The sequence below is a fragment of the Mycobacterium sp. pW045 genome (genome assembly GCF_041287085.1).
Lineage (GTDB): Bacteria > Actinomycetota > Actinomycetes > Mycobacteriales > Mycobacteriaceae > Mycobacterium > Mycobacterium algericum_A.
Map to the genome: position 1 here is coordinate 1 of NZ_JBGGKU010000011.1, position 56,324 is coordinate 56,324.

Genomic DNA, 56,324 nt, shown 5'->3' on the forward strand with positions numbered 1-56,324 from the left:
CAACACCACCGCGTATCCCCCCAGCGGCCGCGGGTCGTCGCCGCGGTAGGCGTCGGCTTCCCGTTTAGCCGCGTCGGCGGCGTGCGGTTGCCGCACGGCAACGGCGAGACCATCCGGCTGGCCCGCGGTGCGTCGCTGAGCGATTTCGCCGAGAAGATCGACGCCAACCCGGCCGCGCTGGTGCAGGCGCTGTTCAACCTCGGTGAGATGGTCACCGCCACCCAGTCGGTCGGCGACGAGACCCTCGAGCTGCTCGGCAGCGAGATGAACTTCGTGGTGCAGGTCGTCTCGCCCGAGGACGAGGACCGCGAACTGCTGGAGTCCTTCGACCTCTCCTACGGCGAAGACTCAGGCGACGAGGAGGACCTGCAGAGCCGCCCGCCGGTGGTGACGGTGATGGGTCACGTCGACCACGGCAAGACCCGGCTGCTGGACACCATCCGCAAGGCCAATGTGCGCGAAGCCGAGGCCGGCGGCATCACCCAGCACATCGGTGCCTACCAGGTGGCCGTCGACTTCGACGGCTCCGAGCGGTTGATCACCTTCATCGACACCCCGGGCCACGAAGCGTTCACCGCTATGCGCGCCCGCGGTGCCAAGGCCACCGACATCGCCATCCTGGTGGTGGCCGCCGACGACGGTGTGATGCCGCAGACGGTGGAGGCGATCAACCACGCCCAGGCCGCCGATGTGCCGATCGTGGTGGCGGTCAACAAGATCGACAAGGAGGGCGCCGACCCGGCCAAGATCCGCGGGCAGCTCACCGAATACGGTTTGGTGCCAGAGGAGTTCGGCGGCGAGACGCTGTTCGTCGATATCTCCGCCAAGCAGGGCACCAACATCGAGGCCCTGGAGGAGGCGGTGCTGCTGACCGCCGACGCCGCCCTGGACCTGCGGGCCAACCCCGACATGGAGGCCCAGGGTGTGGCGATCGAGGCGCATCTGGACCGCGGTCGCGGCCCGGTCGCCACCGTGCTGATCCAGCGCGGCACGCTGCGGGTCGGCGACTCGATCGTCGCCGGCGACGCCTACGGCCGAGTCCGTCGGATGGTCGACGAGCACGGCGACGACGTCGAGGAGGCGCTGCCCTCGCGGCCCGTCCAGGTCATCGGGTTCACCTCGGTGCCCGGCGCCGGTGACAACCTGCTGGTCGTCGACGAGGACCGGATCGCCCGCCAGATCGCCGACAAGCGCAACGCCCGCAAGCGCAATGCGCTGGCCGCACGGTCGCGCAAGCGCATCTCGCTGGAGGACCTGGACTCGGCGCTGAAGGAAACCAGTCAGCTGAACCTGATCCTCAAGGGCGACAACGCCGGTACCGTCGAGGCGCTGGAAGAGGCCCTGATGGGTATCCAGATCGACGACGAGGTGCAGTTGCGGGTCATCGACCGCGGTGTCGGTGGCATCACCGAGACCAACGTCAACCTGGCATCGGCGTCGGACGCGATCATCATCGGGTTCAACGTGCGCGCCGAGGGCAAGGCCACCGAGCTGGCCAACCGCGAGGGTGTGGAGATCCGGTACTACTCGATCATCTACCAGGCGATCGAGGAGATCGAGAGCGCGCTCAAGGGCATGCTCAAGCCTGTCTTCGAGGAGAAGGAGCTGGGGCGCGCCGAGATCCGCGCGATCTTCCGATCCTCGAAGGTCGGCAACATCGCCGGTTGCCTGGTCACCTCCGGCATCATGCGCCGCAACGCCAAGGCCCGGCTGCTGCGCGACTCGGTCGTGGTCGCCGAGAATCTCACGGTCTCGTCGCTGCGCCGGGAGAAGGACGATGTCACCGAGGTCCGCGACGGCTACGAATGTGGTCTGACGCTGACCTACAGCGACATCAAGGAAGGCGACGTCATCGAGACCTACGAGCTCGTAGAGAAGGCACGGACCTAGCCATGGCTGACCCGGCACGCGCGCGCCGGCTGGCCAAGCGGATCTCCGCGATCGTCGCCTCGGCGATCGAGTACGAGATCAAGGATCCGCGGCTGGCCGGGGTCACGATCACCGACGCCAAGGTGACCGCCGACCTGCACGACGCCACGCTGTACTACACGGTGATGGGCCGGTCCCTGGACGAGGACCCCGACTACGGTGGCGCGGCCGCCGCACTGGACGGGGCCAAGGGCGTGTTGCGCTCCAAGGTCGGCGCCGGGACCGGAGTGCGCTTCACCCCGACCCTGACCTTCGTTCGCGACACCGTGCCCGACGCCGCACACCGGATGTCGGAGTTGCTGGCTGCAGCCCAGGCAGCCGACGCGGACCTGGCCCGGATACGGGAAGGCAAGCAGCCGGTCGGGGACCCCAACCCCTACCGGGAGGCGCCCGGCCGATCGGGCGCCGAAGACAGCGGTCACGGTGAGCGATCCGGCGACTGAGCCGCCGGTGAGGGGTCGGCGTGTCGACGCCGCCGGGGCCGTGGCGCTGCTGGCGGGCGCGAACACGCTGGCGGTGATCTGCCATGTGCATCCCGATGCCGACACGATCGGTGCCGCGCTGGCGCTCGCGATGGTCCTCCGACGGCGCGGCAAGCAGGTCCAGGTCTGTTTCGCCCGTCCTGCTTGTCCGTCGGAGCTGCCGCAGTCACTGCAATCGCTGCCGGGCGGCGAGCTGCTGGTCAGTCCGGAGGCGCTACGCGCCGACGCCGACCTGGTGGTGACGGTGGACGTCTCGAGCGCCGATCGGCTCGGTGCCCTGCAGCAGCTGGCAGCCGCTTGCCCCGAGCTGCTGGTGGTCGACCATCATGTCTCCAATCAGCTGTTCGGGACGGCGAATTTCGTTGATCCGTCAGCGGATTCGACGACGATGCTGGTGGCCGAGCTGATCGACGCCTGGGGTGAGCCGATCGACACGGACGTGGCGCATTGCCTCTATGCCGGGCTGGCCACCGACACCGGCTCGTTTCGGTGGGCCACTGCCCGCGCCTACCGGCTGGCGGCCCGGCTGGTGGGCGCCGGGGTGGACAACGCGGCGATCACCCGCACCGTGATGGACACCCACCCGTTCGACTGGTTGAGGTTGCTGTCGCGGGTGTTGGCCGACGCCCGGCTGCTGCCCGACGCGGTGCGTGGGCGCGGGCTGGTCTATGCCGTGGTCGACAACGCCGAGTGGACCGCCGCGCGGCCCGAAGAGGTGGAGAGCATCGTCGACATCGTGCGGACCACCCAGCAGGCCGAGGTGGCCGCGGTGTTCAAGGAGGTCGAGCCGGGCTGCTGGGCGGTGTCGATGCGCGCCAAGTCGGCGGTCGACCTCAGCGCCGTCGCCGTTTCGTTCGGCGGTGGCGGGCATCGGCTGGCCGCCGGGTACACGGCCACCGGCGGAGCGCAGGACGTGGTCGCCGCCCTGGTCGCCGCGCTGGACTGATGATCGAGGGCACGCCGGCGGGCGCCCGCCAGATCACGGCGCTGGCACTGCCGGCGCTGGTGGTGCTGGCCGCCGAGCCGCTGTATCTACTGTTCGACACCGCGGTGGTGGGCCGGCTGGGCGCGCTGGGCCTGGCCGGGCTGGCCATCGGCGGGCTGATCCTGGGGCTGCTGGCCTCGCAGGCCACCTTCTTGTCCTACGGAACCACCGCGCGCTCGGCACGTCACTACGGTGCCGGCGACCGCGCCGCAGCGGTCGCCGAGGGGGTCCAGGCGACCTGGCTGGCACTGGGTCTGGGAGCAGTGATCGTGGTCGTGGTGCAGGCCGCGGCGGTACCGCTGGTATCGGCCATTGCCGGCCGCGACGACATCGCCGCGGCCGCTTGCGGGTGGCTGCGGATCGCGATCCTGGGCGCCCCGGCGATCCTGGTGTCGCTGGCCGGCAACGGTTGGCTGCGCGGCGTGCAGGACACCGTGCGACCGCCCCGCTATGTGGTTGCCGGTTTTGCGCTTTCGGCGTTGCTGTGCCCGCTGCTGGTCTACGGCGGCCTCGGTATGCCGCGCTGGGGACTGCCCGGGTCGGCGGTGGCCAACTGTGCCGGCCAGTGGCTCGCCGCGCTGCTGTTCCTGCGTGCTCTGCGCTCCGAGCGGATCCCACTGCGGATCGACGGCGCGGTGCTGCGGGCGCAGGTGTTGATGGGTCGCGACCTGATCGTGCGCTCGCTGGCCTTCCAGGCCTGTTTCGTATCGGCTGCCGCGGTCGCGGCGCGATTCGGGGCCGCAGCGCTGGCCGCCCATCAGATCGTGCTGCAGCTGTGGACGTTTCTGGCGTTGGTGCTCGATTCACTGGCCATCGCCGCGCAGGCGCTGGTGGGCGCGGCCCTGGGCGCCGGCGCGGCCGGGCACGCCAGATCGGTGGCCGCCCGGGTGACGGTGTTCTCGGCGGTCGCCGCCGCGGTGCTGGCAGCGTTGCTGGCCGCCGGGTCCACGGTGCTGCCGGGAGTGTTCACCGATGATGCCGCGGTGCTGGCGTCGGTCGCGGTGCCGTGGTGGTTCCTGGTAGCCCAATTGCCCATCGCCGGAGTGGTTTTCGCCCTAGACGGGGTGTTGCTGGGGGCCGGTGACGCCGCGTTCATGCGCACGGCCACCGTGATCAGCGCGCTGGCCGGCTTCCTGCCGCTGACCTGGCTGTCACTGATGCTGGACTGGGGACTGGCCGGGATCTGGTCGGGGCTGACCACATTCATCGTGCTGCGCCTGGTGTTCGTCGGGTGGCGGGCGCTTTCGGGACGATGGACGCGGGCCGGCCGGCCGTAGGATCGGCGGGCATGAGCGGTGAACGGGATCGGATGCTCAGCGGGGCGCTGTACCGCCCGGACGACCCCGGGCTGGTCGCCGACCGGCAGGCATGTCAGCGCTTGGTGACCGCTTTCAACGACACCTGCGCGGGCGAGGAAGACCGCCGCCGGGAGCTGTTGGGCGAACTGCTCGGAGCTTTCGGGGAAGCGTCGGTCATCATGCCGCGATTCTGTTGCGACTACGGCAGCCACATCAACATCGGGGCCAACTGCTTCATCAACTACGACGCGATCCTGCTCGACTGCGCGCCCATCACCATCGGTGACCACGTGTCCATCGGCCCGCGCGCCCAACTGGTCACGGCGCTGCACCCGATCGACGACATCGCCGCCCGGCGGGCCGGCTGGGAGTCGGCGGCGCCGATCACCATCGGCGACAACGTCTGGTTGGCGGCCGGCGTCATCGTCTGTCCGGGGGTGACGATCGGGGCCGATACCGTCATCGGCACCGGCAGCGTGGTGACCCGCGACATCCCGGCGGGTGCGTTCGCTGCCGGGAATCCCTGCCGGGTCATCCGCGCGATCAGGTAGGCCGTCACGGGCCGGCCGCGGACCTCGTTCCGGCACGGCAGGCAGTCGTCCACCACGGCATTACAAATAAGCCTATGACTGTCCAAACTATGTAAAAAATTTGCGTTGGCTATCTATACATCTAGGTTACTGGCGAGTAGCGTTTCGCCCGTTGTTAACGGTGACACACGCCGTGTCCAGCACGACGTGGGTCACCGACCCCCCGAAACGCAGCAGAAAAGGACACACACGCAGATGATGCATTATCGGTTGATTGCCGCCGGTCTAGCGGCCGGCGGCGGGCTGGTGACCGCGGCGTTCCTGCAGGCGGCGGTCGCGATGGCCGGCCCCGACGCGGACGGTGTGGCACCCAGCGCCACCGGCGCCGACGCCTTCACCATCGGCGACTTCACGTTCGACCCGTTCACCGGAAGCGGCTCCTCGGCGGCTGAGGGCTTCTCCCTAGTTCACCCGCTCACCGGGTCGGCGCCGCTGCTGACGCTCGGTGGTGGCAGCCCGGGGGGACAGCTGCCCACCGCGCCGCAGAGTTTCGACGTCTTCGGGACAGACGGCACCAATCTGGGGAGCATCGACTCCAGCGTGGTCGTGACGAACCTGGCCGGCTTCACCAACACCGAGTTCACCGTCACCGACGTCACGGCGGCAGACGGATCGACGGCGGATCTGCCCGTCGAGGGCTCGGTCTACGACGTCTTCAACTTCGGTGGCGGCTTCGCGAACGTCTACGTCGCCACCCCGGGCGAGGACGGAACCGTCACCGATACCTTCGTGACGCCGTTTGGCAGCATGGACCTGAGTTCGGTGTTCGCCGGTATCAACGCGGCTGACCCGCTGCAGCCCGGTGACGCGTTCGCCGCGCTGCAGGCCGGGGCATCCGGCGGTGGCGAGGATGCCTTCGCCATCGGCGGTCTGACCCTGGACCCCTTCACCGGAACCGGTGACTCGGCACAGGAGGGTTTCGCCGCGATCAACGCGCTCGGCGGCGCGGGGCCCTTCCTGGCCATCGGCGGCGCCTCGCTGGGTGACCCCAGCCAACATGGCAGCGGTCTCGCCTCGCAGGACTTCAACGTCTACAGCGGTACCGGCGACGACGCCACCCAGATCGGCACCATCAACACCGCGGTGGATGTCACCAACCTGTTGGGCATGACCAACACCCAGTTGGTCGTCACCGACGGCTCGGAGACCGGTGACGGACTGCCGGCAGCGGGAACGATCTACGACGCGTTCAACTTCGGCGGCGGTTTCGCCAACGTCTACGTCGCCACCCCGGGTGAGAACGGGACCGTCACCGACACCTTCGTGACGCCGTTCGGAAGCATGGACCTGAGCTCGCTGTTCGCCGGCATGGGCGACGGGATCAGCCTGGACCCGGGCGCGGCGTTCGGCGCGCTGAGTGACAGCACCGTGGGCGAGGACGCCTTCACCATCGGCGGTACCACCTTCGACCCGTTCACCGGATCCGGAGCCGACACCACCCCGGGATTCGCGCCGGTCTTCCAGACCGTCGGTGCGCTGCCGCTGCTCAACATCGGCGGCGGTACGCCGGGCGTCGACCTGGGCGGCACGTACTTCCCGCTGCCGATCACGTCGCAGGACTTCAACATCTACGACGGGACCGAGCTGCTCGGCACCGCGCACGCCCAGGAGACCGTCACGCAGCTACTGGGATTGACCACCACCGAGTTCGTCATCGACGGGGTGACGCCCGGTGACGGTGACGCCGCGGACCTGCCGGAGCTGGGTTCGGTGTACAGCGTGCTGAACCTGGGCGGCGGATTCGCCAATGTCTACTCGGCGATCCCGGGTCTGGACGGTGCCGACAGCACCGTCTCGGACGTCTTCGTGACCCCGTTCGGCGACTTCGACCTGAGCTCGTTGTTCGGCGGTTTCGACGCCTCGGCGCTGCTGGATCCGGGCGACGCGTTCCTGGGGCTCGACTTCTAGCAGTTCGCCTCGACTGACACGTCCCGGGCGGTATGGCGACACCGCCCGGGACGTGTCTTGTCAATGCAGTTGCGCCCGCCCGCGTTTCAGCACCGCGGCCCGGTTGGCGGAGACGTCCGCGGAGCTCACCGTTTGCAGCCACTGCTTGGCGGCCATCGCCTCGATCCACAGCCCGGTGGCGGTCTGCGACTCGTCGATGCGGTGGTAGGCGGCCAGCAAGGCGCGCACCGCGGCCTGGTTGTTGCCGACGATCGAGGCCGCCACCCCACGCGCCGTGTCCAGCAGCTCGGCGTGCGGCACCACCTGCGTGACCAAGCCGGCCCGTAGTGCATCGGCGGCGCTCAGGTAATCGCCGGTCAGGCTCATCCGGCGGGCCAAGCCCACCCCGACGCGTTGCGGCAGCCGTACGCTCAGCCCCCAGCTGGGCATCAGCCCGACCCGGGCGTGGGTATCGGCGAAGCGAGCCTGCTCCGAGGCGATAAGAAGGTCGCAGTACAGCGCCAACTCCAGCCCGCCCGTCACCGCGGCCCCGTTGATCGCCCCGATCACCGGTTTGGTCAGCGGTGGCCACTGCGGTGAGATATCCGGCAGCGCAGTCGAATCGGAATCGCCGAACTCCTTGAGATCCAGGCCGGCGCAGAACACCGGATCGGCGCCGGTCAGGATCATCACGTCGACGCCGTCGTCGGCGTCGGCCTCGGCCAGGGCGCTGAAGACCGCGTCACGCAACGCGCGGGAGAGCGCATTGCGGGCCTGCGGACGGTTGAGTGTCAGGGTACGGATGCGGTCTTGTGTCTGGACCAGCAGCATGTCGTCGCTCACCGGTTCACCGTAGCCCCGACTACGCTGGGCGGAATGCAGGCCCTGAAGGAGTGGAGTGCCGTCGTCGCGGCGCTGCTGGGCGGCCGGCAACGAATCCTGCTGCGCAAGGGCGGCATCCACGAAAAGCGGTTCGAGGTCGCCGCTGACGAATTCCTGTTGTTCCCGACGGCGGTGCACAGTCACGCCGAGCGGGTCCGCCCCGAACACCGTGACCTGTTGACCGCGGCGGTCGGCGACTCCACCGGCGACCAGGTGCTGGTGCGGGCCGCGGCGAAAGTGGTCGCAAGGTTGCCCGTTGAGCGCCCAGAAGCCCTCGAGGACATCTCCGACCTGCATATCTGGACCGCCGAGTCGGTGCGCGCCGATCGGCTGGATTTCCGGCCCAGACACCGGCTGACGGCGCTGGTGGTCCAGGTGTTTCCGCTGACCGCACCGGTGCGGTTGGCGCGCAGCCCCGACTATGCCGGCTGCAACAGTTGGGTGCGGCTACCGATCGCCGACCCTGAGCTGGGCGACCCGGTGCTCACCACCGAACAGCTCGAGGCGGTGACCGCCCGGGTCCGCGACACCGTGGGCTGACAAGTCCACCGGATCGTGCGCGCTGTGTGTGCGGGCGTTCGCCGACCAGTCCTCGCCGATGCTCACCCCTGCCCGGTCGCGCTCGACCAGTGCCAGCACCAACCGGCCGTCGGGGTCCAGCCCGCTGGCGGCCAGCCGCCCGGCGCGCAGGTGCCTAGCGCCGGGACCGCAGGGTGCGGATGATCTGAGCCGACAGGTCGGGGTCGGCCAGCAGTTGGTCGATGAGAGCGGTCATGACCTCCTGCCCGGTGATGCGGGCGCAGCCCACCCGGTCGGCGGCGTCCCGCTGCCAGAGATCGAGCCCGCGGTGCTGGGCCGGCGACAGGTCGACGGTGCGACGGGTGCGGGTCTGACGCAGCGGGATCGGCTCGGTCGGCTTCATGCCGGTTTCGCGTGCCGGCGACCAGTCGGGTGCCTGGACGCCGAGACCGCGATTGTCGAGGGGGTCGCTGGCAGCGCTCATCATGTGGACCTTTGTCTCTGGTAGGGCCTCACTCTGATACTGACGCCAGACTAGCCCGCCTGCCGCGCAAGCGTCGGGGAGCGGTCGGATCGGTGGTTGCACTGGTTTATCACCGCGCGAATTCGGTCGCCATCGATCGCGGTCAGGAAGCAATTAGTAGAGGTCATTACAAAGCGTGATCAGAAACCTGTAGCCGGGGGTGAAATCATTAAATACGGGCATGCGTGAATCAGTGGCTCAGTAGATCAGTAGATCAGGTACTACCTGCATATAAGCTGTTTCACCTCCTTCGGCAGCGCCAACGAAACGGTTATCTGCCGCGGCGTAGAAAATGTCTTCTTGCCATTGTTTCGAGGCTTGATGCGGTGCTAGCGTCGCAATATAAGGAAAAGTAATCCGGAGAGGCCTCGAATGAGGAGGGTGAAATGTCGATATCCACGAATTCATGCCGCCGCCTGGCGGCCGGTGCGATCGGTGCCGCCACGGTCGCCGGCGCACTGCTCGTCGGCGGTGCAGCGTCGGCGCAGGCCGCCCCGGGTATGGTCGGCGACCCGCCCGCCACGGTCCAGGTCGAGCGCGCGAATCCGATCACGGCCGTAAGCGGGTTGGCCACCGATCGTGTGCCGACGAACTTCGCCGCCGGCCGGCAATCCGGGCCGATGCCGCAGTGGTGGGGCCACCACTGGTGGCATCACCATCACCACTGGTGGCATCGCTGGTGGTGGTGGTGGTGACCGCGATGCGGGCCTCGCGCAATGCTGACGGCGGGCGGCGCGGCGCCGCCCGCCACGGCGTGGCGCTGATGACGGTGCTCGGCGTGGCGGCGATTTTTGCCGGGTGCGACCGCAGCGTGGAGTCCGCCCCGGCGGGTTCGGCTGCGCCGCGGCCTGCCGCCGCGCCGGCAGCGCAGGACGCTGCAGCGTATGACATCTCGCGGGTCGACGCCGTCAAGGACGACTTCCCGGCGGGCTTCGCCGTGCAGGCGCACCCGGCCAAGACGCTGGGGGAGCAGGACATCGCCGGGTCGGCGGTCGCCGCGTTCACCGACGCCACGGTCGAGCCGCCGCAGTGCCGGTCGGTGGTCATCCCGCCCTACGTCGATCCGAAGGCCGGGACCGAAGCCGCCGGTGTGATCGGGCAGGGCGACCAGGGCAACATGTATGTCGTCGCCCTGCGGTCACCGAATCCGATTGCAGCCGGCGATGATCCGGCAGGTTGCGACCGGATCTCGCTGTCCGGTTCGCCGGAGGCGACCGGGACCGTGGACCGTATACCGGCACCCGCCATCGCCGGCGTCACCACAACCGGAGTCAAGCTCTCCGTCGCCGATCCCGAGGAGGATCCCGACTACCTCTACACAGCGGCACTCAACGATCGAACGTCGATCGTCGTCATGGGCAGCGCGGATCGGCAGCTGGATCCGCAGCGGCTGATGTCGGATCTGTTGGTCAAAGCCGCCGCTGCGGTCCGCGGCCAGCGATAACGGTCGGCCGGCCGTCTCAGGGGTCGCGGGGCAGCAGCAACCGTGAGTCGCCGAACCGCACCGTGTGCGTCGCCGGCTGCACCCGTGTGCCGCTGATCGGCGCTTCTCCGGTACCGAGGTTCGCCGCGTACCGCGGGTGGTTGCCGCCGGCGATCAGCACCCGGATCCGGGAGCCGGCGGCGAAACGGTGCGCGATGGCGTCCAACTCGATACGCACTCGGCCGGTGTGGTGCTGCAACCGGCGGTAGCCGTCGGTGACGTTGACCGAGCGGCCTTTCCGATTGACTTCACTGACCCGCACGAACAGGTCGACGTCCGGTACGTCGGAGCTGTGGTCCAACTCCAGCACCGGGACCCCGCACACGTCCAGGTCCTCGGTCAATGCCTCGCCGGTGAAGCCGAGCACGTCGTCGCGACGGTACAGCCGGTTGTCGTTGCGGTAGCCGCCGGCCGGGGACAGCAGCCGACCCCCGATCGTGGGCGGCGGGTCGGTCGGGTCGAACCGGAACGACGCCGCCGGAGCAGCCGGGTCGGGTGCGCCCGGGGCGAGCCGGCCGCCGGGCTGCAGGTACCAGGCGTCGGTGGCAGCGGCCGGCGCCCAATCCGGTCGGTCCTCCCAGCCCTTGCCGGTACGGAAGATCCGTACCCGGCTCGGCCGCGCCGATGTGGTCGAGCCCCGCAGCTGGGTCTCCAGCCACTGCAACGACTCGGCGGTGACCCGGCTCAGACCGGAGGTCAGCATCTGGGTGTGCGTCCACGGGCCGATCGTCATCGCCACTTCGACGTTCCGGTCGCGCAACGCCCGGTACTGGGCCAGGGTCTGATCCAGGAACAGATCCTGCCAGCCGCCCAGCAGCAGGATCGGGACCCGCGAGTGCTCCAGTGCCGCCGGGTGGCGCAACCGATCCCAGAACGGGTCGTCGCGCTCGGGGTGCTCGACCCAGGATTCGTACCAGGGTGACCCGTCGCCCAGCAGTGCCCGCCCCGCGGCCCCCAACGGCAGTCTGGCCGCGGCGCGCCGGACCTTTCGCTGGGCGGTGAGCTGGTTGATTCCGGCCCGGATTCGCGGCCGGTCCTCCTGATGGGCCATCATGTGGCTCCAGCCCAGGAAGTCGTTGAGTGCGAATGACCCTGCGCCCCAGGTTGACTGGTACAGATCGTGTGGCCCGACGGTGATGACGGACGCCGCCAACTCCGGCGGCGGATCGGCCAGCAGCGCCCACTGGGTGAATCCCAGATACGACAGCCCGATGGTGCCGAACCTACCGGTGAACCACGCCCTCGTGCGCAGCCAGGCCACGGTGTCGGCGCCGTCGGCGGCCTCGTGGACCATCGGCTCGAAGCTGCCGCCCGAGCCGAACGTGCCGCGCACACTCTGCAGGATCACCCGATAGCCGCGGGCGGCATATATTCGGGCGAACACCAGCGAGAACGGAAAACCGCGGCCGTAGGGGCAGCGCACCAGCAGGGTGCCGACCGCGTCGCCGGTCGGCTGATAGCGCTCGGCTCGCAGCACCACGCCGTCGCGCATCGGGACTGCCTCCCGGTGCACGGTGTAGCCGGTGGTGGGCGCGGGCAGCCGCCGCAGCGCCGCCCGGTTCAGGACGACGTCGGTGAGGCGGGGACCGGTGAGGAGGGGACCGGTGAGGCGGCGGGCCGTGGTCACCCGGATCAGTATTTGTAGTGCGGCGCCAGCTGGTGGGCGCGCATCAGGTTCTCGGTCTGGCAGTCGGTGTCGGGGTTGGAGTACACCGGCGAGTAATACAGCGACTGCTGGATCAATCCGTAGCTGGTCTTGAACGCCACCATGCAGGAGAACCACCAGCGGTTGTTCCACTCGGTGGGCTTCATCACCCAGTACTGCGCCGCGCGGTGGCCGTTGATGTCCATCTCGATCGCGTCGGCCGGTATCGACTCGTCGTAGCTGCGCCACACGAACGTCTCGACGGCCATCTGGTAGTTGCCGGCGTCGAATTCGCAGCGCACGCCCTCCACCGGCTTGGGCGGGGTGAAGGCCAGACCCAGCTGGGCGATCACGTCGAGCGGGATGTCCTCGCAGGCGTCGAACGGGCGGGGATTGGTGAGGTTGACCGGCTTGCTGGAGGTGGGCGGCGGGGCCAGCGGTGCTGCCGTGGAGCGCAACTGCACCCCGTGCGCCCCCGCTGCGGCTGCGCCGTCGCCGGTCGGCGGCTGCTGCCAGACCATCACGATGGCCATCGCCAGCGCGCCGAACGCCGTGGCAAGGCGCAGTTTGGTGAGCATGCCACTCCTCGCTTCCGCCGGACTTTCCCCGGGAGTGTACAAGTTGTGGCTCCAGCTACTGCAGCAAAAGCGAGAACACGTTCCAATTTGCCCCCGGCGGCCTGGACGGAGGGGATCGCTAGGCTGGACGATCGTGACCATCCCCGAGCCGCGGGCCTCGCACGGGCCGACCCTGTGGGCGATCTCCGACCTGCACACCGGCCATCTGGGAAACAAGCCGGTCACCGAGTCGCTGCACCCGGTGACGCCCGACGACTGGCTGATCGTGGCCGGTGACGTCGCAGAACGCACCGATGAGATCCGTTGGTCCCTGGACCTGCTGCGGAAACGGTTCGCCAAGGTGATCTGGGTGCCCGGCAACCACGAGCTGTGGACCACCACCAAGGATCCGATGCAGGTGTTCGGCCGGTCGCGCTATGACTACCTGGTCGACATGTGCGACCAGATGGGGGTCATCACCCCCGAGCACCCGTTCCCGCTCTGGACCGAGGAGGGCGGCCCGGCCACCATCGTCCCGATGTTCTTGCTGTACGACTACACGTTCCTGCCGGCGGGCGCGACCACCAAGGCCGAAGGTCTGGCCGTTGCCCGCGAGAACAACGTGGTGGCCACCGACGAGTTCCTGTTGTCTCCGGAGCCGTACGGCACCCGGGACGCCTGGTGCCGGGATCGGGTCGCGGTGACCCGCAAGCGGCTCGAGGACCTGGACTGGATGACACCGACCGTCCTGGTCAACCATTTCCCGATGGTGCGCCAGCCCTGCGATGCGCTGTTCTATCCGGAGTTCTCGTTGTGGTGCGGCACCGTCGAGACCGCCGACTGGCACACCCGCTACAACGCGACCTGTTCGGTCTACGGCCACCTACACATCCCGCGCACCACCTTCTACGACGGGGTGCGCTTCGAGGAGGTCTCGGTGGGCTACCCGCGGGAGTGGCGGGTCCGCAAGCCACACCGGTGGCTGCGGCAGATCTTGCCCGACCCGCAGTATCCGCCGGGATACCTCAACGAGTTCGGTGGCCACTTCATCATCACCGACGAGATGCGGGCGGCCAGGGCGAAGTTCGCCGAACGGCTACGGCAGCGGCAGTCCCGATGAGCAGACTGCTGAACACGGTGCTCGATCCCACGCCGTCGCTGGCCTGGGCCGAACGTTACGACGACCCGCCCGGGCTGGCTCCGCTGCCCGAGGAGGAGCCGCTGGTAGCGCGTTCGGTTGCCAAGCGCCGCAATGAATTCGTCACGGTGCGCTACTGCGCCCGGCTCGCATTGGAAGAGCTCGGTGAGCCGCCGGTGCCGATTCTCAAGGGGGAGAAGGGCGAGCCGTGCTGGCCCGACGGTGTGGTCGGCAGCCTGACGCACTGCGCGGGCTTCCGCGGTGCGGTGGTGGGCCGCGACCCCGAGGTGCGGTCGGTGGGTATCGACGCCGAACCGCACGATGTGCTCCCCGACGGTGTGCTCGAGGCCGTCAGTCTGCCCGCCGAGCGTGCCGAACTGGCCGGCTTGCCGACCGGTCACCATTGGGACCGGATCCTGTTCTGCGCCAAGGAAGCCACCTACAAGGTGTGGTTTCCGCTGACCAGACGGTGGTTGGGCTTCGAGGACGCCCACATCACGTTCACGCTGACCGGCCAGATGTCCGGCGCGTTTGTCTCCCGCATCCTCATCGACCCCGCGGCGCTGTCCGGTCCGCCGCTGACCGAGCTGCGCGGGCGGTGGTCGGTCACCGGCGGGCTGGTGCTGACCGCGATCGTGCTGTGAGCGTGCAACCCGGCCTGGTGGTCGTCGACAAACCCGCCGGCATCACCAGCCACGACGTCGTTTCCCGGTGCCGCAGGTTCTTCGGGACCCGTAAAGTCGGCCACGCCGGCACGTTGGACCCGATGGCCACCGGGGTGCTGGTGATCGGCATCGAACGGGCCACCAAGATCCTGGGGCTGCTCACCACGTCGGCGAAGTCCTATGCCGCCACCATTCGGCTGGGTCAGACCACATCCACCGAGGACGCTGAAGGCGATGTGCTGCAGACGGTTTCAGCCGCCCACGTCACCGATTCGCAGATCGCCGAGGCGATCTCGGGGCTGCGTGGCGATATCCTGCAGGTGCCCTCGACGGTCAGCGCGATCAAAGTCGCCGGCAAACGGTCTTACCAGCTGGCCCGGGAGGGGCGTGCGGTCGACCTGCCCGCCCGGCCGGTGCGCGTCGATCGCTTCGAGGTGACCGGCATCAGGCGAGCCGGTGACCTCATCGACCTGGACGTCGAGGTGGACTGTTCGGCGGGCACCTACATCCGCGCGCTGGCCCGCGACCTCGGCGACGAACTGGGGGTGGGTGGGCACCTGACGGCGCTGCGCCGCATCCGCGCGGGCAGCTTCGGTCTCGATCAGGCCCGCACCCTCGAGGAGCTGGGGGACAACCCGCGGCTGAGCTACAGCCTGGATGAGGCCTGCCTGCAGACCTTTCCGCGCCGGGACCTGGGCGTCGAGGAGGCGATCGATGTCAGCCACGGCCGGCCGTTGGCCCCGGCGGGCATCGACGGGATCTACGCCGCGGCCGCTCCCGACGGCCGGGTGATCGCGCTGCTCGAAGACTCCGGCAAGCGGACCAAGTCGGTGGTGGTCATCCGGCCGGCCACGCTTTAGACCGCCGATGGCCACCGCGGAACGCGAGATTATCAAGCCGGTCGATCTGTGCGATGCGTCCGGATCGCTGAACCCGGCCGCCGTCGGTTGGACCCGAACACCGCTGCACCGCTGCAATCTGCGTGGCTGGGGCCGCACCAAGCGGTGGGAGTACTGGTGTGTGACAACGCCCACCCACCTGGTTGCGATCACCCTCGCCGACCTCGATTACCTCGGGGTGAGCAACGTCTTCCTCCTGGACTATTCCGGGCGCGAGGTGAGCCGGAGTTGTCTGCACCCGGGCGGGTGGGGGATCACGTTGCCCACCAGCCTCGGCGATGGACCGGCCGCCGCCCGTGGCCTGGTCGCGATCGACCTCGCCACCGAGCTCGATGGCACGCGGATCCGCTTCTCCTGCAAGACCTCTGCCGGTCCGATGACCGGCGACCTGTTTGTGGCCCTGCCTCCCGGGCACGAGACGCTGGCGGTGGTGGTGCCGTGGAGCGAGAAGAGATTCCAGTACACCGCCAAGCACACCGCGCGACCGGCGTCGGGTGTCGTGCGGATCGGTGACGACACCTACGACTTCGCCGGCGGGTGGGGTGTACTCGACCACGGGCGCGGACGCTGGCCGGCCAACATCGTGTGGAACTGGGGTGCGGCCTCCGGGCACACCGACGGCCACACGGTCGGCCTGCAGCTGGGCGGCAAGTGGACAGTCGGCACCGCAAGCACCGAAAATGCGCTCTGCGTCGATGGCCGACTGTCCAAGATCGGCGCCGAACTGGACTGGCACTACCGGCGAATACCCGGGCCGTGGGCGATCCGCACTCCCGACTCCGATCAGGTGGAGCTGACGTTCACTCCGTTCCATCACCGGTCACCGTTGCCGGGGACCCATCAGTGTTTCGGGCATTACGACGGCCGGATTCGCACCGACGACGGCGCGAGTGTGGCCGTCGACGGTCTACTTGGCTGGGCCGAACAGGTGCACATGCTCTGGTGAGTGCCGCGCCGGGATAGTTACATGCCAGCGAGAACGGTATGTAAACGTGTCGCCGCCAGTTATGCTGACGCGCGAGTTGCGGTTGGAAACTGGTGGAGGTGGCGGGATGACTGCGAGCAGTAGTGCACCTGCGGCGCGGCGTACCCAGGCCGAGCGCAGTGCCGCGATGCGGACCCGCCTGCTCGACGCCACCATCGACTGCTTGGTGAGCTACGGCTATTCCGGCACCACGACACCGCGTATCGCCGAATTGGCCGGCGTTACCCGGGGCGCTCAGATCCATCATTTCCGGTCTAAAGAAGACCTCGTCGTCGCCGCCGTCGAGCATCTCGCCCAGCAGCGCACCCAGGCCGCCATTCGTGAACTCGGCCAAGTTCGGTCGATTCCGGACCCGGTGGCAACAGCCCTGGACTTTCTGTGGGAGGCCCACCAGGGGCCGATGTTCATTGCCACCATGGAACTTTGGGTTGCCGCACGCACGGACCGGGTGCTGGCGCAACACATCGAGCGGGTCGAAGGCGTCGTCAACGGGACTCTGGTCGCCGCGATCGCCCAGCTGATGCCGGGGCACCCGGCGCAGAAGGAGATTCGCAACGTCGTCTTCACCGCGATGGACGTGCTGCGCGGCATCCTGGTGTCGAATTTTGTCGACGACGATCCGCAGCGCGCTCGGCGGCGCTGGGATCGCGCGTGCGTGCACCTGCGTCAGGTGGCGGCCGGCGTTTTGCCGCAAGCCGACTGACTTCCCGGGCCAAGAACTCACCGCAGCTTCGCTCTTACGGCGTCCCTCTGCGCACCCTTGTAAAGATGCAATCAGGTCTGTATGTTTCTAGCCACTGGTCGGAGGCGAAAGGCAACCATGGCGAACAAGGTGTATGTGATCGGCGTCGGGATGACGAAGTTCGAGAAGCCGGGCCGGCGACAAAACGACGACGGATCGGCCTGGGACTACCCCGACATGGCCCGGGAATCCGGCACCAAGGCGCTGGCTGATGCCGGGATCGACTACCGCGAGGTGGAACAGGGCTACGTCGGCTATGTCTACGGCGAGTCCACTTCGGGGCAGCGAGCGCTGTACGAGTTGGGCTTGACCGGGATCCCGGTCGTCAACGTCAACAACAACTGTTCCACCGGCTCGACCGCGCTCTACCTCGCTGCCCAGGCGATCCGGGGCGGGCTGGCCGACTGCACCATCGCGCTGGGCTTCGAGAAGATGAAGCCCGGCTCGCTGGGGTCCACCTACGACGACCGCGCCCAGCCGATGGAAAAGCATGTGCTCGCGCTGGCCGAGATCTCTGAGGTGCTGTTCCCGGTGGCGCCGTGGATGTTCGGCGCCGCGGGCCGCGAGCACATCAAGCAACACGGCTCCACCGCCGAGCATTTCGCCAAGATCGGCTACAAGAACCACAAGCATTCGGTCAACAATCCCTACGCCCAGTTCCAGGACGAGTACAGCCTCGACGACATCCTGGGCTCGCGGATGATCTACGACCCGCTGACCAAGCTCCAGTGCTCGCCGACCTCGGACGGCTCTGGGGCGGCGATTCTGGCCAGCGAGGCGTTCGTCGACAAGCACGGCCTGGCCGGGCGTGCCGTCGAAATCGTCGGGCAGGCGATGACCACCGACTTCGGCTCCACCTTCGACGGCAGCGCCAAGAACCTCATTGGCTACGACATGAATGTGCAAGCCGCGCAACGTGTCTACCAGCAGTCCGGCCTGGGGCCGGAAGACTTCCAAGTGATCGAGCTGCACGACTGTTTCTCGGCCAACGAGCTGCTGCTCTACGAAGCTCTGGGACTCTGCTCCGAGGGCGATGCGCCCAGGCTGATCGACGACGGCGACACCACCTACGGCGGCCGCTGGGTGGTCAACCCGTCCGGCGGCCTGATCTCCAAGGGACACCCGCTGGGGGCCACCGGCCTGGCTCAGTGCTCCGAACTGACCTGGCAGCTCCGCGGTGACGCCGACAAGCGCCAGGTGCCGGGCGTCACCGCCGCGCTGCAACACAACATCGGCCTCGGCGGCGCCGCCGTGGTCACCGCCTACCAGCGCGCCGAACGCTAAACCATCGACAACCGAGGAGAACACATCATGGGACACATCGAAGCCACGAAAAGCCTCGCCGTCAGCCCGAACGCGCTGTGGGACACCATCAGCGACCTGTCCAGCTGGGACAAGTGGTTCACCATCCACGAGAAGTGGCTCACCGAGCCACCGGCCGCACTGGTACCGGGCTCGACGTTGACGGCCAAGATCGTCATGCTCGGGATGGCGAACAAGATCGAATGGACCGTCGAGAAGGTGGACGCCCCGACCAGTCTGACGCTGTCGGGCACCGGTATGGCGGGCGTGAAGTGCCGCTTCGACTTCACCGTCACACCCGATGGTGACGGCTCCCAGTTCAGTGTGGCCGGCGACTTCGAGGGCGCGCTGATCAAGGGTGCGCTGGGCAAGGCGGTCGAGAAGGACGGCGCCAAGCAACTCGACAAGACCCTCGCGCAGCTTGAGGCACTGGCGTCGGCGGCGGCCTGACGTGGCCGATGATCTGCAGTTCGACGATGCCGGGCTGGACAAGTGGTCCGATGAGGACCGCTTCGAGGTCACCCGGGAGCGGATCGTCGAGTACGCGGCGGCGACCAACGATCCGATCGCCGCGCACCGCAGCGGCGATCTCGCCCCGCCGGTGTTTGGGATTGTGCCGGTATTCGAGTCACTGCTGGTTCCAGCCGTCGAGGTGGCACCGGTCGAGCTGATCCCGCGGGTGGTGCACGGCGAGCAGGACTTTCATTTCCACCGGCCCATCCGACCGGGAGACAAGCTGGTCTCCCGCGGCAAGATGATCGGCTACGAAGGGCTGGAGAAGGGCACTCGCGCGGCGATTCTGCTCGAATGTCGCACCGAGGAAGGCGAACTGGTCAACGAGCAATACGTGACCTGTTTCTTCCGCGGACACAATGCCGGCAAGCGGATCGGCGAACTCAGCCCCGGACACAAGTTCGACGACGCACTGCGAGAGCAGGCGCCGGTGGCCAAGGTCGTCCAGCACGTCGATGCCGATCAGACGTTCCGCTACGGGCCGGCCGCCGGTGACCCGATGCCGATCCACCTGGACGAGGAAGTCGCCCGCGACGCCGGACTGCCGGGGATCATCGCGCACGGCCTGTGCACCATGGCGTTCACGTCCTGGGCGGTGCTCACCGAAGTGGCCGGCTCGGATGTCAGCCGGCTACGGCGGTTAGCGGTGCGGTTCTCCAAGATGGTGCTGCCCGGCGACGACCTGGAAACCCGGATCTGGACCAGCGATCGCGGCGACGACGCCACGACGTACGCATTCGAGACCGCGCGCGTAGGCGCCGGCGAAATGGCGATCACTGACGGCTTGGCTGTCATCGCCGACTGAGACAACAAGGAGTCAGATATGGGTGTATTGGAAGGCCGGGTCGCCGTCATCACCGGCGCCGGACGCGGCATCGGGCGAGAACACGCCCTGCTCTTCGCAGCCGAAGGCGCCGCCGTGGTGGTCAACGACCTGGGCGGAACCAATGCCGGCGAGGGCTCCGACAGCACCACCGCTCAGCAGGTCGTCGACGAGATCGTGGCAGCCGGCGGGCGGGCGGTGGCCAACACCGACAGCGTCAGCGATTGGAACGCCGCCGAAGGGCTTGTGCAGCAGGCCATCGACGAATTCGGCCGGTTGGACGTGCTGGTCAACAACGCCGGCATCCTGCGGGATGCGTTTATCCCCGGCATGGCGGAGTCGCAGTGGGACGCGGTGATCAACGTGCACCTCAAGGGGCACTTCGCGATGCTGCACCATGCCGCGGCGTACTGGAAGGCGCAGTCCAAAGCCGGGGATCAGCCCAACGCGGCGGTGATCAACACCGCCTCGGGGTCCGGAGTCACGCTGCCCAACGCGGGCCAGGCCAACTACGGTGCGGCCAAGGCCGGGATCGCCGCGCTGACCCTGATCGCCGCCGAAGAGCTGGACCGTTACGGGGTGCGGGTCAACGCCATCGCGCCGATCGCCCGCACCCGGCTCACCCTGGCCACACCCGGCATGGGTGCGCTGATGGCCGAGCCGGAGGAGGGCGAGGTCGACCTGTTCAGTCCCGCCAACATCTCGCCGCTGGTGGCCTACCTGGCCACCGAGAAGTGCCCGGTCACCGGGCGGGTCTTCGCGGTGCAGGGCGGTGCCATCTCGGCCTTGCAGGGCTGGCATGACACCGAGACCATCGAGACCGACGGCCTTTGGCAGATCGACGACATCGCAGCGAGGTTGCCATGATCGAGTGGTCCGGCACCGACGAACTGATCCGGGACAGCGTTAGGGAATTCATCGACCGGGAGGTTCGGCCGAACCTCGACGCGCTGGAGAGCGGCGAACTTCCGCCTTATCCGATCCTGCGGAAGCTGTTCGCCGACTTCGGGATTGACGTGCTCGCGGCGGAAGCCATCAAAAGCCGACTGGAGAAGGCGCACGCGAGGCAGGCAGGCCAAGCCGGGAGTGAGCCGGCCGCGTCGTCCGACGGCGGCTTCGGCGATCTGGGTGCGCAGGCCTCGATGGGGTTGATCCTGGTCAGCGAACTCGCCGGTGTCAGCTTGGGATTGGTCGCCGCGGTCGGTGTCAGTCTCGGCCTGGGGGCCGCCACGATCCTGTCGCGCGGCACCCTGGCGCAGCAGGAGCGCTGGTTGCCGGAGCTGCTCACCCTGGAAAAGATTGCCGCCTGGGCGATCACCGAGCCGGATGCGGGCTCCGACGCGTTCGGCGGGATGAAGACCTACGTCCGACGTGACGGTGACGATTACATCCTCAATGGCCAGAAGACGTTCATCACCAACGGCCCCTACGCCGACACTCTCATCGTCTACGCCAAGCTGGATGAACAGGACGGCGCTGATCCGCGCAACCGCAAGGTGCTCACCTTCGTCCTCGACGCCGGCATGCCCGGCCTGACCCAGGGCAAGCCGTTCAAGAAGATGGGCATGCACTCCTCGCCGACCGGCGAGTTGTTCTTCGACGACGTGCGGTTGGGGCGTGACCGGCTGCTGGGCGAGACCGAGGAGCACACCGGCGGCGACGGGCGTGACAGTGCCCGGGCCAACTTCGTCGCCGAACGGGTCGGGGTTGCCGCACTGGCGTTGGGGATCATCAACGAGTGCCATCGGCTCTGCGTCGACTACGCCAAGAGCCGCACCCTGTGGGGCCAGAACATCGGCGGATTCCAGCTGATCCAACTCAAGCTGGCCAAGATGGAGGTGGCCCGGATCAACGTGCAGAACATGGTGTTCCAGACGCTGGAGAAGGCCAAGCACGGCAAGATCCCGACGCTGGCCGAGGCATCGGCGATAAAGCTGTACTCCTCGGAGGCGGCTACCGAGGTCGCGATGGAGGCGGTGCAACTGTTCGGCGGCAACGGCTACATGACCGAGTACCGGGTGGAACAGCTGGCCCGGGATGCCAAGTCGCTGATGATCTACGCCGGCAGTAACGAGGTTCAGGTCACCCACATCGCCAAGGGGCTGCTGAGCCAGTGAGACTGCGTCGCTGGTCGATCACTCTTGCTGATCGGCTCACGTATAGCCGCGTGTCGCGCGTGGTCTTCACCGCGACATTGAACGTAGTGCTGTCGAACCGCTGGCTGTTGGCCCGACTGCGGCCGGTGGCCGACCGAGCGATCATCGCCGCCAGCCCGGTGCTTCCCGGTGTTGAGGTCGGCGCGGCATCCGCGCCGGTGAAAGGTGAGTGGGTGCGTGCACCGGCGGCCATCGACAACGATCGCGTGCTGTTGGTTCTGCACGGTAGTGGCTACCTGATCTGCTCGGCGCGGACCCATCGTGGTTTCGCGGCGCAGCTGTCACAGCATTCGGGCATGCCCGCCTTGGTCATCGACTATCGGTTGGCGCCTGAACACCGGTTTCCAGCGGCCGAGGATGACGCGATGGCGGCATACCGGTGGTTGCTCAGCCGCGGCTACGACTCGAGCAAGGTTGTGGTAGCCGGAGACTCGGCGGGAGGCCACCTTGCCGTGGCGTTGGCGTTGCGAGCCCGGCGAGAAGGGTTGCCGGTTCCGGCGGCGCCCGCCCTGTTCGGTCCGCTGGTCGATCCTGCCTACCGGGCGCCGATGGTTGACATGCGGACTCGACGTCAACCGTTCGATCCACGGGCCGCTGCCCGTGCCGTGGGGCTGTATTTCGGCGATCACGATCCAGAGGACGCCCGCCTATGCCTATTGAATGCGGATCTCGCTGGTCTTCCGCCAATCCAATTGCATTACGGCACTAGAGAAGTCATGCGATCTGATGCCGAAGAACTGGCCGCGCGGGTGATCGCAGCCGGTGGTCGGTGCGAGGAACGAGTCTGGCCGGAGCTGATGCACGGCTACTGGCTCTGGCCCCGCGACTCCGACGGGAGTTCAGCCAGCTTGATCTCGGCGGGTGAGTTTCTGCGCACCGCAGTCGCCCAAGCCGACGCCAGCTGAGGAATAAGAGTATATGCCTGCACGAACACCGGACGATGTCCGGAATGCCACTAGCATCTGTCAGCTGTTTCAGGACACCGCCGCCGCTCATCCGGATCGCCCCGCACTACGATCAGCTGGGCTGAGTATCCAAGGCCGGGGTGGAATCGCTGGTGCGATCGTCACGCATCGAACTGGACGGCAGTGGGGTCAAAGTCGGTATCGCCTACTTCTAGTTTTTATCGGTTCCTCGTACCTTCTCGGTCGGCAGCGGCAAGTGCAAAGTGGTAGTCATGGATATCTGGTGTCTCGGCGGCCGACGGTCAGCGGTTACATTTGTCGTTGCGATCACCGGCGGTGCCCGCGGCATCGGCCTGGCCACTGCGCGCGCCTTCGTAGCCGCGGGCGCCAAGGTGGCGATCGGTGACCTCGACGTCGAGTTGGCGAAGAAGGCGGCTGATCAGATCGCCGGCAAGGTCGTGGCGCTTCCTCTGGATGTCACCTCGCCGCAGTCGTTTTCGGCGTTTCTGGACGACACGGAGGCCACGCTTGGCTCGCTCGACGTCCTGGTCAACAATGCGGGCGTCATGCTCACCGGCGAATTCCTTGCCGAATCGCCGGCGACCGTCAGCAAGATGATCGACGTCAACCTGCACGGGGTCATCCTGGGGTGCAAGTTGGCTGCCGACCGCTTCACCGGCCGCGGCGGCGGAACGATCATCAACATCGCGTCGATGGCCGGTATCGCGGGCTTTCCCGGCGTCGCGACATACTGCGCCACCAAGTTCGGTGTGGTGGGCCTGACCGCCGCATTGCGGGAGGAGTTGCGGCCGCGCGGGATCACCGTGAGCGCGATTCTGCCGGGGATCGTGCACACCGAACTGTCGGCCGGAGTGCAGCTTCCGGGCGCCGTGGAGCACTTCGCATCAGTGGAGCCCGAAGACATCGCCAAGGCCGTCGTCGCAGCTGCGCGGACGCGGCGAGCGACATCCTTTGTACCGCGCCGAATGGGTTGGGCGTTGCGCACAGCCCTGGCCATGCCGGAAGGCCCACGCCGCCTCATCGCTCGGGTGACCCGCACTGAGCAGCTCTATCTCGCCGTAGACCAGGCCACCCGGGACGCCTACCACGCCCGGGCGGGCGGCGACTGACGGCTCAGGTGTACAGGGCTTCGAATTGCTTGATGGACCGCTCGATGTCGCCCTTGACCGCGCGGGCCGCGGTGGCCCCGATTGGGCCGAACAGCGGCCGGCCACCCAGGTCTATCCGCAGGGTGAACTTCGATCCCGATGCCGTCGGGGCGATCGCCAGGGTCAGTGCGTATTTGGTGCCGCCCACTCCCTCCCCGGTGAGCTCCAGCAGCGTCGGTGGGTCGACCTTGCGGACTGTCCAGGTGACGCGGTTGCGCATGCCCTTGGCTCCCGCCACCCCGACCAGGGTCATTCCCGCCTCGAGTTCGGCTGGGATCTCACAACGCCATCCCTGATGCAGGGACAGCCAGTCGCCCAACTCGGTCAGATTCGATGCGTGGGACCAGGCTTCGGCGGGAGGCAGCGACAGCTCACGGGACAGTTCAAGTTTTGCCATCGGCAAATCGTAGTGCGGTAGGAGCTACCCGATCCAAATTTGATACATTCGGACATGTGTCGATCTGTGGTGCCGCGCAGGCGGATTGGGATATTCCGCGGCCCGCGGCGACCTGCCGGCATCTGCTGGCGGCGGCCCGGCTGCAGGGCATCGATGCCGAGGACTGCCTGGCGGGAACCGATCTCGGTGTGGCCGACATCGAGGACGGTGCCACCGAAGTCCAAGCCGGTCAGGAGCTGGCAATCGTCCGTAACATTCTCGCGCGTGTTGATGATCCGCACGAGTTCGCCTGCGCCGTCGGGGTTCAGTACAACTTCGCCAACATGGGGATTCTCGGTTATGCATTGCTGGCGAGCCCGACGCTGGGTGATGCGGTCAACATCGCCTGCCGGTACGCGGCGCTGTCATCGACATTTCACCGCCTGACCCGCTGCGACACCGACGATGGTGCGGTCCTGGAATTCGACAACAGCGCTGTTCCTGCCGACGTGCGCGAGTTCATGCTCGAACGTGACATGTTCGCCGTGATCAACGTCGCGCCGCTGCTGATCGGACAGTTGGAGTCCACGATCGCACTGAAAGTGGAACTCCCCGGGATCGACTTCCCGGTTGATCGGCTGGAATTTCCCTGGCTGACAGTCGAGTTGGACCTGGCGGCGACACGCGCCGCGATTTCCATCCCGGCGAATGCGCTGGCGCTGGCGATGCCGGCCGCCGACGCCGCGACCGCACTGACGTGCGCTCAGCAGTGTGAGGAGTTGTTGGAGTCGCGCCGTCAGCGCCGCGGGCTGGCCGCGCTGGTGCGCTCCCGCCTGGTTCGCGATCCCGGCCAGCTGCCGGCCATGGCCGAGATCGCCGACGAACTGTCCATCACCGAGCGCACGCTGCATCGCCGCCTCGCGGCCGAACACACCAGCTACCGCGCGCTGGTGGATGAGGTTCGGGTGACCCTCGCGGTGGCCCTGCTCGAGTCCGGGCTCACCGTCGAGGAGACGGCACGTCAGCTGGGCTATTCCGAGACCGCCGCCTTCACCCGCGCCTTCAGTCGGTGGACCGGGACGCCGCCGAGCAGACACCGTCGCGCCAAAGCCTGAGCGGGTGTCCGAATCGATCAAATCACTGTCCGATTCGCGCATTCCCAGGACCACTCGCGTCGGCCAGGCTGGTCCTCATGGTTGCTTCTCACGATGTGGTGGATCTGACGGTGCGGCGGATGAACTTCGGGTTCAACGATGCACCTCCGACAGACAAGTATTTCGCCGACGGCAGCATGGTGTTCAGCCACCTGGTGGCGATCCTGTCGGCGATCTTCCCTCCGGGCGAGGACATCTTCGTGCGGTCGGTTCGCCGCTACGTCGACGTCATCGACGACCCCGATCTGAAGAAGCGGGTCGCCGGCTTCATCGGACAGGAGAAGACGCACGGCCGACAACACCGTGAGCTCAACGAGCAGCTGACGGCGATGGGATACCCGACCGCGTGGTTCGAATACCTGCTGGAAAGCACCGAGCGTATGGAGAAGTTCCTCGACAAGCAGTACCCCGACCCGGGCCGGCTGCCGAGACTTCGCCATTTCTTCCTCGGATTCACGGTGGCCGCAGAACATTTCACCGCGGTGTGGGCGGCGAACATTCTCAAGCGCCCGGAAATCCAGACGATGATGTATGACCCCGAGATTCGTAACCTGCTCAACTGGCATGCGCTGGAAGAACTGGAACACAAATCGGTCGCGTTCGACGTCTACCGGGCCATCGGTGTTCCCGAATCGACACGCATCCGTTGGATGCGCTTCGCGCAGAACTGCGGGATACCGATCCTGGTGCTGTTCACCTGGCTGTCGATCGCCACCACCGACGTTGAGGGCCGCCGTCAGCCGTTCCGGATCCTCAAGGAGACCGTGCAGATGCTCCGCAACCCGATGTGGCAGGGCTTCTACGGCGACATGCGGCCCTTTAAGAAGCGGGATTTTCACCCCGACCAGATCGACACCGCCGAACTCGTCGCATATTGGCAGCGAGAACTCTTCGGTGCCGAAGGTGAACTCGCCGGCCACCTGAGATAGCGGCTAGACCATCCAGATCGCCTGCGCGGCGGGGCTTCCCAGGTCGATCATGGTCTGTTCCCCGTCGGGTGCCCCGGGAGGCGCCAGGGCCACCGAGATGATCCCGGCGAAATCCCGGCGGGTGAGAACGTGCACCCGGGCATCGAGGCTGATGCCCACCGCGTCGAAGTAACGCAGCATCTCCGGGTCGGCATCGGAGATCCGCGCGACGGTCCCGGAGTCACCCTCGGCGCATTCCCACAACTGGCGTGCCGGGGGAGTGGGCACCCGCCCATCTGCCGCCGGGATCGGGTCGCCGTGCGGGTCACGCTGCGGGAATCCCAGCTTGGCGTCAATGCGGTCCACCAGCGCGTCGGAGACCGCGTGCTCGAGCACCTCGGCCTCGTCGTGCACCTCGTCCCAGCTGTAGCCCAGCTCGCGCACCAGGAACGTCTCGATCAAACGGTGCCGGCGCACCATGGCCAGCGCCGCCCGGCGACCCTCATCGGTGAGGCTCACCGCGCCGTACTTCTCGTGGTCCACCAGGCCGGCGTCGGCGAGTTTGCGGATCGACTCCGAGGCGGTGCTCGCCGAGACGCCGATCTTCTCGGCCAGCATCTTGGTGCTGACCTTGTCGGGTGACCATTCCTGCGCGGTCCAGATGACCTTCAGGTAGTCCTGAGCGACGGTAGTCAGCCCGTCCGACTGCTCCCAAGGGCTCACGGCACACAGTTTAGGCTTGCGGGTGTGCAACGGTGGCGGGGGCAGGACGAGATCCCCACAGACTGGGGCAGGTGCGTGCTCACCATCGGAGTGTTCGACGGTGTGCACCGTGGCCATGCCGAACTGATCGCGCACGCGGTGAAGGCCGGCAAGGCCCGCGGGGTGCCGACGGTGTTGATGACCTTCGATCCGCATCCGATGGAGGTTGTCTACCCGGGCAACCACCCGGCTCAGCTCACCACCTTGGCGCGCCGCGCCGAGCTGGTCGAGCAGGCCGGCGTCGACGTGTTCCTGGTCATTCCGTTCACCCCCGACTTCATGAAGCTCACCCCCGACCGCTACATCCACGAACTGCTGGTTGAGCATCTGCACGTGGTGGAAGTGGTGGTCGGGGAGAACTTCACCTTCGGGCGCAAGGCGGCGGGCAACGTCGAGACGCTGCGCCGCGCCGGCGAACAGTTCGGGTTCGCGGTGCAGTCGGTTTCGCTGGTGGCTGAGCGCGCCGACTCGGACGTGACGCAGCCGGTCACCTTCTCCTCGACCTATATCCGGTCATGCGTGGACGCCGGCGACGTCGTCGCGGCGGCCGAGGCGCTGGGGCGGCCGCATCGCGTCGAGGGACTGGTGGTGCGCGGCGACGGCCGCGGACGTGACCTGGGCTTCCCGACGGCCAACGTGGCGCCGTCGGCGTATGCGGCCATCCCCGCCGACGGGGTGTATGCCGCGTGGTTCACCGTGCTGGGACACGGCCCGGTGCCGGGCACCGTCGTCGCCGGTCAGCGTTGCCGGGCTGCGGTGTCGGTGGGCACCAACCCGACCTTTTCCGGGCGGGCGCGCACCGTTGAGGCGTTCGTGCTCGACCAAACCGCCGATCTGTACGGACAACGGGTGGCCGTCGACTTCGTCAGCCGGATCCGCGGGCAGGAGAAATTCGACGCCGTGGCGGATCTGGTGGCGGTGATGAACACGGACGTGGAGAAGACCCGCGACCTGCTGGCCGAAGGCTGACCGCTCGCACGATTGGGCACGATTGGGAAGGGTGCCCGAGGCGCTGCTAGACTCGCCCCTCGGCGTGCTGCAGTCCGCGGTGGCCGCCGTCATTTCATTCGCGGGACGATATTGATGGAGATGTTTTCGTGGCGCTGACCGCCGAGCAGAAAAAAGAGATCCTGGGCAGCTACGGCCTGCACGAGACCGACACCGGATCGCCGGAGGCGCAGGTCGCGTTGCTGACCAAGCGGATCACCGATCTCACCGAGCACCTCAAGACCCACAAGCACGACCACCACTCCCGGCGTGGGCTGCTGCTGCTGGTCGGCCGGCGTCGTCGTCTGCTCAAGTACCTCGCCCAGGTCGATGTGGCGCGTTACCGCTCGCTCATCGAGCGCCTGGGCCTGCGGCGCTGACATTCGGCGACAACGCCGCCGTGTAGAGTAAGACCGTTCCGGGTTCCGCCCGGGCATCGGTGTGGCCCGCGCAGTCCGCGCGCGTCACTCCGGCACGTCACGACGGGACACGTTCCCGCGATCAGCCAGACCTGTGTCGGGCGGTCTTCGGTAGTGGCAGCCGGGTCTGAACGTTCGTGCAGAATCCGGCCGCTTCGATCGACGACCGTAGCCGCATCCAGGTTCGTCGCTGGTCTATGTCTGGCGTCGCGAAACAGCTGAACGAACCAGGAAGGCCGCACGGGCGTCCATGTCTGCAATTGAAATTGAAGAAGGCGTTTTCGAGTCCACCGCCACCCTCGACAACGGGAGCTTCGGCACCCGCACCATTCGCTTCGAGACCGGCCGGCTGGCCCAGCAGGCCGCCGGCAGCGTCGTCGCCTACCTCGACGACGAGACCATGCTGTTGTCGGCGACCACCGCCAGCAAGGCTCCCAAAGATCATTTCGACTTCTTCCCGCTCACCGTCGACGTCGAGGAGCGGATGTACGCCGCCGGGCGGATCCCGGGTTCGTTCTTCCGCCGCGAGGGCCGGCCGTCCACCGACGCCATCCTGACCTGCCGGCTCACCGATCGCCCGCTGCGCCCGTCGTTCGTCGAGGGCCTGCGCAACGAGGTCCAGGTGGTGGTGACCGTGCTGAGCCTGGACCCCAAGGAGCTCTACGACGTGGTGGCGATCAACGCCGCGTCGGCCTCCACCCAGCTTGCCGGCCTGCCGTTCTCCGGCCCGGTCGGCGCGGCGCGGGTGGCGCTGATCGACGGCACCTGGGTGGCGTTCCCCACGATCGAGCAGCTCGAGCGCGCGACCTTCGACATGGTGCTGGCCGGACGGGCCGTCGACGATGGTGACGTCGCGATCATGATGGTCGAGGCCGAGGCCACCGACAACGTCATCGAGCTCATCGAAGCCGGCGCGCAGGCGCCCACCGAGACCGTGGTGGCCGAGGGCCTGGAGGCGGCCAAGCCGTTCATCGCGGCGCTGTGCAAGGCCCAGCAGGAGCTGGCCGATGCCGCCGCCCGCCCGACCGCCGAGTACCCGCTGTTCCCGCCTTACGGTGATGACGTCTACTACTCGGTGGCGTCGGTCGCCACCGATGAGCTGGCCAAGGCGCTGACCATCGCCGGCAAGGCCGAGCGCGACGAGCGCACCGAGGAGATCAAGGCCGAGGTCATCGAGCGGCTCGCCGAAACCTACGAGGGCCGCGAGAAGGAGATCAGCGCGGCCTACCGCAGCCTGACCAAGAAGCTGGTTCGGCAGCGGATTCTGACCGATCACTTCCGCATCGACGGCCGCGGGATCACCGACATCCGGGCGTTGAGTGCCGAGGTCGCGGTGGTGCCGCGCGCGCACGGCAGCGCGCTGTTCGAGCGGGGCGAGACCCAGATCATGGGCGTGACCACGCTGGACATGATGAAGATGGCGCAGCAGATCGACTCGCTGGGGCCGGAGACCTCCAAGCGGTACATGCACCACTACAACTTCCCGCCGTATTCCACCGGTGAGACCGGCCGGGTCGGCTCGCCCAAGCGCCGCGAGATCGGCCACGGCGCGCTGGCGGAGCGGGCGCTGGTTCCGGTGCTGCCCAGTGTCGAGGAGTTCCCCTACGCCATCCGGCAGGTGTCGGAGGCGCTGAGCTCCAACGGTTCCACCTCGATGGGTTCGGTGTGCGCCTCCACGCTGGCGCTGCTCAACGCCGGCGTGCCGCTGAAAGCTCCGGTCGCCGGTATCGCCATGGGCCTGGTCTCCGACGATGTCGAGGTCGACGGTAAGACCGAGCGCCGGTTCGTCGCGCTCACCGACATCCTGGGCGCCGAGGACGCGTTCGGCGACATGGACTTCAAGGTGGCCGGCACCAAGGACTTCGTCACCGCGCTGCAGCTCGACACCAAGCTCGACGGGATTCCGTCCCAGGTGCTCGCGGGTGCGCTGGCGCAGGCCAAAGATGCCCGGTTGACCATCCTGGAGGTGATGGCCGAGGCCATCGACGCCCCCGACGAGATGAGCCCCTACGCGCCGCGGGTCACCACCATCAAGGTTCCGGTGGACAAGATCGGCGAGGTGATCGGGCCCAAGGGCAAGATGATCAACTCGATCACCGAGGAGACCGGCGCCCAGATCTCCATCGAGGACGACGGCACCGTGTTCGTCGGTGCCACCGACGGTCCGTCGGCGCAGGCCGCGATCGACAAGATCAACGCGATCGCCAACCCGCAGCTGCCGAAGATCGGCGAGCGGTTCCTGGGCACGGTGGTCAAGACCACCGACTTCGGCGCGTTCGTGTCGCTGCTGCCGGGCCGCGACGGGCTGGTGCACATCTCCAAGCTCGGCAAGGGCAAGCGGGTCGCCAAGGTCGAGGACGTTGTCAAGGTCGGCGACAAGCTGCGGGTGGAGATCGCCGACATCGACAACCGCGGCAAGATCTCGCTGGTGCCCGTGGAAGATTCGGCTGAGTCGGCCGACTCAGGCCAGGGGTCCGCTCAGCCTGTCGATGCCGCGGCAACCGAGAGCTGACATCGCGCGCGCCACACTGCGACGCACCACCCTGCCGGGCGGGCTACGGGTCGTCACCGAGTACCTCCCGGCGGTCCGTTCGGCATCGGTGGGCGTCTGGGTCGGTGTGGGGTCGCGCGATGAGGGCGCCACACTGGCCGGGGCGGCCCACTTCCTGGAACATCTGCTGTTCAAGGCCACTCCGTCGCGCACCGCGGCCGGTATAGCCCAGGCGATGGATGCCGTCGGCGGAGAGCTCAATGCCTTCACCGGCAAGGAGCAAACCTGCTACTACGCCCATGTGCTCGACACCGACCTGGAGTTGGCCGTCGCACTGGTGAGCGACGTGGTGCTCAACGGATCCTGCGCGGCCGCCGACGTCGACCTCGAGCGCGACGTGGTGCTCGAGGAACTCGCGATGCGCGATGACGATCCCGAGGACGCCCTGGGTGATGTGTTCGCCTCGACGCTGTTCGGCGACCATCCGATCGGACGGCCGGTGATCGGCAATGTCGAGTCGGTGTCGACGATGACGGCCAAGCAGTTGCGCTCGTTTCACCAGCGCCGTTACACACCCGAGCGCATGGTGGTGGCGGTGGCGGGCAATGTCGACCACGAGACGGTGGTGGCACTGGTACGAGAACACTTCGGGCACCGGCTGATCCGTGGTCAGCGGCCCGCCGCACCGCGACGTGGCACCGCCCGGATGCCCGGTGCCCCCGGGTTGACCCTGATCAATCGCGACGCCGATCAGACCCACATGTCGCTGGGGGTGCGGGTCCCGGGGCGCTACTGGCAGCACCGCCAGGCGCTGGCCGTGCTGAACACTGCTCTCGGTGGGGGCCTCAGTTCCCGGCTGTTCCAAGAGGTTCGGGAGTCCCGCGGGCTGGCGTACTCGATTTACTCGTCGGTGGACACCTTCGCCGACGCGGGTGCGCTGTCGGTCTACACCGCCTGCCAGCCGGAGCGGTTCGCCGAGGTGGCGGCCGTGACCGCCGAGGTGCTCGACTCGGTGGCACGCGACGGCATCACCGCCGAGGAATGCCGGATCGCGAAGGGGTCGCTGCGTGGCGGGCTGGTGTTGGGCCTGGAGGACTCGGGTTCGCGGATGAACCGGTTGGGCCGCACCGAACTGAACTACGGCCGGCACCGGCCCATCTCCCGCACGCTGCGGGAACTGTCCGCGGTCACCGTCGAGGAGGTCAACGCCGTGGCGAAGCGACTGTTGCACCGGCCCTACGGTGTCGCTGTTCTCGGCCCGTACCGGTCGAAAGGGGCGCTGCCGCGGCGGTTGCGGTCGATGGCAGGCTAGGGGGATGGTGTTCAGCTTCTCCGAACTCGCGATCCCGTTGGTCGGTGCTCCCATGGCCGGGGGTCCCAGCACGCCGGCGCTCGCCGCGGCGGTGTCTGCGGCCGGTGGCCTGGGATTCGTCGCCGGCGGTTACCGCACTCCGCAACAGTTGGCCGACGAGATCACCGCCGCGCGCGACGCCACCACCGGACCGATCGGCGCCAATCTCTTTGTGCCCCAACCCAGCGTCGCCGACGTGGTGCTGCTCGACGATTACGCCGATCTGTTGGACCCACTGGCCGAACACTACGGCGTCGAGCTGGGCCGGCCCCGCTTCGGCGACGACGACTGCTGGCCGGAGAAGCTCGAGGTGATCGCCGACCTGCGGCCCACCGCGGTGTCGTTCACGTTCGGTACGCCTTCGCCCGACCAGCTGGCGAGACTGCGCGCGTTGCGCATCCTGACCATGGTCACGGTGACGTCGGCCTACGAGGCCGGCATCGCGGTGGCACACGGCGCCGAGGTGCTGGTGGTGCAGGGTCCCCACGCCGGTGGCCACCGCGGCACGTTCGCCCCCGACATGCAGCCGGGCAATGACAGCCTGGAGGATCTCCTGGCCGAGATCGGCCATGCCCACGGCGATGTCCCGCTGGTGGCGGCCGGTGGTCTGGGCACCGCTGCCGCTGTGGCCGGGGTGTTGCGGCGTGGCGCGGTGGCCGCGCAGGTCGGTACCGCACTGCTGCTGGCCGATGAGGCGGGCACCAACCCGACGCACCGGGCGGCGCTGACCAACCCGGAATTCGGCAACACCACGGTGACGTGCGCGTTCTCCGGCCGGTATGCCCGCGGCCTGGAGAACGACTTCACGCGAGCCTTCGACAACGTGGCGCCGGTGGGATACCCCGAGATCAACCACATGACCACCCCCATCCGGGCGGCGGCGGTGGCCATGGATGACCCGCACGGCACCAGCCTGTGGGCCGGGACCGCATATCGCGCCGCCCGTTCGGGTCCGGCTGCCGACATCGTGGCCGGGTTAGCGTCGGATTGAGCCGGTCACCACATGGTCGACCGTCGCCCCTTGACGGCCTTGCGTTTGGCGTCCTCCTCGGATGCCTTGTGGTTTCGGGACCCGGCGCCGCCGCGCCCGTCCATCGCCATCAGCGGTGCACCACCGAATAGCGGCATGCCGCTGAACATTCCGGCGGCGCGTTCGCCCGCGACGACGTTGGCCGTCGAGAACTCGGCTGCGGCCAGCCGCATTTCCGGGGCGGCTGTGGCCCAGGCCTTGGGAACCGACAACCCGCTGACCGAGGCCGCATTGCCCAGGCCCGCCGACATCGCCGCCGACGACAGGGTGGCGGTGGCGCCCTCGACCGGTATCAGACCCAGCGGCAGGCCCGCCGCAAAGGACGTGGCCGACAACGCCTCCAGGCCGAAGGGTGCCGGGAGCCCGGCGGCACCCAGGATGTACTCGGGTATGAAGGCGGCGATGATCGCGGTGAGCATGAAGGTCGACACCGGGGCGGCGCCCAGCGTGGCCAGGTCGCTGAAAATGTCGGGAAGCATCAGCGACGTCGCGTCCGCCGCCCCGGCCATCGCATGCGGCATCGCCTGCATTGCCTGGTTGACGGTGGCTTGCGCGGCTCCCTGCCCCAACGCCTCGGCGGCAGCGGCACCTTGCGTCGCCACGCCGGCCGGGTCTGCGGTCTGGGGCGGCGCGGTGAACGGGACCATCTCCGATGCAACCTCAGCGGCTGCGGCATAGCCGTACATCGCTGCCGCGTCCTGCGCCCACATCTCGCCGTAGAGGGCCTCGGTGGCGGCGATGGCCGGGGCGTTTTGACCGAAGAAGTTCGTTGCGACCAGGGTGGCCAACTGCGCTCGGTTGGCGGCGATGGCCGGCGGCGGAACGGTCATGGCGAACGCGCCCGAATGGGCCGTGGCCGCGGCCATCGCCTGGGCGCCGGTCAGTTCCGCCTGCTCGGCGGTGGCGGTGAGCCAGGTGGCATACGGTGCCGCCGCCGCCGCCATCTTCGTCGACGACGCACCCAGCCATGCGCCGCTGGTCAGCTCGGTTACCACTGCTCGGTAGCTCGCGGCAGCGGTGTGCAGTTCGGCGGCCAGCTCAGTCCAGGCAGCCGAAGCAGCCACCAGCGACCCTGAACCGGGGCCGGCGTACATCCGTGCGGAGTTGACCTCCGGCGGTAGCGCTGCGAAATCCATGGGTGCGTCTCCAGCTCTACCCGGCCGCGACCGCGTTGGCGGCTTCAGCGACGGCATAGGTGTTCGCGCTGCCATTGAGGGTCGCCACGAACATCTCGTGAATGGCGGCGGCGTGAGCGCTGACTTGGTGGTAGTGCTGTGCCTGGGTCGTGAAGCGTGCGGCCAGCATCGCCGAGACCTCGTCGGCGGCCGGGGGCAGCACCCCGGTCGTGGGAACTTGCGCGGCGGTGTTCTGGGAGGCGAGTGCGACCCCGGTGCTCGACAAGCAGTCGGCGGCGGCCCGCAACGCTTCGGGATCTGCGGTGAGGAACGACAAGAAGCTCTCCTTAAAACAATGGCAGACAAGGCAAACGACCGGTCTAAGACCGGACAGGCTGTGCCTCAACGTTTCCTGGGAACATCCGACACGTTTCCTGACCGTGCGGCCGAACTCCAAGCGGGTTAACAACGTCTTAACGTTCGCCGCGAGATATTTACAGAGCTGTCAATATCCGGGGTCTCGAGTAACGCGCCGGACACCTGCGCGGCGTTCTACGGGCTGACCGGTACCGGCGGTACCGCTATGATCGGGTCCAAGCAACGAGCCACGAGAACCGGCAACCCCTTAGACGTTCGCGGGGATCTTGTCGAGGCCAACGACATCGAATATGGTTTTGTAAACGCGTCGGTGAAGGAGTTGCCATGCTTTCGGTTGACGACCGAGCCGCAGGCCCGCACGGTACTGGGGCGCAGGACCACGAGCGCATCGTGCTACAGGCCCGCGACGTCGCATTCGACTGGTCGGACCTGCCGGTGCACTATGTGCCCGGCGAGCCGTTCGCCACCCACTTCTGCAATGTGCTGCACCTGTTGTTGCCCGCCGGCGAGGAGTTCTTCGTCGAGGTGTTCAAGCAGGCCCTGCCGCTGATCAAAGACGACCAACTGCGCCTCGACGTCCAGGGGTTCATCGGGCAGGAGGCCACTCATTCCCAGGCGCACGCCGGTGTTGTCGACCACCTCGCCGCCCGTGGCGTCGACATGGCGCCCTTCACCGCCCAGATCAGGTGGTTGTTCGACAAGTTGCTCGGCGACCGCCCGCACTGGAGCAAGCGCCGCCAGCAGCGCTGGCTGCTGGAACGGGTGTCGCTGATCGCCGCCGTCGAGCATTACACGGCGATTCTGGGCGAGTGGGTGCTCGACAGCCCGGCGCTGGATGAGGCCGGAGCGCACCCGGCGATGCTGGACATGCTTCGCTGGCACGGCGCCGAAGAGGTCGAGCACAAGGCCGTCGCCTTCGATGTGATGAAGCACCTGCGCGCCGGATACCTCCGGCAGGTCCGCACCCAGCTGATCGTCACGCCGCTGATGCTGTGGCTGTGGGTGCGCGGGCTGCGGTTCATGTACAAGGTGGACCCGGAATTGCCGGCGGGAGTCAAACCGCGGTGGCGGGACTGGTTTGTGGTGGCGCGCCGCGGGCTGGTTCCCGCTCCGTTCGAGTTCATGCCCGCCATCGCCTCCTACTACCGGCCGGGCTTCCATCCGGCGCAGCTCGGCGGGGTGGAGAAGGCGGTCAACTACCTGGCGGTGTCACCCGCCGCTCGCGCCACGCACTGACCGGTGTCGAGCCGGAAAGGACTGCAGTCGATGAACTCTCAGACCACTGTGACGGCAACCGACGGGGTGACCCTGGCGGTGCACGCCTACACCGACGTCGACCCGCGGCGCCCCACCATCCTGGCCATTCACGGCTATCCGGACAACCACCACGTCTGGGACGGGGTGGCGCACAAGCTGCTGGAGAACCACCCGGGCAGATACAACGTCGTCGCCTACGACGTGCGCGGTGCGGGGGCGTCGTCGCCGCCGGCGGACCGGTCCGGCTATCGGCTTCCCCAGCTGATCGCCGACGTCGGCGCGGTCATCGAGCATCTCGGGGTCGACGACGTCCATCTGCTGGGCCACGACTGGGGTTCGATCCAGGGCTGGGCGGCGGTGACCGACCCCGTCGTGGGGCCCAAAGTTGCTTCCTACACCTCGATTTCGGGGCCGCATCTGGATTACGCGGGCAAGTTCCTGCGATCGCCCCGCAACCCCCGGACGCTGCTCGCCGTCGCCCGGCAGGTGTTGGAGTCGGCTTACATCTGGCTGTTTTTGACCCCCCGGTTACCGGAGGCGATCTTCCGGTCCGGTTTCGGCGGCAAACTCATCGCGACGCTGGAGCGCATCGGCCGCTCCGGCGCCAGCCCGTGGGAAACGCTCCGGGGCCAGAACGACTACCTCAACGGACTCAATCTCTACCGGGCGAACATGCCCAGGCCGCTGTTCAAACCGGCCACCCCGCTGCCCACCACCGACGTCGCCGTACAGGTGCTCGCGCCACGCCTCGACCTCTTCGTCAGCCCTGCCGTGCAGCGATTCACCGGCGCGATCCCGCCCCGGCACCGGGTGCTCGACATCGACGGCGGGCACTGGGTGGTGACCGACCGCCCCGAGATCGTCGCCCGGCTCACCGACGAATGGGTGGAGCAGAACATGACGGGCAGGGCGGACACCCCCGACAGCGACATGCGGCAAAGCTGAGATGGCGCAGGAGATCTGGCGAACCCGCCCCGCTGACCTGTACGGCCGGCGTAAGCACGACCGGTTCTTCAACATGCTCTGGGGAGCGGTGACGATCTTCAGCGGGGTATCCGCGCTGTCGCGCTGGAAGCCGTCGCGGGTGGTGCCCGTCTCGCGGACGATCGAGGCCGTCGTCACCAAGCGCGAGATGCTGACCCCGGACGTGGTGGCGCTGACCCTTGCCCAACCCGACGGCGGGCTGCTGCCGTCCTGGACCCCGGGCGGTCACATCGACGTGCAGTTGCCGTCGGGCCGTCGCCGGCAGTACTCGCTGTGCGGGGTGCCCGGCCGGCGCACCGAGTACCGCATCGCGGTGCGCCGACTCGACGACGGCGGTGGCGGGTCGGTCGAGATGCACGAGGCCTACGCGGTGGGCGACACCCTGGTCTTCGAGGGCCCCCGCAATGCGTTCTATCTCGGCACCGACGAGAGCGACGTGCTGTTCGTCATCGGCGGGATCGGGGTGACTCCGATGCTGCCGATGCTGCGCGAGGCGGCCCAGCGCCGAATCGACTGGCGCGCAGTGTATGCCGGCCGCAGCCGGGCCGACATGCCGTTGCTCGACGAGGTGCTGGCGGTAGACCCGGAGCGGGTCACGGTGTGGGCCGACGACGAGCACGGCCGGTTTGCCGGTACCGAGGAACTGCTCGCCGGCGCCGGTCCGCAAACCGCGGTGTATGTGTGCGGGCCGACCGCGATGCTCGAAGCGGTGCGGATCGCTCGAGACGAGCATGGCTCGGCTGTTCCAGCGCCGCTGCACTATGAGCGGTTCAGCCCACCGCCGGTGGTCGACGGGGTGCCCTTCGAGCTGGAGCTGGCCCGGTCTAAGCGGCTGCTGCTGATCCCCGCGGATCGCTCGGCACTGGACGTGATGCTCGACGCCGACCCGACGACGCCGTGCTCGTGCCGACAGGGGTTCTGCGGAACCTGCAAGGTCAAGGTGGTCTCCGGTGACGTCGACCGGCGCGGTCGCACCGCCGAGGAGGCCGACGAGATGCTGGTCTGCGTATCGAGGGCGCGCGGCGGCCGGATCGTGATCGACGCTTGAGCGTCGGCGGCCCTGATACGCAGGCGGTTCGGGTCAAACCGCGGCGCTCGCCGGCGATCTGCCCCTAGACTGCCCGGATGTCCGGAGCCGGTCCGATCCATTCCGCAAGTCTGCCCGCCAAGCTCATTTTCGCCGTCGCGAACGCCGTCACGCCGCGCCTGGTGCGGCGACTGGTGTTGCACGCCGGCAGCGGGACGGTGGCCGGCCGGATGACGACGATGGGCCGACGGATCAACACCATCGCCAGGCTGCAACGAGTGCGGCCGTTCCTCGGTGTCGGCTTCACCCGCGGCACCGGCGCAGCGGTCCCCGTCGAGGTCGTCCGCCGAGTCGAGCGGTCCCGACCGCTGGGCCAGGCGTTCACCGGCGGCGCGATCCTGTACTTCCATGGTGGCGGCTTCATCACCGGCGGCCTGGACACCCATCTGCATGTGGTGGCCAAACTCGCCCGCCGCACCCGGCTGCCGGTCGTGCACGCCGACTATCGGCAATTCCCGCAGGTCACCGTCGACGGTTCGGTCGACGACTGCGTCGGCGCCTACCGCTGGCTGCTGAGCCAGGGCGCCGACCCGGCCAAGACGGTGCTCGCCGGGGACTCCGCCGGGGGTTTTTTGGCGTTCGCGACGGCGCTGGCCGGTCAACAACGTGGCCTGCCCGCCCCGGCCGGGGTGGTCGGGATCTCGGCGCTGCTGGAATTGGACGGCGTGGCGCGCGACACCCACACGAACCAGAGCGCCGACGCATTCGGGATACCGGCGGTGCTGCCCGACCTCATCGACCTGGTGTGCCCCTCGGCGAAGCTGCGCCAGGAACTGTCGCCGATCAACGGCCGGCTCGACACGATGCCACCGGCCCTGCTGATCGCGGCCGAGTCGGAGATCCTGCGCTGCGATGCCGAACGGCTGCACGCCGCGCTGCAGCAACTGGGCCGGTCCAGCCGACTGGAGCTGTGGGCGCGGCAACTGCACGCCTTCCCGGCGCTGTTCCCGTTCCTGCCGGACAGCCGGGCGGCGTTCGATCTCATGTGCCGCTTCGTGGCCGAACGCCTCGCGGATGCCGACCGGCCCGGCGAGACCCGCCGAGAGGTGTCCTGAGGCCCACTGCCGCTAGGGTGGCAGCCATGCGGGTAGCAGTGCTGGGCGCCAGGGGCAAAGTCGGCGCCACCATGGTGGCGGCGGTGCGTGACGCCGATGATCTGACCCTGTCCGCCGAGGTCGACGCCGGTGACTCGCTGAGCCTGCTGACCGACGGTGACACCGAGGTCGTGATCGACTTCACCCACCCCGACGTCGTGATGGACAACCTGAAGTTCTTGATCGACAACGGCATTCACGCCGTAGTCGGCACCACGGGATTCACCGCGGAGCGGCTCGCGCAGGTGCGGTCCTGGCTGGAGGCCAAACCCGGTGCGGCGGTGCTGATCGCACCCAACTTCGCCATCGGTGCGGTGCTGTCGATGCACTTCGCGGTCCAGGCCGCCAAGTTCTTCGAATCGGTCGAGGTCATCGAGCTGCACCATCCACACAAGGCCGACGCGCCGTCGGGTACCGCGACCCGCACCGCGGCGTTGATCGCCGAGGCCCGAAAAGGCCTACCGGCCAACCCCGATGCCACCAGCACCGGCCTCCCGGGAGCCCGCGGCGCCGACGTGGACGGTGTCCCGGTGCATTCGGTACGGCTGGCCGGGCTGGTCGCCCATCAGGAAGTGCTGTTCGGCACCATGGGGGAGACGCTGACCATCCGGCACGACAGCATCGACCGGACGTCGTTCGTTCCCGGGGTGCTGTTGGCGGTGCGCCGCGTCGCCGGCTTTCCCGGGCTGACGATCGGCATCGAACCCCTCCTCGACCTGGACTAGCCGTGGTCAAGGTGTCGGCGGCCGCGCGAACGAAGGCGCTCATCGCCTTCATGTGCCTGGCGTTGCTGATGTATCTGGTGTTTCTGGGCCGGACCGCGGTGCTGCTCATCGGTTCCGGCTCGGCGCCGGCGATCGGGATGGGGCTGGCGCTGCTGATCATGCCGTTCATCGGGCTGTGGGCGATGGTCGCCACGTTGCGCGACGGCTTCGCTCACCAGCGGCTGTCGCGGCTGATCGCCGCCGACGGGATGGAACTCGATGCCGGCGCGCTACCGCGACGCCCGTCCGGCCGCATCGAACGCGACGCGGCCGATGCGCTGTTCCGGACGGTTCGCGACGAACTCGATGCCGAGCCCGACGACTGGCGGCGCTGGTACCGGCTGGCCCGGGCCTATGAGTTCGCCGGGGACCGTCGTCGGGCGCGGGAGGCGATGAAGACCGCGGTCCGACTGCAGGAGAGCCGATGAGCAAGACGCTGCTGGTGGTCCACCACACACCTTCGCCCTACTGTCAGGCGATGTTCGAGGCCGTCGTGTCCGGTGCGAGCGCTCCGGAGATCGAGGGCGTGGAGGTGGTGCGGCGGGCGGCGCTGTCGGTGTCGCCGACCGACATGCTGTCCGCCGACGGCTACCTGCTGGGCAGCCCGGCCAACCTGGGCTATCTCAGCGGGGCCCTCAAGCACGCCTTCGACGTGTGTTACTACCCGATTCTGGATTCCACCCGCGGCCGGCCCTTCGGGTTGTATCTGCACGGCAATGAAGGTACCGAGGGAGCCGAACGCGCCGTCGACTCCATCACGACGGGCCTGGGATGGCTCAAAGCCGCCGACTACGTCGTCGTCTCCGCCAAGCCCGACAAGGATGAACTGGAAGCGTGCTGGGAGCTCGGCGCGACGGTTGCCGCGATGTTGATGGACTGAGCACCGCTACGGGCCGATGTGGGTCTCCGGTTGGTAGAACGAGTGGAACGGATACTGCCGGCCCAGCGGCCCCATCTGATGGCAGTCTTGCTGCGACGGCGGTGATTTCGGTGGTTCGTAGTAGTAGATCACACACCGCTGCCAACTGCCGTCGGGCTGAATCGGCCCATCACACTTCTGGGCGGTGGAGAAGAACAGCAGGGGATTGTCTTGACAACCGGCATGGGCGTGCGGCGCCGAGCCGATCCCCAACCCGGCCATCAGCCCGGTGGCCACCATCATGGCGGCCAGAACCCCGGTGAGGTGTCGCGTCACGGTCGTCCCCTTCCCGCCCGGCGTGCTGGGGAGAGATTAGCCCGGATGGCGCCGGGGTTTGCCGGGTTTGTGGTCGCGGTTTGCGCGCAGTTTTCAGGGTCGGGGGATAAGCTGCGATGCCGTGACTCAACCAAACGACACCGCGTCCACTACGGACCTGCTGGCGCGCACCCTGGAGTCAGTGCGCACCGCCTACGAGGACATCGCGGAACTGGCCAAGCACCACAGCGGCATTCATGCCGTGGCGCAGACGGCGAGGGGCACCGCGCTGATCCACGACCTGCGCAAGCAACTCGACCTGCTCGACAAGGTGCTGCCCTTCAAGAGCTGAGGCAGCTTCCGCCGTCGCTAGGGCGGCCGTTTGTCGAGTTGGCCGAGGTTGCGGGCGCGTTCGTCCTGGATGCAGCTCAGCCGATCTTGGGCGCGGGTACGCCGGCGGACCGGCATCATGACCTCACGCCCGGAATCGGGCGGCGGCGCGGGTGCCGCGGCCGCCGGCGCGACGGTGGGCAGACACAAGGCGGGGAACAGCAGCCGACTGCCGGGCCAGGTGGTGTAGGTGTGGCCGGTGGGGGATGTCCACTCGATGGTGCCGTCGGGCTGCTGGTGATCACGCCAGCCGCCGGAACCGGTCCAGAATGTCTTGAGCAGATGGTGTTTTCGGCACAGGCAACGCAGGTTACCCGGATGCGTCGGCCCGAACGGGAAGGCGACCGCATGGTCGATATCGCAGTGGGTGGCCGGGCGGTCACACCCGGGAAATCGGCACGTCATGTCGCGGGCACGGATGAATGCCGCCAGCGCCGCAGACGGCCGGTAGCCCGGTTGAGCCGGTGCTTCGGTGGGCTGCCGCAGTGGCCTGACGGCGGCCCCGCCGGCGATCAACTCGGCCAGCAGGCCCGACGGCGCGCTCCCGCCACCGATGATGCGTCCCGACGGCGCACCCCGCCGCGTGGCAGCGGGCTGCGGGCGGGCGTCCGGGGGCTCGAGTTCGATCTCCCCGGACAACTGTGGGTCAGGAGCAGCATCGACGGCGGCGGCTTCGGCGATGACGTGCACGACGACATTGGTCGCCCGTGCGTCGGCGTTCCCGGCGGCGGGGCAGTCGGAGCGCCCGCAGGCGCACGCCAAGGACTCGGCGCCGGCGGCCAGGGCACCGAGTGCGTCGGCGCGGCGCTGGGCCAGCGTGCGCGGGTCGTCGTCGCACACGGTGTGAGCCAACTGCATCAGGCGCTGATCCAGGGCGGCGGCGTCCACGGCAAACAACCGGCCCCACAGGCCGGTGATCCCACCTTCGGTCTGACCGGTGTCGATCACGACTTCACGCCCGCGGGCCCGGTCGCGCGTCCGGCGAACCGCAGCGGGATCGTGGCGTTCGATCAGCGCATCGATGGCGGCTGCGGTTTTGGCAACCGAGAGCGGGCCGAGCGAGGTGGCCAACTCGGCCAGGTCGGCGTCGACGAGCAGCAGTACACCCGGATCGGTGATCAACGTGGTGTGCCAGGCGATGGCCGCGGCCAGCCTGGCACTGATCCGGCCTGCCAGGAACAGCGCCGCCACCCGGGGGATCCGGTCGCGCAGGGCGCTGGCCAGATACATCTGCGAGGACGCCATGCCGTGACTGATCTGTTCGGCGGCCGCTACCTCGGCAGCCGCGCTATCCCAGTTGTCGCACGACCAGCGGGACCGGTCGAACCCGTCACCGCTGGTGCGGCGGGCAACCAGTTCCCCGATCGCGGCCAGCCGACGGGCCGCTGCAGCCGCCTCCACCCGAGCCCAGCCGGTTATCGCCGCCACCAGCGCACGGTCATCGGCATCGGCCAGCGCCTCGGGTCCCGACAACGAGGAATCGAACATGTGTTCGATTATAGCGGATTCTACTGACTCAAGTTTTTGGCAGGTGGCCCCTTGTGGATAACTGCGGCCATGGCTGGCAGATTGTGGAGACGGGCCCTTCTAGGCTTTGCGCATGGAGCAACAGGTGCACTTCGTCACCGTCGCCACAACTGATCTGGATGCCACCCGGCGTTTCTACGCTGCGCTGGGATGGCGCCCGCTGCTGGACGTCGAAGACGAGATCGTCTTCTACCAGACGGCGCCGGGGCAGCTGCTCGGGTTCTTCATCGCCGACAAGTTCAACCAAGACCTGGGGCTGCCCGGCAGCCATTCTTCGATCTCCGGGATCACGTTGGCCCACAACGTCGACAGCCCCGGCGACGTGATCGCGCTGGCCGACGCCATGGCCGGCGCCGGCGGCACAGTCCTCAAAACCCCGCAGCCCGGCCAGTTCGGCGGGGTATTCCATGCCCACGTGCAAGACCCCAACGGACTGATCTGGGAGATCGCCCGTAACCCGTCCTGGCGAATCGGCCCGGACGGCACCGTGCATTTGGGCCAGACGTCGTAGGGTGACGCGGGGAGACAGCGCGAAAGGACCGCCACGACGATGCCTTCTCTGTTGAGCATGACGCTGGGCGCGGCACCGGTCTTCGGTGGCGCCTTGCTGACCGCGGCGGCCGGGCAGCTGCGGGGCCCGGATCCGCGCAACCTCATCAAACAGGATCTCGACCTGCTCGATCGGATTCCGGCCGAACAGGCCGAACGGCGGGCCGAGCTGCAACGCACCATCGACGAGCGCATCGACGACCTGGTCGCCGCCTTCGATCGGAGCCGGGCGCTGCGGGCCGCGGCAATCTCCTATCAGGGCAACTGGCGTGACGTGGTGCTGTTCGTGTGCTCGGTGCTGTTCACCTATGTCTGGTGGCACATCGACCATGAGCGCGGCAATTGGTTGCCGTTGTTCGTCGTGCTGATCCTGGCGTGCGTCATGACGGCGGTCTACGCGCTGCGCGGCACGATGCGAGCCCTGGCCAGTGCACGGCGGCGCCGGTCATGACCGGCATCGTCGAGATTTCGCGGCGGCGCAACCCTTTTCCGACGACCGGGGTGATCCGCGACCCCAACGGCGTCGCGCACTACCAGCAGTTGCCCGCCACTCTGCTCGACGTGCTGGCCGAGCAGGCCCAATGCCGGCCGGACGCCGAGGCCGTCGTCGAACTGGGGGCCGGCGCGTTGACGTACCGGCAGTTGTGGCAGCGCGCGGCGCGGGTCGCCGGCGGGCTGCGTGCTGACGGGCTGGAACGCGGCGACCGGGTGGGGCTGCGTTATCCGGCGGGGCTGAACTGGGTGCTGGCGTTCTGGGGAACCCTGCTGGCCGGTGGTGTCCCGGTGGCCGTCAACACCCGGTCGGCCGCACCGGAGGTCGACTTCGTACTCACCGACGCCGGGGTTCGGGTGGACCTGGCGCCGGGCACCGCGCTGCCCGACGGCCAACCGTATGTGGTCGACGGTGTCGAGGCGGCTGACATCGCGGCGCTGTTCTACACCTCCGGGACCACCGGACGGCCCAAAGGTGTGCCGACCACCCACGAGGCATTTTTGACCAATGCCGAGAACATGGTGCGTTCCATGGGCCAGTCCCGGCAGTTGGGGGAGGAACTGCGCACCTTGATCTCCGTGCCGCTGTTCCATGTGACCGGCTGCAATTCCCAGCTGCTGGTCGCCGCCTACACCGGGGGAGCGGCGGTGATCATGCCGGTGCTGAGCCTACCCGAGATGATCGCTACGCTTGGTGCGCAACGGATCTCATCGATGGTAACGGTTCCCGCGATCTATTCGCTGCTGCTGCGGCACCCCGACTTCGCCGCCGCGGACGTCACCGGCGTGCGCTGGGTCGGCTACGGTGGTGCGCCGACCGCCCCGGCCCTGGTGCGGTCGCTGCGCGACGCATTCGGTGCCGCAACGGTATTCAATGGCTACGGCATGACCGAGACGGCCTCGCTGATGACGGTGTTGCCCGACTCCGACGCCGTCGCCCACGCCGACTCGGTCGGCTACGCGGTGCCCTCGGGAGACCTCGGCGTCGTACCGCTGGACAGCAATTCCGGCGATGCGACCACCGGCGAGCTGGTGGTGCGGGGCGCGAATGTGATGCGCGGGTACTGGAACCGGCCCGATGCCACCGCCGCCACCATCGTTGACGGCTGGCTGCACACCGGCGACGTGGTCCGCGTCGACGACGCCGGCCGGGTGCACATCATCGACCGGCTCAAAGACATCATCATCCGTGGCGGCGAGAACGTCTCCAGCGTCGAGGTGGAGGCGGCGCTGCTGTCGGCGCCCGGGGTCGCCGACGCCTGTGTGCTGGGGGTGCCCGACGACGTGATGGGGGAGAAGGTGGGCGCGGTGCTGCTCGGCACGGGCCAGCAGGATTTGGACGTGGCAGCGGTGCTCGATCACTGTCGTGGTCAGCTGGCGGACTATAAAGTGCCGCAGTACATCACGGTCGTCGCCGAACAACTGCCACGCACCGCCAGCGGCAAGCTGCTCAAAGGGACGCTGCGTGAGCAGGTGCAGTGGGGCGACCCGCTGCGGTGAGCGCCATCCGAGCCCCGTCGAAGGCAGTGTTGATCGCCAACCGCGGCGAGATCGCCCTGCGGATCATCCGCACCGCCGCCGAGTCGGGTTATCGCACCGTTGCGGTCTATGCCCCCGACGACGCCGACAGTCCGCACCTGCGCGCCGCCGATGAGGCCATCGCACTGCCGGGCACCGGCCCCGCCGGCTACCTGGATCAGGCCGCCATCCTGGCGGCCGCGGAGAAATCCGGCGCGGCGCTGATTCATCCCGGCTACGGGTTCCTGTCGGAGAACCCGTCATTCGCCCGAGCGGTGGCCGCCGTCGGGCGAATCTTCGTCGGGCCGGATCCTGGTCTGCTCGACACCTTCGGTGACAAGGCGGTGGCCCGCGGTGCAGCGATCGCCGCGGGCCTGCCGGTGCCGGCGGCCACCGACGGCGCCGGCGGTCTGGAACAGATCCGCGGCTTCCTGCGAGCCCATCCCGGCGGAATCGTGCTCAAGGCGCTCGCCGGCGGTGGCGGCCGTGGGATACGCACGGTACGCGAAGCCGGTCAGCTCGAGGACGCCTACCGCTGGTGCGTCGAGGAGGCCAGGCTCGGCTTCGGCGCGGCAGCGGTGTTCGCCGAAGAATTCGTCGCCGACGCCCGCCACATCGAGGTACAGATCGTCGGCGACGGCGCGCGCGCTATGGCGGTGGGTGATCGCGATTGCAGCATCCAGCGCCGCTATCAGAAGCTGATCGAGATCGCGCCCGCCCCGGCGATCTCTGCCGGGCTGCGTGCCACACTGCACCGAGCGGCGGCCCGACTGTGTGCAGCGGTCCGGTACCGGGGCCTGGCGACCGTGGAATTCCTGGTCACCGGAGACGATTTCGTCTTCCTGGAGGTCAATCCACGCATTCAGGTGGAACACCCGGTCACCGAGGCGGTGACCGGGCTGGATCTGGTGGCGGTGCAGTTCCGGATCGCCGAGGGCGCCACGCTGGGCGAGCTGGATCTGCCGGCCGGCGTCGTCGCCGCTGATGGTCGCGAATCCGGGGAACCGGCGCGCTCCCACGGGATCGCGGTCGAATGCCGCGTCAACGCCGAAACGGTGGCCGCCGACGGTGCGGTGCAGCCGTGCGTGGGCACGCTGACGGCGTTCACGCCGCCGAGCGGCCCGGGGGTCCGGGTGGACACCTATGCCCGCCCGGGCCTGACCGTCGGCCCCCGTTACGACTCGCTGCTGGCCAAGGTGATCACCCACGTGCACGGCACCTCGCTGGACGCCGCGCTGCACAAAGCCCGCACGGCGTTGGCGGAGTTGATCATCGCCGGGGTCGGCACCAACATCGGGCTGCTCGCCGCGGTGTTGTCGGAGGCGGAGCCGGCGACCGGGGCTGTCACCACCGGCTGGCTGGGTCGGCGACTGCCAGCCCTGGTCGGGGCCGCGTCGCCGGGCAGTGCCGGACATCGGTTAACCGCAACGGATCTGGGCCCGGGTGAACACGTGCTGTACGCACCGATGGCGGGCACGGTCGTCGAGATGGAGCCCGGCGGTGTGGTGCTGGAGGCGATGAAGATGCAGCACGTGCTCGCCGCTCCCGGCCCGATGGTGCGCGGACTGGTCGCCGTCGGGCAGGTCGTCGCGGCCGGGGAACCGCTGCTGGTGTTCGCCGGAACCGGCGACGAGACCGGCGAGCGGCCCGACGGTGGCCCGGACCTGGATTCGCCACGGGCCGACCTCGACGAGGTCGCCCAGCGCCACCGGCTCACCCGCGACGACGGTCGGCCCGAGGCTGTCGCCAGACGGCACCGGCAGGGACGACGCACCGCCCGGGAGAACATCGCCGATCTGGTCGATCCCGGCAGCTTCGTCGAATACGGGGCGCTGGCGCTGGCCGCGCAACGCAGCCGGCGCTCCGAGGAGGACCTGATCGCCAACACGCCGGCCGACGGCCTGGTCGCCGGCCTGGCGACCATCGATTCGGCGCAGGTGGCGGTGGCCTCCTACGACTACACCGTGCTGGCCGGCACGCAGGGCATGCGTAACCACGCCAAGACCGATCGGCTCTTCGAGCTGGCGGCCCGCCGGCGAATTCCCTTGGTGCTGTTCGCCGAGGGCGGCGGTGGCCGGCCCGGTGACACCGATGTCGCAGGCATGGCAGGGCTCGATCTCATGACGTTTCGCGCGCTGGCCGCACTCAACGGTCAGGTGCCGCTGGTGGCCGTGGTGTCCGGCCGCTGTTTCGCCGGCAATGCGGCCTTGGCCGGCGTGTGCGACGTGATCATCGCGACACCCGACGCCAATATCGGGATGGGCGGCCCGGCGATGATCGAGGGCGGCGGACTCGGGGTGTACCGGCCCGAGGAGATCGGCCCGATCGAGGTGCAGCGCCGCAACGGGGTGGTGGCGCTGGCCGCCGACGACGAGGCGCACGCGGTGGTGCTGGCCAAGCGCTATCTGTCCTACTTCCGCGGCGGGGTCACCGAATGGCGGGAACCCGATCCGAGACTGGCGCGGTATGTGGTGCCGCAGAACCGATTGCGGGCCTATGACGTGCGCCGGGCGATCGAGGCGATCGCCGATGTCGATTCGGCACTGGAACTGCGACCGGATTATGGGATCGGCATCGTGACCGCCCTGGTGCGCGTGCGCGGCGTGGCATACGGGCTGCTGGCCAACAACAGTCACCACCTCGGCGGTGCCATCGACGCCGAGGCGGCCGACAAGACCGCCGACTTCTTCGTGCTGTGCGAGTCGTTTCGGCTGCCGGTCGTGACGCTGTGCGACACCCCGGGATTCATGGTGGGCCCGGATGCCGAACGGGAGGCCACGGTGCGCCGGTTCAGCCGGATGTTCGTCGCCGGCGCCCGTCTGACGGTGCCGATGGGAATGATTGTGCTGCGCAAAGGCTACGGCCTGGGCGCGATGGCGATGGCGGGCGGATCGTTTCACGCCGCGCAGTTCACCGTGGCCTGGCCGACCGGCGAGATCGGCGGGATGGGATTGGAAGGGGCGGTACGGCTCGGGTTCCGCAAGGAACTCGCCGAGGCCGCCGACGCCGATCAGCGCCAACAGCTGTTCGAGCAGCTGGTGGCGGCGGCCTACCGGCGCGGGCGGGCGCTGAGCGCGGCGACCACCTTCGAACTCGACGACGTCATCGACCCGGCGGAATCCCGACGGTGGATCGCGGAGCTGTCGAGCGGCTAGTTGTCGGTACCCCGCGCTAGCTTGCCGGGTATGGACACCGCCCTGCTGATCCTGCTCACGTCACTTGCGTTGCTGGCGGTGATCCTCCAGGTGGTGATGCTGCTGCGGCCGGGTGGCGGAACGCTCTCGCCCGAACAGCTCGCCGCGCTGCGCGGCGACAGCGAGCGGGTGGAGCGAACACTGCGCGAAGAGCAGCACACCGGGCGTGCCGAACTCGCGCAGGCGTTTCACCAATGGCAGCTGACGCTGCACCGTTTCGGGGCGACCCTGCAGGGCACCCAGGACAAACTGGGCGCGACGCTGGATCGCCAACTCAAGAGCCTGCAGACCGAGAACACCGCGCAATTGGAGAAGATGCGCGCCACCGTCGACGAGAAGCTGCAGGCGACGCTGGAAACCCGGCTGGCCCAGTCCTTCACGCAGATCTCCGAGCGGCTGGAGGCCGTGCAGCGGGGGCTCGGCGAGATGCAGACGCTGGCCACCGGGGTGGGCGACTTGAAGCGGGTGCTGACCAACGTCAAGACCCGCGGCATCTTCGGTGAGGCGCAACTGGCCGCGCTGCTGGCCGAGACACTCACGCCCGAGCAGTACGCCACCAACGTGGCCACCGTGCCGGGGTCGGCCGCCCGGGTGGAGTTTGCGATCCGGTTGCCCGGCGGATCCGGCGCCGGTGAAGTGCTGCTGCCGATCGACGCCAAGTTTCCGCGGGAGGACTTCGAGCGCCTGCTCGACGCGCAGGAGAGCGCCGACGCCGCGGGGGAGGCCGCCGCGCGGCAGGCGTTGATCCGGCGGATCGAGGCCGAAGCCGGAGACATCTGTGACAAGTACCTGTCACCGCCGCACACCACCGACTTCGCGATCCTGTTCCTGGCGACGGAGAGCCTCTACGCCGAGGTGCTGCGCCAACCGGGGCTGTTCGAACGGATCCAGGCCAAGTACAAGGTCACCCTCGCCGGCCCGACGACACTGGCGGCGCTGCTCAACAGCCTGCGGATGGGCTTTCGCACGCTGGCGATCGAGCAGCGCAGCAGCGAGGTCTGGCAGGTGCTCGGTGCGGTCAAAACCGAGTTCGGAAAGTTCGCCGCGGTGCTGGAGAAGACCCGCAAGCAACTCGACACCGCCCGCAACACCATCGACACCGCCGGGGTCCGCACCCGCGCCATCGAACGCAAGCTGCGCGGGGTGGAGTCGCTGCCCGAACCGGAGGCCGACGCCATGCTGGGCGCACTCGCCGACGGCACCGCCATGGATGAACTTGACGTCGGATTCAGCTAGGCTGCCCGGATGGAAGCCGTGCCGGCCGCCCCGACCCGCCAACCGCCGGCGACGGTGCGCGGCGCGCGGACCCGGGCCGCGCTGGTCGCCGCCGCCCGCAAGGTGTTCGAGCGGGACGGCTATCTCGACGCCAAGCTGACCGACATCACCAAGGCGGCCGGTTGCGCCACCGGGTCGTTCTACACCTACTTCGCGAACAAAGAGGAGATCTTCGCCGCCGTCCTCGAACAGGCGCAGCAGGACATGATGCACCCGGGAATGGGCCGGGTCGGCGGCACCGACGATCCCTATGCTGTCCTGGAGGCGAGCAATCGTGCCTACCTGGAGGCATATCGGCGCAATGCCAAGCTGATGGGCCTGCTCGAACAGGTGGCCCAGATCGATCCCACGTTCCGTGCTTTCCGATCGCAGCGGGCCGATGCGTTCGTCCAGCGCAATGCCGCCGGAATCGCCGACCTGCAGGCACGTGGGATCGCCGGCGCGGACGTCGACCCGCTGCTGGCATCGCTGGCGCTCTCGGGGATGGTCAGCCGACTGGCCTACGGCGCGTTCGTGCTCGGCGAGACGGTCGACATCGACTTCGAGGCGCTGGTGGGCACGGTGACCCGGCTGTGGGCCAACGCCCTGCGCTTTCCGGAAGGCCAATAGTTGAAGGTGAAATCGGTTTCAATTACGGTGACGAACGACCGAAGTGAGGGAAGGTGCCCATGAAGGTTGCCGAGCGGGTCGCTATCGTCACCGGGGGTGGGGGCGGCATCGGCGGCGCACTGGCCACAGCGCTGGCCCGGGCCGGGGCGACGGTGGTGGTGGCCGACCTCGACGCGCCGGCCGCGGCGGCGGTGGCCGACGCCATCAACGCCGAGCATCCGGGCGCGGCGACCAGCAGTGGCGGTGACGTCTCCGACACCGCGGTGATCCGGGAGCTCATCGCGCTCGCCGAGCGCCACTACGGTCCGGTCGACATGTACTTCGCCAACGCCGGCATCACCGGCGCCCCCGGTCTGCACGCCGACGACGGCGACTGGGACCAGGCGATCGACATCAACCTGCGGGCCCACATCCGCGCCGCGCAGCTGTTGGTCCCCGACTGGGTGCGCCGCGGCGAGGGCTATTTCGTGTCCACCGCGTCGGCGGCCGGCCTGCTCACCCAACTCGGTGGCGCCACCTACGCGGTCACCAAACATGCCGCCGTCGGATTCGCCGAATGGCTCAACATCAGCTACGGCGATCAGGGCGTGCGGGTCAGCTGCCTGTGCCCGATGGGCGTCAACACCAAACTGCTCTACGCCGGCGAACAATCCGGCGACCCGCTGGGTGATCTCGCCACCCGCGCGGTCACCGCGGCCGGCGAGGTGATCGAACCGGCCGCCGTCGCCGAGGAGGTGCTCGCCGCCATCGCCGACGAACGCTTCCTGATCCTGCCGCACCCGGCCGTGCTGGAGATGTACCGGTTCAAGGGAGCCGATTACGACCGCTGGCTGCGCGGAATGCGCCGCTACCAGCGCGGCCTGCTCAATCCGGAAGTGCCCTAGAAGAGGAGTCTGCATGTCACTGTTCGAGATGTCGGAGCGCGCGGCGAAATACCGAGCCGACCTGCTGGAATTCATGGACAGCTGCGTGTACCCGGCGGAGGCGGTCTACGAGACGCAGATGGCCGAATCCGGCGACCCACATTTTCAGCCCCCGATCCTGGAGGAGCTCAAGACCGAGGCGCGAAGCCGTGGTCTGTGGAACCTGTTTCACCCTCATCCGGACGTCGGCCCCGGCCTGAGCAACCTCGAGTACGCGCCGCTGGCCGAGATCATGGGCCGCAGCCCGCACCTGGCGCCGGAGGCGACCAACTGCAGCGCGCCCGACACCGGCAACATGGAGGTGTTCACGCTGTTCGGCAGCGATGAGCACAAGGAGAAATACCTCAAGCCGCTGCTGGAGGGGAAGATCCGCTCGGCGTTCGCGATGACCGAGCCGGCGGTGGCCAGCTCCGACGCCACCAACGTGCAGCTGTCGATGGTCAAAGATGGCGACGAATACGTCCTCAACGGACGGAAGTGGTTTGCTTCCAACGCTTTACACCAGAACTGCCGGGTGATGATCGTGATGGGTAAGACCGATCCCGACGCCGCCACCCACCGGCAGCAATCGATGATGGTGGTTCCCATCGACGCCCCGGGCGTCACCGTCATGCGCGGAGTCTCGGTCTTCGGCTACCAGGACCGCGAGGGCCACGCCGAGATCGACTTCAAGGATGTCCGGGTGCCGGCCAAGGACGTGCTCAAAGGCGAGGGAGAGGGTTTCGCGATCGCCCAGGCCCGGTTGGGACCGGGCCGCATCCACCACTGCATGCGCTGCATCGGCATGGCCGAGCGTGCGCTGGAACTGCTGTGCCGGCGTGCGCAATCCCGGGTCACCTTCGGCAAGCCGGTCTCCGACAACGCCAACATCCGCGACTGGATCGCCGAGGCGCGCATCGACATCGAGATGATCCGGCTGCTCACCCTCAAAGCCGCCTACCTGATGGACACCGTCGGCAACAAGGCGGCGCAGGTCGAGATCGCGGCGATCAAGGTCGCCGCACCCGAGATCGCGCTGAAGATCGTTGACCGGGCCATCCAGGTGCACGGCGCCGGCGGCGTCACCGAGGACTTCCCGCTGGCCGGGTTCTGGGCGCACCTGCGCACGCTTCGGCTCGCCGACGGTCCCGACGAGGTCCACAAGCGCGCCATCGCCCGGCAGGAATTGAAGAAGTACCGGGCGGCCGCCCAGTGACAACGACGGAGCTGACCGGGCGCACCGCGATCATCACCGGCGCCTCCCGCGGCATCGGGCTGGCGATCGGACAGCGACTGGCCCAGGCGGGCGCCAACGTGGTACTCACCTCGCGCGACCAGCAGAGCGCCGATGCCGCGGCCGCACAGATCGACGGCAATGCGCTGGGTGTGGCCGCTCACGTCGCCGAGGACGATGCCGCACAGCGCTGTGTCGATCTCACGCTGGAACGGTTCGGCAGCATCGACATCCTGGTCAACAATGCCGGCACCAATCCGGCGTTCGGTCCGCTGATCGACCAGGACCACGGCCGGTTCGCCAAGATCTTCGACGTCAACCTGTGGGGCCCGCTGTTGTGGACGTCGTGCGCGGTCAAGTCGTGGATGGCCGAGCACGGCGGCGCGGTGGTGAACACCGCCTCGATCGGCGGGATGAGCTCCGCGCCGCTGATGGGCATGTACAACGCCACCAAGGCCGCGCTGATTCACGTCACCAAGCAGTTGGCACTGGAGCTCTCACCGGGCGTGCGGGTCAACGCCATCTGCCCCGGCGTGGTGCGCACCAGGCTGGCCGAGGTGCTGTGGCAGGAGCACGAGCAGGCGTTGTCGACGACGATTCCGCTGGGACGGATCGGGGAACCGGTCGATGTGGCCGACGCGGTCGCGTTTCTGGTCTCCGATGCGGCCAGCTGGATCACCGGACAGACACTGGTGGTCGACGGTGGCCAGGTCCTCGGTGACGCAACCGGTTTCCGGGCAGGTCGTGGTGGCTGAGGTGCTCGGCGTCGACCCGCCGATGATCGCGCGCTGGATTGCGCAACTGGGTATTCCCGTCAGTCGCCCGGTGAAGTTCGAGCGGATCGGGATTGGGCAGTCGAACCTGACCTACCTGGTCTCCGACGCCGCCGACCACCGGTGGGTGCTGCGTCGCCCGCCGCTGGGTGAGTTGCTGGCATCGGCCCACGACGTCGCCCGCGAAGCACGGATTCTTGCCGCCTTGGAAGACACCGAGGTGCCCACCCCGCGGGTGTACGGGATGACGCGCGACTCCGAAGGCACGCCGTTGCTGTTGATGGAGTACGTCGACGGGGTGGTGGCCGACCGGATGTCGGTTGCCGAATCGCTGACGCCAGAGCGGCGCCGGCAGATCGGGCTGTCAATGCCCAAGACACTGGCCAAGATTCACGCCGTCGACATCAAAGCCGTCGGCCTCGACGATCTGGCCAGTCACAAGCCGTACGCGCAGCGTCAGCTCAAACGCTGGGCTGGTCAATGGGAGAAGTCCAAGACCCGCGAGCTGCCCGCGCTCGATGACCTGACCCGGCGGCTGGCTGCGGCGGCGCCGCCGCAGCACGAACTCACCTTGGTGCACGGTGACTTCCACCTGCGCAACGTGATCACCTCACCGCAGAGCGGGCAGGTGGTGGCCGTGCTGGACTGGGAGTTGTCCACCCTCGGCGACCCGCTGGCCGACATGGGCAGCCTGCTGGCGTACTGGCCGGAACCCGGCGAGGAGGACATCGCCGGAGAGTTCGTCCTCAGCACGCTGGAGGGCTTTCCCGACCGGGCCGAACTGGCCCGGGTCTACCTCGAGCAGACCGGGCGCGACGCGGCGACGCTGCAGTACTGGCATGCGCTGGGGCTCTGGAAGGTCGCGATCATCGCCGAGGGGATCGTGCGGCGGGTGCTGGACAATCCGGCCAACAAGGCCGCTGCCGGGACCCCGATCACGGGGTGGATCGACGCGCTCGTGCGCAAGGCCCGCGAGGTCGCCGATGAAGCGGGGATCTGAGGGGAGGCGGTGACCCGCACCAGCGAACCGGATCTCGTCGACGGGGTTCCGCGCAGGCGAATAGCGGTGGCGGCGCTGATCGGCACCACGATCGAGTTCTATGACTTCTACGTCTATGCGGCCGCGGCGGTCACCGTCTTTCCGCACCTGTTCTTCCCCCCGGGAAACCCGACCGCGGCACTGTTGGCGTCGTTGGCGACCTTCGGCCTGGCGTTCGTGGCCCGGCCGCTGGGGTCGGTGCTGTTCGGCCACTTCGGCGACCGGCTGGGCCGCAAGGCCACGCTCGTCGCCTCATTGCTGGTCATGGGTATCGCGACGTTCCTGATCGGGCTGCTGCCGACCTATCACCACATCGGCCTGGCCGCACCGGTGTTGCTGGCCATCCTGCGGTTCAGCCAGGGCCTGGCGCTGGGCGGCGAATGGAGCGGTGCGGCGTTGCTGGCCACCGAGACCGCCAAACCGGGCCGGCGGGCGTCGGCGGGGATATGGCCGCAGCTGGGCGCCCCGCTGGGATTTCTGTTCGCCACCGCGCTGTTCCTGCTGCTGCTGCGGCTGCTGGGGCCGGCGGGCGCCGACGACGATGGGTCCGGGGCGTTTCTGAGCTGGGGTTGGCGCATCCCGTTTCTGCTGAGCGCTGCGATGGTCGGCGTCGGGCTCTATGTGCGGCTGCGGCTCACCGAGACACCGGTGTTCACCCGGGCGATCGAGAGCGGTGAGCGTCTGACCGCGCCGATCGCCCAGGTGTTCCGGGACAGCTGGCGCGAGCTGGTCATCGGCACGCTGGTGATGGTGGCGACCTACACGCTGTTCTACACCGTGACGACGTGGACACTGAGCCACGCCACCACCAAGCGGCCACCGCAGGGCACCGGGCTGGGCTACAGCTACGCCGACTTCCTCGGGTTGCAGTTGATCGGGGTGCTGTTCTTCATAGCGGTGCTGCCACTGTCCGGCGTGCTGGCCGATCGATTTGGCCGTCGGCCGGTGCTGCTGGTCTTCATCGCCGGAATCATGGTGTACGGGACCACCTTCGGGTTCTTCTTGCGCCCGGACCGGCCGCCCGCGGCGATACTGACCTTCCTGATCATCGGAATGACGTTGATGGGCCTGGCATTCGGGCCGATGAGCGCGGTGCTACCCGAACTGTTCCCCACCAACGTCCGCTACACCGGATCGGGCGTGTCCTACAACGCGGCGAGCATCCTGGGGGCGGCGGTGGCGCCGTTCATCGCCACCTGGCTGGCCACCGGGTACGGCGTGCGCTGGGTGGGCATCTACCTGTCGATCGCGGCGGCGCTGTCCTTCGCCGCGGTGCTGGTGATGCGCGAAACCCGCGACAGCGCACTCGATGAGGTCAGCATCGCCGACCATCTTGGTGACGCCCTGCATCCTGGCTAGGCCGGGAGCCGGCCCGGCTATCCGGTCAGCGCGGCGGCGAACACCTGCCGCATCG

At 68.2% G+C, this 56,324-nt stretch carries 57 protein-coding genes and 1 pseudogene (1 of these 58 running past the window's edge); 47 read left to right on the forward strand and 11 right to left on the reverse strand.

Annotated features, from left to right (window positions below; translation table 11 throughout):
• Positions 1-72 precede the first annotated feature (72 nt).
• From infB to ACAG20_RS17095, 6 genes and pseudogenes are all read left to right on the forward strand, one after another.
• Positions 73-1,890, forward strand: a pseudogene (infB, locus tag ACAG20_RS17070) (translation initiation factor IF-2); the annotation flags it as partial.
• Between the two features lie 2 nt (positions 1,891-1,892).
• Positions 1,893-2,372 carry a 30S ribosome-binding factor RbfA gene (gene rbfA / locus ACAG20_RS17075; RefSeq protein WP_370493417.1) on the forward strand — a complete coding sequence of 160 codons (480 nt, stop codon included), beginning with the start codon at positions 1,893-1,895 and terminating at the stop codon, positions 2,370-2,372.
• A gap of 7 nt (positions 2,373-2,379) precedes the next feature.
• A complete protein-coding gene (locus ACAG20_RS17080; RefSeq protein WP_370493418.1) occupies positions 2,380-3,357 on the forward strand; it encodes a bifunctional oligoribonuclease/PAP phosphatase NrnA in 978 nt (325 codons plus the stop codon).
• Complete coding sequence (locus tag ACAG20_RS17085; protein WP_370493419.1) at positions 3,357-4,673, forward strand: MATE family efflux transporter; 1,317 nt, start codon at positions 3,357-3,359, stop codon at positions 4,671-4,673. Before ACAG20_RS17080 ends, ACAG20_RS17085 begins: the two co-directional genes overlap by 1 nt.
• Before the next feature lie 11 nt (positions 4,674-4,684).
• Positions 4,685-5,245, forward strand: a complete 561-nt coding sequence (locus ACAG20_RS17090) for a sugar O-acetyltransferase (protein ID WP_370493420.1) — start codon at positions 4,685-4,687, stop codon at positions 5,243-5,245.
• 234 nt (positions 5,246-5,479) lie between these two features.
• Positions 5,480-7,192: a hypothetical protein gene (locus ACAG20_RS17095; protein WP_370493421.1), complete on the forward strand. Its 1,713-nt coding sequence runs from the start codon at positions 5,480-5,482 to the stop codon at positions 7,190-7,192.
• 60 nt (positions 7,193-7,252) lie between these two features.
• On the opposite strand, the gene ACAG20_RS17100 is transcribed toward ACAG20_RS17095, so the two are convergent.
• Entirely contained in the window at positions 7,253-8,014 is a 762-nt protein-coding gene (locus ACAG20_RS17100) for an enoyl-CoA hydratase (protein ID WP_370493422.1), read from the reverse strand.
• A gap of 33 nt (positions 8,015-8,047) precedes the next feature.
• Between ACAG20_RS17100 and ACAG20_RS17105 the strand changes: the two genes are divergently transcribed.
• Positions 8,048-8,593: a DUF1802 family protein gene (locus tag ACAG20_RS17105; protein ID WP_370493423.1), complete on the forward strand. Its 546-nt coding sequence runs from the start codon at positions 8,048-8,050 to the stop codon at positions 8,591-8,593.
• A gap of 154 nt (positions 8,594-8,747) precedes the next feature.
• On the opposite strand, the gene ACAG20_RS17110 is transcribed toward ACAG20_RS17105, so the two are convergent.
• Entirely contained in the window at positions 8,748-9,056 is a 309-nt protein-coding gene (locus tag ACAG20_RS17110; RefSeq protein WP_370493424.1) for a hypothetical protein, read from the reverse strand.
• A 425-nt stretch (positions 9,057-9,481) separates the two neighbouring features.
• Here ACAG20_RS17110 and ACAG20_RS17115 point away from each other — a divergent pair, with 425 nt between their 5' ends.
• Together ACAG20_RS17115 and ACAG20_RS17120 are read left to right on the forward strand one after the other, a co-directional pair.
• Entirely contained in the window at positions 9,482-9,790 is a 309-nt protein-coding gene (locus tag ACAG20_RS17115; protein ID WP_133258982.1) for a hypothetical protein, read from the forward strand.
• On the forward strand, positions 9,763-10,539 hold the full coding sequence (locus ACAG20_RS17120; RefSeq protein ID WP_370493425.1) for a DUF5642 family protein: 777 nt from the start codon (positions 9,763-9,765) through the stop codon (positions 10,537-10,539). Before ACAG20_RS17115 ends, ACAG20_RS17120 begins: the two co-directional genes overlap by 28 nt.
• Before the next feature lie 16 nt (positions 10,540-10,555).
• Here the strand turns inward: ACAG20_RS17120 and ACAG20_RS17125 are convergent, their stop codons facing one another.
• Positions 10,556-12,211: a CocE/NonD family hydrolase gene (locus tag ACAG20_RS17125; protein WP_370493563.1), complete on the reverse strand. Its 1,656-nt coding sequence runs from the start codon at positions 12,209-12,211 to the stop codon at positions 10,556-10,558.
• Entirely contained in the window at positions 12,211-12,801 is a 591-nt protein-coding gene (locus ACAG20_RS17130) for a DUF3558 domain-containing protein (RefSeq protein WP_370493426.1), read from the reverse strand. The genes ACAG20_RS17125 and ACAG20_RS17130 overlap by 1 nt, the downstream gene beginning before the upstream one ends.
• Positions 12,802-12,934: 133 nt before the next feature.
• Here ACAG20_RS17130 and ACAG20_RS17135 point away from each other — a divergent pair, with 133 nt between their 5' ends.
• From ACAG20_RS17135 to ACAG20_RS17190, 12 genes are all read left to right on the forward strand, one after another.
• Positions 12,935-13,900 carry a metallophosphoesterase gene (locus tag ACAG20_RS17135; RefSeq protein ID WP_112685883.1) on the forward strand — a complete coding sequence of 322 codons (966 nt, stop codon included), beginning with the start codon at positions 12,935-12,937 and terminating at the stop codon, positions 13,898-13,900.
• Entirely contained in the window at positions 13,897-14,562 is a 666-nt protein-coding gene (locus ACAG20_RS17140) for a 4'-phosphopantetheinyl transferase (RefSeq protein ID WP_370493427.1), read from the forward strand. Before ACAG20_RS17135 ends, ACAG20_RS17140 begins: the two co-directional genes overlap by 4 nt.
• Positions 14,559-15,443 (forward strand): tRNA pseudouridine(55) synthase TruB, encoded by an 885-nt coding sequence (gene truB / locus ACAG20_RS17145; RefSeq protein ID WP_370493428.1) that lies wholly within the window; start codon positions 14,559-14,561, stop codon positions 15,441-15,443. Before ACAG20_RS17140 ends, truB begins: the two co-directional genes overlap by 4 nt.
• A 7-nt stretch (positions 15,444-15,450) precedes the next feature.
• Positions 15,451-16,428, forward strand: a complete 978-nt coding sequence (locus ACAG20_RS17150; RefSeq protein WP_370493429.1) for a DUF2804 domain-containing protein — start codon at positions 15,451-15,453, stop codon at positions 16,426-16,428.
• 106 nt (positions 16,429-16,534) lie between these two features.
• On the forward strand, positions 16,535-17,170 hold the full coding sequence (locus ACAG20_RS17155) for a TetR/AcrR family transcriptional regulator (protein WP_370493564.1): 636 nt from the start codon (positions 16,535-16,537) through the stop codon (positions 17,168-17,170).
• Positions 17,171-17,287: 117 nt separating this feature from the next.
• Complete coding sequence (locus ACAG20_RS17160; protein ID WP_370493430.1) at positions 17,288-18,493, forward strand: lipid-transfer protein; 1,206 nt, start codon at positions 17,288-17,290, stop codon at positions 18,491-18,493.
• 27 nt (positions 18,494-18,520) lie between these two features.
• Positions 18,521-18,961 (forward strand): SRPBCC family protein, encoded by a 441-nt coding sequence (locus ACAG20_RS17165; RefSeq protein ID WP_370493431.1) that lies wholly within the window; start codon positions 18,521-18,523, stop codon positions 18,959-18,961.
• Between the two features lies 1 nt (position 18,962).
• A complete protein-coding gene (locus ACAG20_RS17170; RefSeq protein ID WP_370493432.1) occupies positions 18,963-19,829 on the forward strand; it encodes a MaoC/PaaZ C-terminal domain-containing protein in 867 nt (288 codons plus the stop codon).
• An 18-nt stretch (positions 19,830-19,847) separates the two neighbouring features.
• Positions 19,848-20,714, forward strand: a complete 867-nt coding sequence (locus ACAG20_RS17175) for an SDR family oxidoreductase (RefSeq protein WP_370493433.1) — start codon at positions 19,848-19,850, stop codon at positions 20,712-20,714.
• Entirely contained in the window at positions 20,711-21,964 is a 1,254-nt protein-coding gene (locus tag ACAG20_RS17180; RefSeq protein ID WP_370493434.1) for an acyl-CoA dehydrogenase family protein, read from the forward strand. Before ACAG20_RS17175 ends, ACAG20_RS17180 begins: the two co-directional genes overlap by 4 nt.
• Entirely contained in the window at positions 21,961-22,908 is a 948-nt protein-coding gene (locus ACAG20_RS17185) for an alpha/beta hydrolase (protein WP_370493435.1), read from the forward strand. Before ACAG20_RS17180 ends, ACAG20_RS17185 begins: the two co-directional genes overlap by 4 nt.
• A gap of 272 nt (positions 22,909-23,180) precedes the next feature.
• Positions 23,181-24,038 (forward strand): SDR family oxidoreductase, encoded by an 858-nt coding sequence (locus tag ACAG20_RS17190; RefSeq protein ID WP_370493436.1) that lies wholly within the window; start codon positions 23,181-23,183, stop codon positions 24,036-24,038.
• A 4-nt stretch (positions 24,039-24,042) separates the two neighbouring features.
• Here ACAG20_RS17190 and ACAG20_RS17195 read toward each other — a convergent pair whose 3' ends face one another.
• The gene (locus tag ACAG20_RS17195; protein ID WP_370493437.1) at positions 24,043-24,474 is read right to left on the reverse strand and encodes an SRPBCC family protein; all 432 of its coding nucleotides are present in this window, start codon (positions 24,472-24,474) and stop codon (positions 24,043-24,045) included.
• A gap of 56 nt (positions 24,475-24,530) precedes the next feature.
• Between ACAG20_RS17195 and ACAG20_RS17200 the strand changes: the two genes are divergently transcribed.
• Positions 24,531-25,568 (forward strand): AraC family transcriptional regulator ligand-binding domain-containing protein, encoded by a 1,038-nt coding sequence (locus tag ACAG20_RS17200; RefSeq protein WP_370493438.1) that lies wholly within the window; start codon positions 24,531-24,533, stop codon positions 25,566-25,568.
• 77 nt (positions 25,569-25,645) lie between these two features.
• Complete coding sequence (locus ACAG20_RS17205; RefSeq protein WP_370493439.1) at positions 25,646-26,536, forward strand: metal-dependent hydrolase; 891 nt, start codon at positions 25,646-25,648, stop codon at positions 26,534-26,536.
• A 3-nt stretch (positions 26,537-26,539) separates the two neighbouring features.
• Here ACAG20_RS17205 and mntR read toward each other — a convergent pair whose 3' ends face one another.
• Positions 26,540-27,238, reverse strand: coding sequence for a manganese-binding transcriptional regulator MntR (gene mntR / locus ACAG20_RS17210; RefSeq protein ID WP_370493440.1), 699 nt, complete (start codon positions 27,236-27,238; stop codon positions 26,540-26,542).
• 24 nt (positions 27,239-27,262) lie between these two features.
• Here mntR and ACAG20_RS17215 point away from each other — a divergent pair, with 24 nt between their 5' ends.
• The 5 genes from ACAG20_RS17215 to ACAG20_RS17235 all read left to right on the forward strand — a co-directional run bounded on the left by ACAG20_RS17215 (position 27,263) and on the right by ACAG20_RS17235 (position 33,516).
• Positions 27,263-28,246: a bifunctional riboflavin kinase/FAD synthetase gene (locus ACAG20_RS17215; protein WP_370493441.1), complete on the forward strand. Its 984-nt coding sequence runs from the start codon at positions 27,263-27,265 to the stop codon at positions 28,244-28,246.
• Positions 28,247-28,374: 128 nt separating this feature from the next.
• Positions 28,375-28,644 carry a 30S ribosomal protein S15 gene (gene rpsO, locus ACAG20_RS17220; RefSeq protein WP_013829467.1) on the forward strand — a complete coding sequence of 90 codons (270 nt, stop codon included), beginning with the start codon at positions 28,375-28,377 and terminating at the stop codon, positions 28,642-28,644.
• Between the two features lie 289 nt (positions 28,645-28,933).
• The gene (locus tag ACAG20_RS17225; RefSeq protein WP_370493442.1) at positions 28,934-31,195 is read left to right on the forward strand and encodes a polyribonucleotide nucleotidyltransferase; all 2,262 of its coding nucleotides are present in this window, start codon (positions 28,934-28,936) and stop codon (positions 31,193-31,195) included.
• Complete coding sequence (locus tag ACAG20_RS17230; protein ID WP_370493443.1) at positions 31,173-32,486, forward strand: M16 family metallopeptidase; 1,314 nt, start codon at positions 31,173-31,175, stop codon at positions 32,484-32,486. Before ACAG20_RS17225 ends, ACAG20_RS17230 begins: the two co-directional genes overlap by 23 nt.
• Before the next feature lie 4 nt (positions 32,487-32,490).
• Positions 32,491-33,516 carry a nitronate monooxygenase gene (locus tag ACAG20_RS17235; RefSeq protein ID WP_370493444.1) on the forward strand — a complete coding sequence of 342 codons (1,026 nt, stop codon included), beginning with the start codon at positions 32,491-32,493 and terminating at the stop codon, positions 33,514-33,516.
• Between the two features lie 5 nt (positions 33,517-33,521).
• On the opposite strand, the gene ACAG20_RS17240 is transcribed toward ACAG20_RS17235, so the two are convergent.
• Both ACAG20_RS17240 and ACAG20_RS17245 read right to left on the reverse strand, forming a co-directional pair.
• Positions 33,522-34,691 (reverse strand): PPE family protein, encoded by a 1,170-nt coding sequence (locus tag ACAG20_RS17240; RefSeq protein WP_165825004.1) that lies wholly within the window; start codon positions 34,689-34,691, stop codon positions 33,522-33,524.
• Positions 34,692-34,707: 16 nt separating this feature from the next.
• Positions 34,708-35,007 (reverse strand): PE family protein, encoded by a 300-nt coding sequence (locus ACAG20_RS17245; RefSeq protein ID WP_112685853.1) that lies wholly within the window; start codon positions 35,005-35,007, stop codon positions 34,708-34,710.
• A 365-nt stretch (positions 35,008-35,372) separates the two neighbouring features.
• Here ACAG20_RS17245 and ACAG20_RS17250 point away from each other — a divergent pair, with 365 nt between their 5' ends.
• The 7 genes from ACAG20_RS17250 (at position 35,373) to ACAG20_RS17280 (ending at position 41,114) form a co-directional block, all read left to right on the forward strand.
• A complete protein-coding gene (locus ACAG20_RS17250) occupies positions 35,373-36,284 on the forward strand; it encodes a metal-dependent hydrolase (RefSeq protein ID WP_370493445.1) in 912 nt (303 codons plus the stop codon).
• 30 nt (positions 36,285-36,314) lie between these two features.
• On the forward strand, positions 36,315-37,250 hold the full coding sequence (locus ACAG20_RS17255; RefSeq protein ID WP_370493446.1) for an alpha/beta fold hydrolase: 936 nt from the start codon (positions 36,315-36,317) through the stop codon (positions 37,248-37,250).
• A gap of 1 nt (position 37,251) precedes the next feature.
• On the forward strand, positions 37,252-38,337 hold the full coding sequence (locus ACAG20_RS17260) for a 2Fe-2S iron-sulfur cluster-binding protein (protein ID WP_370493447.1): 1,086 nt from the start codon (positions 37,252-37,254) through the stop codon (positions 38,335-38,337).
• Positions 38,338-38,414: 77 nt separating this feature from the next.
• Positions 38,415-39,431, forward strand: coding sequence for an alpha/beta hydrolase (locus ACAG20_RS17265; protein WP_112685845.1), 1,017 nt, complete (start codon positions 38,415-38,417; stop codon positions 39,429-39,431).
• Between the two features lie 26 nt (positions 39,432-39,457).
• On the forward strand, positions 39,458-40,195 hold the full coding sequence (dapB, locus tag ACAG20_RS17270; RefSeq protein WP_112685843.1) for a 4-hydroxy-tetrahydrodipicolinate reductase: 738 nt from the start codon (positions 39,458-39,460) through the stop codon (positions 40,193-40,195).
• A 50-nt stretch (positions 40,196-40,245) separates the two neighbouring features.
• Positions 40,246-40,662, forward strand: coding sequence for a hypothetical protein (locus ACAG20_RS17275; protein WP_370493565.1), 417 nt, complete (start codon positions 40,246-40,248; stop codon positions 40,660-40,662).
• Entirely contained in the window at positions 40,659-41,114 is a 456-nt protein-coding gene (locus tag ACAG20_RS17280; protein WP_112685841.1) for a flavodoxin family protein, read from the forward strand. Before ACAG20_RS17275 ends, ACAG20_RS17280 begins: the two co-directional genes overlap by 4 nt.
• Positions 41,115-41,120: 6 nt before the next feature.
• On the opposite strand, the gene ACAG20_RS17285 is transcribed toward ACAG20_RS17280, so the two are convergent.
• A complete protein-coding gene (locus ACAG20_RS17285) occupies positions 41,121-41,429 on the reverse strand; it encodes a hypothetical protein (protein ID WP_370493448.1) in 309 nt (102 codons plus the stop codon).
• Positions 41,430-41,550: 121 nt separating this feature from the next.
• Here ACAG20_RS17285 and ACAG20_RS17290 point away from each other — a divergent pair, with 121 nt between their 5' ends.
• A complete protein-coding gene (locus ACAG20_RS17290) occupies positions 41,551-41,760 on the forward strand; it encodes a hypothetical protein (protein ID WP_112689628.1) in 210 nt (69 codons plus the stop codon).
• Positions 41,761-41,777: 17 nt separating this feature from the next.
• Here the strand turns inward: ACAG20_RS17290 and ACAG20_RS17295 are convergent, their stop codons facing one another.
• The gene (locus ACAG20_RS17295; protein ID WP_370493449.1) at positions 41,778-43,286 is read right to left on the reverse strand and encodes a DUF222 domain-containing protein; all 1,509 of its coding nucleotides are present in this window, start codon (positions 43,284-43,286) and stop codon (positions 41,778-41,780) included.
• A gap of 112 nt (positions 43,287-43,398) precedes the next feature.
• Between ACAG20_RS17295 and ACAG20_RS17300 the strand changes: the two genes are divergently transcribed.
• Genes ACAG20_RS17300 through ACAG20_RS17350 form a run of 11 tightly spaced genes read left to right on the forward strand, consistent with a single transcriptional unit; the run spans position 43,399 to position 56,269 of the window.
• Positions 43,399-43,836, forward strand: a complete 438-nt coding sequence (locus ACAG20_RS17300; protein WP_370493450.1) for a VOC family protein — start codon at positions 43,399-43,401, stop codon at positions 43,834-43,836.
• Positions 43,837-43,875: 39 nt separating this feature from the next.
• On the forward strand, positions 43,876-44,325 hold the full coding sequence (locus ACAG20_RS17305; RefSeq protein WP_370493452.1) for a hypothetical protein: 450 nt from the start codon (positions 43,876-43,878) through the stop codon (positions 44,323-44,325).
• The gene (locus ACAG20_RS17310) at positions 44,322-45,866 is read left to right on the forward strand and encodes a class I adenylate-forming enzyme family protein (RefSeq protein ID WP_370493453.1); all 1,545 of its coding nucleotides are present in this window, start codon (positions 44,322-44,324) and stop codon (positions 45,864-45,866) included. The genes ACAG20_RS17305 and ACAG20_RS17310 overlap by 4 nt, the downstream gene beginning before the upstream one ends.
• Complete coding sequence (locus ACAG20_RS17315) at positions 45,845-49,039, forward strand: carboxyl transferase domain-containing protein (protein ID WP_370493454.1); 3,195 nt, start codon at positions 45,845-45,847, stop codon at positions 49,037-49,039. Before ACAG20_RS17310 ends, ACAG20_RS17315 begins: the two co-directional genes overlap by 22 nt.
• Positions 49,040-49,069: 30 nt before the next feature.
• On the forward strand, positions 49,070-50,314 hold the full coding sequence (locus tag ACAG20_RS17320) for a DNA recombination protein RmuC (protein ID WP_370493455.1): 1,245 nt from the start codon (positions 49,070-49,072) through the stop codon (positions 50,312-50,314).
• Between the two features lie 9 nt (positions 50,315-50,323).
• Positions 50,324-50,962, forward strand: coding sequence for a TetR/AcrR family transcriptional regulator (locus tag ACAG20_RS17325; protein ID WP_370493456.1), 639 nt, complete (start codon positions 50,324-50,326; stop codon positions 50,960-50,962).
• A gap of 59 nt (positions 50,963-51,021) precedes the next feature.
• Positions 51,022-51,846, forward strand: coding sequence for an SDR family oxidoreductase (locus ACAG20_RS17330; RefSeq protein WP_370493457.1), 825 nt, complete (start codon positions 51,022-51,024; stop codon positions 51,844-51,846).
• Between the two features lie 13 nt (positions 51,847-51,859).
• A complete protein-coding gene (locus ACAG20_RS17335) occupies positions 51,860-53,080 on the forward strand; it encodes an acyl-CoA dehydrogenase family protein (protein WP_370493458.1) in 1,221 nt (406 codons plus the stop codon).
• Positions 53,077-53,853: an SDR family oxidoreductase gene (locus ACAG20_RS17340; protein WP_370493459.1), complete on the forward strand. Its 777-nt coding sequence runs from the start codon at positions 53,077-53,079 to the stop codon at positions 53,851-53,853. The genes ACAG20_RS17335 and ACAG20_RS17340 overlap by 4 nt, the downstream gene beginning before the upstream one ends.
• A gap of 22 nt (positions 53,854-53,875) precedes the next feature.
• Positions 53,876-54,871 (forward strand): phosphotransferase family protein, encoded by a 996-nt coding sequence (locus tag ACAG20_RS17345; protein WP_370493566.1) that lies wholly within the window; start codon positions 53,876-53,878, stop codon positions 54,869-54,871.
• Positions 54,872-54,880: 9 nt separating this feature from the next.
• Complete coding sequence (locus ACAG20_RS17350) at positions 54,881-56,269, forward strand: MFS transporter (RefSeq protein ID WP_370493460.1); 1,389 nt, start codon at positions 54,881-54,883, stop codon at positions 56,267-56,269.
• Positions 56,270-56,286: 17 nt separating this feature from the next.
• Here the strand turns inward: ACAG20_RS17350 and ACAG20_RS17355 are convergent, their stop codons facing one another.
• Positions 56,287-56,324 carry the 3' end of an alpha/beta fold hydrolase gene (locus ACAG20_RS17355; protein ID WP_370493461.1) on the reverse strand. The gene runs 703 nt beyond the window's last position, so 38 of the gene's 741 nt are visible here — the last part of the coding sequence; the start codon falls outside the window, past its right edge; it ends in the stop codon at positions 56,287-56,289.

Coding starts and splice junctions, on each gene's coding strand:
- rbfA (WP_370493417.1), top strand. CDS start 1,893: ATGGCTGACCCGGCACGCGCGCGCCGGCTGGCCAAGCGGATCTCCGCG.
- ACAG20_RS17085 (WP_370493419.1), top strand. CDS start 3,357: ATGATCGAGGGCACGCCGGCGGGCGCCCGCCAGATCACGGCGCTGGCA.
- ACAG20_RS17090 (WP_370493420.1), top strand. CDS start 4,685: ATGAGCGGTGAACGGGATCGGATGCTCAGCGGGGCGCTGTACCGCCCG.
- ACAG20_RS17095 (WP_370493421.1), top strand. CDS start 5,480: ATGATGCATTATCGGTTGATTGCCGCCGGTCTAGCGGCCGGCGGCGGG.
- ACAG20_RS17105 (WP_370493423.1), top strand. CDS start 8,048: ATGCAGGCCCTGAAGGAGTGGAGTGCCGTCGTCGCGGCGCTGCTGGGC.
- ACAG20_RS17110 (WP_370493424.1), bottom strand. CDS start 9,056: ATGAGCGCTGCCAGCGACCCCCTCGACAATCGCGGTCTCGGCGTCCAG.
- ACAG20_RS17115 (WP_133258982.1), top strand. CDS start 9,482: ATGTCGATATCCACGAATTCATGCCGCCGCCTGGCGGCCGGTGCGATC.
- ACAG20_RS17130 (WP_370493426.1), bottom strand. CDS start 12,801: ATGCTCACCAAACTGCGCCTTGCCACGGCGTTCGGCGCGCTGGCGATG.
- ACAG20_RS17140 (WP_370493427.1), top strand. CDS start 13,897: ATGAGCAGACTGCTGAACACGGTGCTCGATCCCACGCCGTCGCTGGCC.
- ACAG20_RS17150 (WP_370493429.1), top strand. CDS start 15,451: ATGGCCACCGCGGAACGCGAGATTATCAAGCCGGTCGATCTGTGCGAT.
- ACAG20_RS17155 (WP_370493564.1), top strand. CDS start 16,535: ATGACTGCGAGCAGTAGTGCACCTGCGGCGCGGCGTACCCAGGCCGAG.
- ACAG20_RS17160 (WP_370493430.1), top strand. CDS start 17,288: ATGGCGAACAAGGTGTATGTGATCGGCGTCGGGATGACGAAGTTCGAG.
- ACAG20_RS17165 (WP_370493431.1), top strand. CDS start 18,521: ATGGGACACATCGAAGCCACGAAAAGCCTCGCCGTCAGCCCGAACGCG.
- ACAG20_RS17175 (WP_370493433.1), top strand. CDS start 19,848: ATGGGTGTATTGGAAGGCCGGGTCGCCGTCATCACCGGCGCCGGACGC.
- ACAG20_RS17180 (WP_370493434.1), top strand. CDS start 20,711: ATGATCGAGTGGTCCGGCACCGACGAACTGATCCGGGACAGCGTTAGG.
- ACAG20_RS17190 (WP_370493436.1), top strand. CDS start 23,181: ATGGATATCTGGTGTCTCGGCGGCCGACGGTCAGCGGTTACATTTGTC.
- ACAG20_RS17195 (WP_370493437.1), bottom strand. CDS start 24,474: ATGGCAAAACTTGAACTGTCCCGTGAGCTGTCGCTGCCTCCCGCCGAA.
- ACAG20_RS17205 (WP_370493439.1), top strand. CDS start 25,646: ATGGTTGCTTCTCACGATGTGGTGGATCTGACGGTGCGGCGGATGAAC.
- ACAG20_RS17225 (WP_370493442.1), top strand. CDS start 28,934: ATGTCTGCAATTGAAATTGAAGAAGGCGTTTTCGAGTCCACCGCCACC.
- ACAG20_RS17230 (WP_370493443.1), top strand. CDS start 31,173: ATGCCGCGGCAACCGAGAGCTGACATCGCGCGCGCCACACTGCGACGC.
- ACAG20_RS17235 (WP_370493444.1), top strand. CDS start 32,491: ATGGTGTTCAGCTTCTCCGAACTCGCGATCCCGTTGGTCGGTGCTCCC.
- ACAG20_RS17240 (WP_165825004.1), bottom strand. CDS start 34,691: ATGGATTTCGCAGCGCTACCGCCGGAGGTCAACTCCGCACGGATGTAC.
- ACAG20_RS17250 (WP_370493445.1), top strand. CDS start 35,373: ATGCTTTCGGTTGACGACCGAGCCGCAGGCCCGCACGGTACTGGGGCG.
- ACAG20_RS17255 (WP_370493446.1), top strand. CDS start 36,315: ATGAACTCTCAGACCACTGTGACGGCAACCGACGGGGTGACCCTGGCG.
- ACAG20_RS17260 (WP_370493447.1), top strand. CDS start 37,252: ATGGCGCAGGAGATCTGGCGAACCCGCCCCGCTGACCTGTACGGCCGG.
- ACAG20_RS17265 (WP_112685845.1), top strand. CDS start 38,415: ATGTCCGGAGCCGGTCCGATCCATTCCGCAAGTCTGCCCGCCAAGCTC.
- dapB (WP_112685843.1), top strand. CDS start 39,458: ATGCGGGTAGCAGTGCTGGGCGCCAGGGGCAAAGTCGGCGCCACCATG.
- ACAG20_RS17275 (WP_370493565.1), top strand. CDS start 40,246: ATGTGCCTGGCGTTGCTGATGTATCTGGTGTTTCTGGGCCGGACCGCG.
- ACAG20_RS17280 (WP_112685841.1), top strand. CDS start 40,659: ATGAGCAAGACGCTGCTGGTGGTCCACCACACACCTTCGCCCTACTGT.
- ACAG20_RS17295 (WP_370493449.1), bottom strand. CDS start 43,286: ATGTTCGATTCCTCGTTGTCGGGACCCGAGGCGCTGGCCGATGCCGAT.
- ACAG20_RS17300 (WP_370493450.1), top strand. CDS start 43,399: ATGGAGCAACAGGTGCACTTCGTCACCGTCGCCACAACTGATCTGGAT.
- ACAG20_RS17305 (WP_370493452.1), top strand. CDS start 43,876: ATGCCTTCTCTGTTGAGCATGACGCTGGGCGCGGCACCGGTCTTCGGT.
- ACAG20_RS17310 (WP_370493453.1), top strand. CDS start 44,322: ATGACCGGCATCGTCGAGATTTCGCGGCGGCGCAACCCTTTTCCGACG.
- ACAG20_RS17320 (WP_370493455.1), top strand. CDS start 49,070: ATGGACACCGCCCTGCTGATCCTGCTCACGTCACTTGCGTTGCTGGCG.
- ACAG20_RS17325 (WP_370493456.1), top strand. CDS start 50,324: ATGGAAGCCGTGCCGGCCGCCCCGACCCGCCAACCGCCGGCGACGGTG.
- ACAG20_RS17330 (WP_370493457.1), top strand. CDS start 51,022: ATGAAGGTTGCCGAGCGGGTCGCTATCGTCACCGGGGGTGGGGGCGGC.
- ACAG20_RS17335 (WP_370493458.1), top strand. CDS start 51,860: ATGTCACTGTTCGAGATGTCGGAGCGCGCGGCGAAATACCGAGCCGAC.
- ACAG20_RS17345 (WP_370493566.1), top strand. CDS start 53,876: ATGATCGCGCGCTGGATTGCGCAACTGGGTATTCCCGTCAGTCGCCCG.